This window comes from Pseudomonas sp. A2, assembly GCF_023100865.1.
GTDB lineage: Bacteria > Pseudomonadota > Gammaproteobacteria > Pseudomonadales > Pseudomonadaceae > Aquipseudomonas > Aquipseudomonas asiatica.
The window spans coordinates 5987980-6043306 of sequence record NZ_CP039127.1; the positions used below are offsets into that span (position 1 = coordinate 5987980).

57 protein-coding genes (2 of these 57 running past the window's edge) are annotated in these 55327 nt (G+C 63.5%); 31 read left to right on the plus strand and 26 right to left on the minus strand.

What is annotated here, in order from left to right; genetic code table 11:
- Positions 1 to 332, plus strand: partial view of a DNA helicase Rep gene (gene rep / locus E5221_RS27640; RefSeq protein WP_015272320.1) — the end only. 1678 nt of this gene lie to the left of the window's left edge; only the last 332 of its 2010 coding nucleotides appear in the window; its start codon lies beyond the left edge, outside the window; it ends in the stop codon at positions 330 to 332.
- A gap of 64 nt (positions 333 to 396) precedes the next feature.
- Positions 397 to 969, plus strand: a complete 573-nt coding sequence (locus tag E5221_RS27645) for a xanthine phosphoribosyltransferase (RefSeq protein ID WP_003253535.1) — start codon at positions 397 to 399, stop codon at positions 967 to 969.
- A 110-nt stretch (positions 970 to 1079) separates the two neighbouring features.
- Here the strand turns inward: E5221_RS27645 and E5221_RS27650 are convergent, their stop codons facing one another.
- From E5221_RS27650 to dadA, 5 genes are all read right to left on the minus strand, one after another.
- Positions 1080 to 2942: an acetyl-CoA hydrolase/transferase C-terminal domain-containing protein gene (locus tag E5221_RS27650; protein ID WP_247846722.1), complete on the minus strand. Its 1863-nt coding sequence runs from the start codon at positions 2940 to 2942 to the stop codon at positions 1080 to 1082.
- Between the two features lie 275 nt (positions 2943 to 3217).
- Positions 3218 to 3622 carry a c-type cytochrome gene (locus E5221_RS27655; RefSeq protein WP_038408395.1) on the minus strand — a complete coding sequence of 135 codons (405 nt, stop codon included), beginning with the start codon at positions 3620 to 3622 and terminating at the stop codon, positions 3218 to 3220.
- A gap of 154 nt (positions 3623 to 3776) precedes the next feature.
- On the minus strand, positions 3777 to 4325 hold the full coding sequence (locus tag E5221_RS27660) for a cupin domain-containing protein (protein WP_013974777.1): 549 nt from the start codon (positions 4323 to 4325) through the stop codon (positions 3777 to 3779).
- A gap of 109 nt (positions 4326 to 4434) precedes the next feature.
- On the minus strand, positions 4435 to 5508 hold the full coding sequence (alr, locus tag E5221_RS27665) for an alanine racemase (RefSeq protein ID WP_182329518.1): 1074 nt from the start codon (positions 5506 to 5508) through the stop codon (positions 4435 to 4437).
- Between the two features lie 86 nt (positions 5509 to 5594).
- Positions 5595 to 6899, minus strand: coding sequence for a D-amino acid dehydrogenase (dadA, locus tag E5221_RS27670; RefSeq protein ID WP_189121450.1), 1305 nt, complete (start codon positions 6897 to 6899; stop codon positions 5595 to 5597).
- 156 nt (positions 6900 to 7055) lie between these two features.
- On the opposite strand from dadA, the gene dadR reads away from it, so the two are divergent.
- The gene (dadR, locus tag E5221_RS27675) at positions 7056 to 7544 is read left to right on the plus strand and encodes a transcriptional regulator DadR (protein ID WP_003258963.1); all 489 of its coding nucleotides are present in this window, start codon (positions 7056 to 7058) and stop codon (positions 7542 to 7544) included.
- 2 nt (positions 7545 to 7546) lie between these two features.
- Here dadR and E5221_RS27680 read toward each other — a convergent pair whose 3' ends face one another.
- A complete protein-coding gene (locus E5221_RS27680) occupies positions 7547 to 7900 on the minus strand; it encodes a YkgJ family cysteine cluster protein (RefSeq protein ID WP_182329517.1) in 354 nt (117 codons plus the stop codon).
- Positions 7901 to 8099: 199 nt separating this feature from the next.
- On the opposite strand from E5221_RS27680, the gene E5221_RS27685 reads away from it, so the two are divergent.
- Positions 8100 to 9392, plus strand: a complete 1293-nt coding sequence (locus E5221_RS27685) for an FAD-binding oxidoreductase (protein WP_061550244.1) — start codon at positions 8100 to 8102, stop codon at positions 9390 to 9392.
- 155 nt (positions 9393 to 9547) lie between these two features.
- Here E5221_RS27685 and E5221_RS27690 read toward each other — a convergent pair whose 3' ends face one another.
- On the minus strand, positions 9548 to 9778 hold the full coding sequence (locus E5221_RS27690) for a DUF1127 domain-containing protein (RefSeq protein ID WP_024087912.1): 231 nt from the start codon (positions 9776 to 9778) through the stop codon (positions 9548 to 9550).
- A 178-nt stretch (positions 9779 to 9956) separates the two neighbouring features.
- On the opposite strand from E5221_RS27690, the gene E5221_RS27695 reads away from it, so the two are divergent.
- Positions 9957 to 11387 carry a PLP-dependent aminotransferase family protein gene (locus tag E5221_RS27695; protein ID WP_024087913.1) on the plus strand — a complete coding sequence of 477 codons (1431 nt, stop codon included), beginning with the start codon at positions 9957 to 9959 and terminating at the stop codon, positions 11385 to 11387.
- Positions 11388 to 11447: 60 nt separating this feature from the next.
- Complete coding sequence (locus tag E5221_RS27700) at positions 11448 to 13004, plus strand: phospholipase D family protein (protein ID WP_247846723.1); 1557 nt, start codon at positions 11448 to 11450, stop codon at positions 13002 to 13004.
- Positions 13005 to 13126: 122 nt separating this feature from the next.
- Here E5221_RS27700 and E5221_RS27705 read toward each other — a convergent pair whose 3' ends face one another.
- Positions 13127 to 14266, minus strand: coding sequence for an MFS transporter (locus tag E5221_RS27705; RefSeq protein ID WP_232881307.1), 1140 nt, complete (start codon positions 14264 to 14266; stop codon positions 13127 to 13129).
- Positions 14267 to 14396: 130 nt separating this feature from the next.
- The gene (locus E5221_RS27710) at positions 14397 to 15890 is read right to left on the minus strand and encodes an aldehyde dehydrogenase (protein WP_247846724.1); all 1494 of its coding nucleotides are present in this window, start codon (positions 15888 to 15890) and stop codon (positions 14397 to 14399) included.
- Between the two features lie 196 nt (positions 15891 to 16086).
- On the opposite strand from E5221_RS27710, the gene E5221_RS27715 reads away from it, so the two are divergent.
- A complete protein-coding gene (locus E5221_RS27715) occupies positions 16087 to 16446 on the plus strand; it encodes a cupin domain-containing protein (RefSeq protein ID WP_003258971.1) in 360 nt (119 codons plus the stop codon).
- 70 nt (positions 16447 to 16516) lie between these two features.
- Here E5221_RS27715 and rpmG read toward each other — a convergent pair whose 3' ends face one another.
- Positions 16517 to 16672, minus strand: a complete 156-nt coding sequence (rpmG, locus tag E5221_RS27720; RefSeq protein ID WP_003253507.1) for a 50S ribosomal protein L33 — start codon at positions 16670 to 16672, stop codon at positions 16517 to 16519.
- Between the two features lie 10 nt (positions 16673 to 16682).
- Positions 16683 to 16919: a 50S ribosomal protein L28 gene (gene rpmB / locus E5221_RS27725; protein ID WP_003258972.1), complete on the minus strand. Its 237-nt coding sequence runs from the start codon at positions 16917 to 16919 to the stop codon at positions 16683 to 16685.
- A gap of 361 nt (positions 16920 to 17280) precedes the next feature.
- Here rpmB and E5221_RS27730 point away from each other — a divergent pair, with 361 nt between their 5' ends.
- Positions 17281 to 18888, plus strand: a complete 1608-nt coding sequence (locus E5221_RS27730) for an ABC transporter substrate-binding protein (protein WP_024087914.1) — start codon at positions 17281 to 17283, stop codon at positions 18886 to 18888.
- 134 nt (positions 18889 to 19022) lie between these two features.
- Here E5221_RS27730 and radC read toward each other — a convergent pair whose 3' ends face one another.
- Positions 19023 to 19703 carry a DNA repair protein RadC gene (gene radC / locus E5221_RS27735; protein ID WP_039612333.1) on the minus strand — a complete coding sequence of 227 codons (681 nt, stop codon included), beginning with the start codon at positions 19701 to 19703 and terminating at the stop codon, positions 19023 to 19025.
- 128 nt (positions 19704 to 19831) lie between these two features.
- Between radC and coaBC the strand changes: the two genes are divergently transcribed.
- The 4 genes from coaBC (at position 19832) to argB (ending at position 23952) form a co-directional block, all read left to right on the plus strand.
- Positions 19832 to 21043 (plus strand): bifunctional phosphopantothenoylcysteine decarboxylase/phosphopantothenate--cysteine ligase CoaBC, encoded by a 1212-nt coding sequence (gene coaBC / locus E5221_RS27740; protein WP_003253409.1) that lies wholly within the window; start codon positions 19832 to 19834, stop codon positions 21041 to 21043.
- A gap of 5 nt (positions 21044 to 21048) precedes the next feature.
- Positions 21049 to 21504 (plus strand): dUTP diphosphatase, encoded by a 456-nt coding sequence (dut, locus tag E5221_RS27745; RefSeq protein WP_015272329.1) that lies wholly within the window; start codon positions 21049 to 21051, stop codon positions 21502 to 21504.
- A gap of 111 nt (positions 21505 to 21615) precedes the next feature.
- Positions 21616 to 23016, plus strand: a complete 1401-nt coding sequence (locus tag E5221_RS27750; protein ID WP_247846725.1) for a phosphomannomutase/phosphoglucomutase — start codon at positions 21616 to 21618, stop codon at positions 23014 to 23016.
- Positions 23017 to 23046: 30 nt separating this feature from the next.
- Positions 23047 to 23952: an acetylglutamate kinase gene (argB, locus tag E5221_RS27755; RefSeq protein WP_003258198.1), complete on the plus strand. Its 906-nt coding sequence runs from the start codon at positions 23047 to 23049 to the stop codon at positions 23950 to 23952.
- Between the two features lie 175 nt (positions 23953 to 24127).
- Here argB and pyrE read toward each other — a convergent pair whose 3' ends face one another.
- Positions 24128 to 24769, minus strand: a complete 642-nt coding sequence (pyrE, locus tag E5221_RS27760; RefSeq protein ID WP_003253405.1) for an orotate phosphoribosyltransferase — start codon at positions 24767 to 24769, stop codon at positions 24128 to 24130.
- 80 nt (positions 24770 to 24849) lie between these two features.
- Between pyrE and E5221_RS27765 the strand changes: the two genes are divergently transcribed.
- Positions 24850 to 25629 carry an exodeoxyribonuclease III gene (locus tag E5221_RS27765; RefSeq protein WP_003253401.1) on the plus strand — a complete coding sequence of 260 codons (780 nt, stop codon included), beginning with the start codon at positions 24850 to 24852 and terminating at the stop codon, positions 25627 to 25629.
- A 115-nt stretch (positions 25630 to 25744) separates the two neighbouring features.
- Here E5221_RS27765 and E5221_RS27770 read toward each other — a convergent pair whose 3' ends face one another.
- Together E5221_RS27770 and rph are read right to left on the minus strand one after the other, a co-directional pair.
- Positions 25745 to 26113 (minus strand): DUF4870 domain-containing protein, encoded by a 369-nt coding sequence (locus tag E5221_RS27770; RefSeq protein ID WP_003258195.1) that lies wholly within the window; start codon positions 26111 to 26113, stop codon positions 25745 to 25747.
- A 23-nt stretch (positions 26114 to 26136) separates the two neighbouring features.
- The gene (gene rph, locus E5221_RS27775; protein ID WP_039612336.1) at positions 26137 to 26859 is read right to left on the minus strand and encodes a ribonuclease PH; all 723 of its coding nucleotides are present in this window, start codon (positions 26857 to 26859) and stop codon (positions 26137 to 26139) included.
- A 228-nt stretch (positions 26860 to 27087) separates the two neighbouring features.
- On the opposite strand from rph, the gene E5221_RS27780 reads away from it, so the two are divergent.
- Together E5221_RS27780 and gmk are read left to right on the plus strand one after the other, a co-directional pair.
- On the plus strand, positions 27088 to 27951 hold the full coding sequence (locus E5221_RS27780) for a YicC/YloC family endoribonuclease (RefSeq protein WP_015272331.1): 864 nt from the start codon (positions 27088 to 27090) through the stop codon (positions 27949 to 27951).
- Positions 27952 to 27964: 13 nt separating this feature from the next.
- Complete coding sequence (gmk, locus tag E5221_RS27785) at positions 27965 to 28585, plus strand: guanylate kinase (RefSeq protein WP_039612338.1); 621 nt, start codon at positions 27965 to 27967, stop codon at positions 28583 to 28585.
- Positions 28586 to 28709: 124 nt separating this feature from the next.
- On the opposite strand, the gene E5221_RS27790 is transcribed toward gmk, so the two are convergent.
- From E5221_RS27790 to E5221_RS27800, 3 genes are all read right to left on the minus strand, one after another.
- The gene (locus tag E5221_RS27790; RefSeq protein ID WP_232881306.1) at positions 28710 to 30251 is read right to left on the minus strand and encodes an APC family permease; all 1542 of its coding nucleotides are present in this window, start codon (positions 30249 to 30251) and stop codon (positions 28710 to 28712) included.
- 113 nt (positions 30252 to 30364) lie between these two features.
- Entirely contained in the window at positions 30365 to 31138 is a 774-nt protein-coding gene (locus E5221_RS27795; RefSeq protein ID WP_015272333.1) for a gamma-glutamyl-gamma-aminobutyrate hydrolase family protein, read from the minus strand.
- A 4-nt stretch (positions 31139 to 31142) separates the two neighbouring features.
- Positions 31143 to 32525, minus strand: a complete 1383-nt coding sequence (locus E5221_RS27800) for a glutamine synthetase family protein (protein ID WP_015272334.1) — start codon at positions 32523 to 32525, stop codon at positions 31143 to 31145.
- Between the two features lie 207 nt (positions 32526 to 32732).
- On the opposite strand from E5221_RS27800, the gene E5221_RS27805 reads away from it, so the two are divergent.
- From E5221_RS27805 to E5221_RS27825, 5 genes are all read left to right on the plus strand, one after another.
- On the plus strand, positions 32733 to 33605 hold the full coding sequence (locus E5221_RS27805; protein ID WP_013974798.1) for a LysR family transcriptional regulator: 873 nt from the start codon (positions 32733 to 32735) through the stop codon (positions 33603 to 33605).
- 261 nt (positions 33606 to 33866) lie between these two features.
- Positions 33867 to 34130, plus strand: a complete 264-nt coding sequence (rpoZ, locus tag E5221_RS27810; protein ID WP_003253383.1) for a DNA-directed RNA polymerase subunit omega — start codon at positions 33867 to 33869, stop codon at positions 34128 to 34130.
- Between the two features lie 59 nt (positions 34131 to 34189).
- Positions 34190 to 36298 carry a bifunctional GTP diphosphokinase/guanosine-3',5'-bis pyrophosphate 3'-pyrophosphohydrolase gene (spoT, locus tag E5221_RS27815; RefSeq protein ID WP_015272335.1) on the plus strand — a complete coding sequence of 703 codons (2109 nt, stop codon included), beginning with the start codon at positions 34190 to 34192 and terminating at the stop codon, positions 36296 to 36298.
- A gap of 23 nt (positions 36299 to 36321) precedes the next feature.
- Complete coding sequence (locus tag E5221_RS27820; RefSeq protein WP_009684531.1) at positions 36322 to 36702, plus strand: RidA family protein; 381 nt, start codon at positions 36322 to 36324, stop codon at positions 36700 to 36702.
- A 59-nt stretch (positions 36703 to 36761) separates the two neighbouring features.
- Entirely contained in the window at positions 36762 to 37493 is a 732-nt protein-coding gene (locus tag E5221_RS27825) for a hypothetical protein (RefSeq protein ID WP_015272336.1), read from the plus strand.
- Positions 37494 to 37634: 141 nt separating this feature from the next.
- On the opposite strand, the gene E5221_RS27830 is transcribed toward E5221_RS27825, so the two are convergent.
- On the minus strand, positions 37635 to 38504 hold the full coding sequence (locus tag E5221_RS27830) for an NAD-dependent epimerase/dehydratase family protein (protein WP_015272337.1): 870 nt from the start codon (positions 38502 to 38504) through the stop codon (positions 37635 to 37637).
- 190 nt (positions 38505 to 38694) lie between these two features.
- On the opposite strand from E5221_RS27830, the gene exbB reads away from it, so the two are divergent.
- From exbB to E5221_RS27860, 6 genes are all read left to right on the plus strand, one after another.
- On the plus strand, positions 38695 to 39669 hold the full coding sequence (gene exbB / locus E5221_RS27835) for a tonB-system energizer ExbB (RefSeq protein WP_247846726.1): 975 nt from the start codon (positions 38695 to 38697) through the stop codon (positions 39667 to 39669).
- Positions 39670 to 39672: 3 nt separating this feature from the next.
- Positions 39673 to 40101, plus strand: coding sequence for a TonB system transport protein ExbD (gene exbD / locus E5221_RS27840; RefSeq protein ID WP_013974803.1), 429 nt, complete (start codon positions 39673 to 39675; stop codon positions 40099 to 40101).
- Positions 40098 to 40829 (plus strand): energy transducer TonB, encoded by a 732-nt coding sequence (locus E5221_RS27845; RefSeq protein ID WP_015272339.1) that lies wholly within the window; start codon positions 40098 to 40100, stop codon positions 40827 to 40829. The genes exbD and E5221_RS27845 overlap by 4 nt, the downstream gene beginning before the upstream one ends.
- A 94-nt stretch (positions 40830 to 40923) precedes the next feature.
- Positions 40924 to 41850, plus strand: a complete 927-nt coding sequence (locus E5221_RS27850; protein WP_247846727.1) for a hydrogen peroxide-inducible genes activator — start codon at positions 40924 to 40926, stop codon at positions 41848 to 41850.
- A gap of 3 nt (positions 41851 to 41853) precedes the next feature.
- On the plus strand, positions 41854 to 43932 hold the full coding sequence (gene recG / locus E5221_RS27855) for an ATP-dependent DNA helicase RecG (protein ID WP_247846728.1): 2079 nt from the start codon (positions 41854 to 41856) through the stop codon (positions 43930 to 43932).
- A 78-nt stretch (positions 43933 to 44010) separates the two neighbouring features.
- A complete protein-coding gene (locus E5221_RS27860) occupies positions 44011 to 45414 on the plus strand; it encodes an aminoacyl-tRNA deacylase and HDOD domain-containing protein (RefSeq protein ID WP_102083606.1) in 1404 nt (467 codons plus the stop codon).
- Between the two features lie 126 nt (positions 45415 to 45540).
- Here the strand turns inward: E5221_RS27860 and E5221_RS27865 are convergent, their stop codons facing one another.
- The 4 genes from E5221_RS27865 to E5221_RS27880 all read right to left on the minus strand — a co-directional run bounded on the left by E5221_RS27865 (position 45541) and on the right by E5221_RS27880 (position 47882).
- Positions 45541 to 45915, minus strand: coding sequence for a helicase (locus E5221_RS27865; protein ID WP_010955807.1), 375 nt, complete (start codon positions 45913 to 45915; stop codon positions 45541 to 45543).
- A gap of 148 nt (positions 45916 to 46063) precedes the next feature.
- Positions 46064 to 46363, minus strand: coding sequence for an HU family DNA-binding protein (locus E5221_RS27870; protein WP_013974808.1), 300 nt, complete (start codon positions 46361 to 46363; stop codon positions 46064 to 46066).
- 186 nt (positions 46364 to 46549) lie between these two features.
- A complete protein-coding gene (locus tag E5221_RS27875; protein ID WP_102083605.1) occupies positions 46550 to 47698 on the minus strand; it encodes an FAD-dependent oxidoreductase in 1149 nt (382 codons plus the stop codon).
- A gap of 16 nt (positions 47699 to 47714) precedes the next feature.
- Positions 47715 to 47882, minus strand: coding sequence for a rubredoxin (locus tag E5221_RS27880; protein WP_003253349.1), 168 nt, complete (start codon positions 47880 to 47882; stop codon positions 47715 to 47717).
- A 227-nt stretch (positions 47883 to 48109) separates the two neighbouring features.
- Here E5221_RS27880 and E5221_RS27885 point away from each other — a divergent pair, with 227 nt between their 5' ends.
- Both E5221_RS27885 and ubiA read left to right on the plus strand, forming a co-directional pair.
- Entirely contained in the window at positions 48110 to 48667 is a 558-nt protein-coding gene (locus tag E5221_RS27885) for a chorismate lyase (protein ID WP_015272344.1), read from the plus strand.
- Complete coding sequence (gene ubiA, locus E5221_RS27890; protein WP_061550234.1) at positions 48667 to 49557, plus strand: 4-hydroxybenzoate octaprenyltransferase; 891 nt, start codon at positions 48667 to 48669, stop codon at positions 49555 to 49557. Before E5221_RS27885 ends, ubiA begins: the two co-directional genes overlap by 1 nt.
- A 113-nt stretch (positions 49558 to 49670) precedes the next feature.
- Here the strand turns inward: ubiA and E5221_RS27895 are convergent, their stop codons facing one another.
- Positions 49671 to 50042: a hypothetical protein gene (locus E5221_RS27895; RefSeq protein WP_039612344.1), complete on the minus strand. Its 372-nt coding sequence runs from the start codon at positions 50040 to 50042 to the stop codon at positions 49671 to 49673.
- A gap of 172 nt (positions 50043 to 50214) precedes the next feature.
- Between E5221_RS27895 and phoB the strand changes: the two genes are divergently transcribed.
- The 3 genes from phoB (at position 50215) to E5221_RS27910 (ending at position 53819) form a co-directional block, all read left to right on the plus strand.
- Positions 50215 to 50904, plus strand: a complete 690-nt coding sequence (gene phoB / locus E5221_RS27900) for a phosphate regulon transcriptional regulator PhoB (RefSeq protein ID WP_003253341.1) — start codon at positions 50215 to 50217, stop codon at positions 50902 to 50904.
- 48 nt (positions 50905 to 50952) lie between these two features.
- The gene (gene phoR, locus E5221_RS27905) at positions 50953 to 52260 is read left to right on the plus strand and encodes a phosphate regulon sensor histidine kinase PhoR (protein WP_023661986.1); all 1308 of its coding nucleotides are present in this window, start codon (positions 50953 to 50955) and stop codon (positions 52258 to 52260) included.
- Positions 52261 to 52478: 218 nt separating this feature from the next.
- Positions 52479 to 53819, plus strand: a complete 1341-nt coding sequence (locus tag E5221_RS27910; protein WP_013974815.1) for a hemolysin family protein — start codon at positions 52479 to 52481, stop codon at positions 53817 to 53819.
- Positions 53820 to 53852: 33 nt separating this feature from the next.
- Here the strand turns inward: E5221_RS27910 and E5221_RS27915 are convergent, their stop codons facing one another.
- Positions 53853 to 54749 (minus strand): M23 family metallopeptidase, encoded by an 897-nt coding sequence (locus E5221_RS27915; protein ID WP_123085937.1) that lies wholly within the window; start codon positions 54747 to 54749, stop codon positions 53853 to 53855.
- Between the two features lie 239 nt (positions 54750 to 54988).
- A protein-coding gene (locus E5221_RS27920; RefSeq protein ID WP_247846729.1) for a response regulator crosses the window boundary here: on the minus strand, positions 54989 to 55327 show its 3' portion. Its footprint extends 564 nt past the window's final position; 339 of the gene's 903 nt are visible here — the last part of the coding sequence; its start codon lies beyond the right edge, outside the window; its stop codon occupies positions 54989 to 54991.

Genomic DNA, 55327 nt, shown 5'->3' on the forward strand with positions numbered 1-55327 from the left:
CCTCCAAGGGCCTGGAATTCCCCTACGTGTTCATCATGGGCATGGAAGAGGAAATCCTCCCGCACCGCTCCAGCATCGAGGCCGACACCATCGAAGAGGAACGCCGCCTGGCCTACGTGGGCATCACCCGCGCGCGCCAGACCTTGGCCTTCACCTTCGCCGCCAAGCGCAAGCAGTACGGTGAAATCATCGACTGCACGCCCAGCCGGTTCCTCGACGAACTGCCACCGGACGACCTGGCCTGGGAAGGCCTGGACGATGCGCCGGTCGAGGTAAAGGCTGCACGGGGCAACAACGCCTTGGCCGATATCCGGGCAATGCTCAAACGCTGATCAACCATTACTCTTTAACTTTGCCGCTATTTGCGGCCACCTTTGCTACATCGAGGAAAACAAAGTGGAAGCACTGCATCAGAAGATTCGCGAAGAAGGCATCGTGCTTTCCGATCAGGTTCTCAAAGTCGACGCGTTTCTCAACCACCAGATCGATCCGGCGCTGATGCAGCTGATCGGTGACGAGTTCGCCCGCCTGTTCGCCGACGCGGGCGTGACCAAGATCGTCACCATCGAAGCCTCGGGCATTGCCCCGGCGGTGATGACTGGCCTGAAGCTGGGCGTGCCGGTGATCTTCGCCCGCAAGCACCAGTCGCTGACCCTGACCGAGAACCTGCTGACCGCCTCGGTGTATTCCTTCACCAAGCAGACCGAGAACACCGTGGCCATCTCGCCGCGTCACCTCAACAGCAGCGACCGCGTGCTGGTGATCGACGACTTCCTGGCCAACGGCAAGGCGTCGCAGGCCCTGATCTCGATCATCAAGCAGGCCGGCGCCACCGTGGCCGGCCTGGGTATCGTGATCGAGAAGTCGTTCCAGGGCGGCCGTGCCGAGCTGGACAGCCAGGGCTATCGCGTCGAGTCGCTGGCCCGGGTGAAGTCGCTGGAAGGTGGTGTGGTGTCCTTCATCGAATAAGGCCGCTACGCGATCTCTGTGGGAGCGGGTTTACCCGCGAATGCGATTTGGGATGCGCCATCGCATTCGCGGGTAAACCCGCTCCCACAGGGGACAGTATGTCCGAGTGTTTATTTCGCAGCCTGTAAACCCGCCAGCAGCAACCGCTGGTAAAGCTCTTCCTTCAGCCCCTGCGGCTGATCCAGCTGCATCCGCACAAGATGCCTCGCGTAGCCCTCGGGCCCCGGCGCATCCAGCGCTGCCTTGCCCAGCTCCAGCACCTCGCTCAGCTTGAACTTGCTCTTCAACCAGTTCAGCGCCCGCAGCAAATCCCGCTCTTCAGCCGTAAAGTCCGTGCCCAGCGGATACTCCGGGAACAACCGCGAATGCCGCGCCCTGATCGCCTCCAGCCGCTGCGGCGTATTGTCGGTAAAGCACGCCTCCAGTTGAAAATCCTTGGCCAGCTTGCCGGCATCCTTTGCCTGCTCGATCAGCCCCTGCTGGAACCGCGAATCACATACCGCCAGCAACCGCGCAATCACCTCGCTGTCGGTCTGCCCACGCAGGTCGGCAATGCCGTACTCGGTCACCACGATATCGCGCAGGTGCCGGGGGATGGTGCAATGGCCATAGTTCCAGAACAGGTTCGAGGTCACCTCCCCGCCTGCCTCACGCCAGCTGCGCAGCAGCAGGATCGAACGCCCGCCCTCAAGCGCATGGCCCTGGGCGACGAAGTTGTACTGCCCGCCCACGCCACTGAGTACTCGGCCATCCTCCAGCTGGTCAGCCACCCCAGCGCCAAGCAGGGTCATGCCGAATACGCTGTTGATGAAGCGCGCATCGCGGCGTTGCCGGCGCTTGAGCTCCTCCTGCCCGTACAGCTCGTTGATGAAGCTGATACGAGTCATGGCAAAGCGTGCGCGCTGTTCCAGCGGCATGTCGCGCAAGCGCTGGTAGAACGCCTGGGGGCCGAGGAAGAAACCGCCATGCAGCTCTGCCGCCACCTGCTCGTCCGCCGGGCGCCGCAACAGGCCCGCTTCGGCCAGCGCCAGCAAGCCGTTGACGAACATCTCGCTGCAGCCGTACAGGCCTTGGGCGAAGGTATCCAGGCCCCCTTCCCGTTCGATCAGCGCTTGCCACGAGCCAGCACCCAGCGCGTCGAGCACGGCACGATAACCGGCGTTGTCACCCTGGCGCGCCAGCAGTGCGGCAGCTACCGCATCGCCCATGGCACCAATGCCGATCTGTAGCGTGCCGCCGTCGCGAACCAGGCTGCTGGCGTGCAGGCCGATGCAGTGGTCCTGGGTGTTGACCGGCATGTTCGGCGTGGAGAACAGGCGGCGTTGCTCGGCTGTATCGATCAGCAGGTCGAACGCATCGATGGGTAGCTCGGCGTCACCCGGCATGTAAGGCAGCTCGGCATGCACCTGGCCGAGCATGAGGATGGTCTCGCCGGCGGCGCGGCGCTTGGCGATCATCGGCAGCAGGTCGAGGGTGATGTCGGGGTTGCAGGCCAGGCTCAGGTGCACCGGCCTCTCGGGCGTGGCGGCCACCAACTGCGCAATCAGGTTCAGGCCCTTGGCGTTGATGTCACGTGCTGCGTGGCTGTAGTTGCTGCTGATGTAGCTTTGCTGGGCCGAATCGCTATGCAGCAGGCTGCCGGGCTGCATGAAGAATTGTTCCACCTGGATGTTCGGCGGCAGGCTGTCGTTGCGCAGGTCGGCGAGGTAGGTAAGTTCTTCATAGTCGGCGAAGACGCGCTCGACGAAGGGCTCGAGAAAGCGCCGCTGCAGGCCATCGCCCAGTGGCGGGCGGCCGAGGGACAGGGCCGTGTAGATGGTCAGCTGCCGTTCGGGCAGCTCGCGGATGCGGGCGTAAAGCGCGTTGACGAAGGCATTGGGCTTGCCCAGGCCCAGCGGCAGGCCCATGTGGATGTGGGCTGGCAGGCGCGACAGGACTTGCTCGACGGCCTGGTCGATGGAGCAGAGGTGCATCGGGGCCTCCTGAGACATCCATGGGTTCAGGGGTTGGACATGGGCTTTGGTGGGTTGGTTGCCTGTGCCGGCCCTTTCGCGGCTAAAGCCGCTCCTACAGAGACCTCACTGCCCTTGAGTCCTGTGCTGCACCTGTGAGTTCCCATAGGGACCCCACAATCCTTGAAGCCTGCACTTTACCTGTGGGAGCGGCTTTAGCCGCGAAAGGGCCGGTAAAGGCGCCACAAAAACAAAGCCCGCCATCAACGGCGGGCTTCATGCAATTCAGCTGTTTCTCACAGCCCGGACATCTTCTTGATCGCCCCTTTCAGGTCGTCATCCGAGCAGTCTGCGCAGGTGCCTTTCGGTGGCATGGCGTTGATGCCGGTAATGGCCTTGGCCAGGATGCCGTCCAGGCCGCCCTGGTGGTCGGCGCGTTCCTTCCACGCCGCGGTATCGCCAATTTTCGGTGCGCCGAGCAGGCCGGAGCCATGGCAGGCATTGCAGTGCTTGGCGATGATCTCGTCCGGCGTCTTGGCACCACCGCCACCTGCGGCGGCGGCCACTTCCATGCCCTTGCACTCCTGGCCCTGGACGCACACCTGGCCAACCGGCTCCAGGCGCTTGGCGATGTCATCATTGGTCGCAGCGGTTGCGCTCATTGCCCAGAGGGCGAATACGGCTGCTGGTACGGCCAGCATCTTCTTGATTTGGTTCACGCGAACACCCTCATGGTGGCTAATCACGCTCGCGGCCACGGATCGGCGAGCGTTGAAAAGTATAGCGGGAACCCAGAGGCCGTGAAACGACCCCACACGGGAAAGGGGTATTGCCGAATCAATGCACTGCGCTGGATCAAAAGTTTGAAGGCGTCGCCGCACTGATCAACCGCGCCGGCCGGTCGAACGGGTTGCGAAAACGGTGTGGGCGGGTGCTTTCGAAGTAGTAGCTGTCACCCTCTTCAAGGATGAAGATCTCGTTGCCGACTACCAGCTCCAGGCGGCCTTCGAGCAGGATGCCGGTTTCCTCCCCGTCATGGGTAAGCATTTCGGCGCCCGTGTCGGCACCCGGTGGATACACCTCGGTGAGAAAGGCGATGGCACGGTTGGGGTGCGACTTGCCGACCAGCTTCATGGTCACCGCACCGTCGGAGATATCGATCAGCTCATGAGCCTTGTAGACGATCTGCGTGGGGCTTTCAGGTTCCAGTTCGACCGAGAAGAACTCGACCATCGACATGGGAATGCCGCTCAGCACCTTGCGCAGCGAGCTGATCGACGGGCTCACGCTGTTCTTCTCGATCATCGAGATGGTGCTGTTGGTCACGCCGGCACGCTTGGCGAGTTCACGCTGGGACAGGCCCTTGAGCTTGCGGATGGCTTGCAGTCGTTCGCCGACGTCCAAAGCTGGAGCCTCCTGAAACGGTGGAAAGGGGGGTGGATGTGAACGATATCATGGCAATGCCGTTCAGTATTTACAACACACCGCCCTTCAACCTGTCCGCTTCAGCGTGTCATTCGCCGATGTAGTCCCGAGGTACCCGCTTCAGGTTGCAGAAAATCTGGTACGGAATGGTACCCGCGTGCGCAGCCACTTCACTGGCCAGCACATGCTTGCCCCACAGTTCGACGGGGCTGCCGACGGTGGCTTCCGGCACATCGGTCAGGTCGATGCTGAGCATGTCCATCGATACTCGGCCGATCAGTTGGGTGCGCTTGCCGGCGACCAGCACTGGGGTACCGTTGGGCGCCTGGCGCGGGTAGCCATCGGCATAGCCCATGGCAACCACACCAACGCGGGTTGGCCGTGGGCTGACGAACTTGGCGCCATAGCCCACCGGCTCGCCGGCAGGCAGTTCGCGCACGCTGATCACCCGCGATTGCAGGGTCATCACCGGTTGCAGGCGCTCGGCCTCGGCCTGGGCCACTTCGAACGGTGTGGCACCGTACAGCATCAGGCCCGGGCGCACCCAGTCGCTGGGGGCCTGCGGCCAGCCCAGCACACCGGGGGAGTTGCGCAGGCTGCACTCGGCGGCCAGGCCCTGGCGTGCGGCCTCGAACACGGCGATCTGCTGGGCGGTAGCGTCGGCATCCAGTTCGTCGGCCCGAGCGAAGTGGCTCATCAGCACGATGCGCGCGACCTTGCCGCTGGCCAGCAGGCGCTGGTAGGCCTCGTGGTAGTCCTTGGGGTGCAGTCCGACGCGGTGCATGCCGCTGTCGAGCTTGAGCCAGACGGTGAGCGGCTTGTGCAGCTGGGTCCTTTCGATCGCTTCCAGTTGCCACAGCGAGTGCACCACACACCACAGGTCGTGCTCGGCGATCAGGGCCAGTTCGCTGGCTTCGAAGAAACCTTCCAGCAGCAGCACCGGGGCCTTGATACCGGCGGCGCGCAGCTCCAGCGCTTCTTCGATGCAGGCCACGGCAAAGCCGTCGGCTTCGGCCTCCAGGGCCAGGGCACAGCGCACGGCGCCGTGGCCGTAGGCGTCGGCCTTGATCACGGCGAGGGCTTTGGCACCGGTCAGTTCACGGGCCAGACGGTAGTTGTGGCGCAGGGCCTGGAGGTCGATCAGGGCGCGGGCGGGACGCATGGCGGCTGCCTTATGGTGGTTCACAGGTTGAAAACGGTGTTGGGTTCTTCGCGGGCTCGCCCGCGAAGAGGCCGGTACAGGCGAACTTACTGCTGGTGAGCCGGCGCAGTCTGCCCGTGCTTGGCCACTTCCGGGCTGTTGCCATAACGGGAAATGTCCAGGCCTTCGGCACTGATCTGCGGCTTCTTGCGCGCAATCAGGTCGGCCAGCAGGCGACCGGAGCCGCACGCCATGGTCCAGCCCAAAGTACCGTGACCGGTGTTCAGGAACAGGTTGCGGTACGCCGTGGCACCAACGATCGGCGTGCCGTCCGGGGTCGCCGGGCGCAGGCCGGTCCAGAAGCTGGCCTGACTCAGATCACCGCCGCGAGGATAAAGGTCGTTGACGATCATCTCCAGCGTTTCGCGCCGACGCGGGTTCAACGACAGGTCAAAACCGGCGATCTCAGCCATGCCGCCGACGCGGATACGGTTGTCGAAACGGGTAATGGCAACCTTGTAGGTCTCGTCGAGAATGGTCGAGGTCGGGGCCATGTCGGCGTTGGTGATCGGCACGGTCAGCGAGTAGCCCTTCAGCGGGTATACCGGGGCCTTGATGCCCAGCGGCTTGAGCATCTGCGGCGAGTAGCTGCCCAGCGCCAGCACGTAGCGGTCGGCGGTTTCCAGCTTGCCGTCGATCCACACGCCATTGATGCGGTCACCCGCGAAGTCCAGGCGCTGGATGTCCTGGCCGAAGCGGAACTCCACGCCCAGCTTCACGGCCATTTCGGCAAGCTTGGTGGTGAACAGCTGGCAGTCGCCAGTCTGGTCGTTTGGCAGGCGCAGGGCGCCGGCCAGGATGTCCTTGACGCCAGCCAGGGCCGGTTCGACGCGAGCAATGCCGTCGCGGTCAAGCAGCTCGTAAGGCACGCCGGACTGCTCCAGAACGGCAATGTCCTTGGCCGCGGCGTCCACCTGGGCCTGGGTACGGAACAGCTGGGTGGTGCCCAGGCTGCGGTTTTCGTAGGCGATGCCGGTTTCGGCGCGCAGTTCGTCGAGGCAGTCACGGCTGTACTCGGACAGGCGCACCATGCGCTCCTTGTTCACCGCGTAACGGCTGGCGGTGCAGTTGCGCAGCATCTGTGCCATCCACAGGTACTGGTCGACGTCGCCGGTGAGCTTGATGGCCAGGGGCGCGTGGCGCTCCAGCAGCCATTTGATGGCCTTCAGCGGCACGCCTGGGGCGGCCCAGGGCGAGGCATAGCCGGGCGAGATCTGGCCGGCGTTGGCAAAGCTGGTTTCCATGGCCACCGCCGGCTGGCGATCGACCACCGTTACTTCGAAACCTTGCCGGGCCAGATAGTAGGCACTGGCGGTTCCGATCACACCGCTACCAAGTACCAGAACTCGCATCGTTTTATCCCTCGCACGCGGCGCGCCGCAGACTTTTATTGAAATGGCATGAATGCGCGCAGTATAGGAATTTGAAGGCAGTGCAATTCACTATATAAAAGCCTATTATTGGCGAGAATTCTCGGCAAAATCGCCTTTCACGGAGGGGCATCCCCTATGAGAACCCAGCACCAGAGCAAGCGTGAACTGGACAAGATCGACCGTAACATCCTGCGTATCCTGCAGAATGACGGGCGTATTTCCTTCACCGAACTGGGCGAGAAAGTTGGGCTTTCCACCACCCCTTGCACCGAGCGGGTCCGCCGCCTGGAGCGCGAGGGCATCATCATGGGCTACAACGCCCGCCTTAACCCGCAGCACCTCAAGGGCAGCCTGCTGGTGTTCGTGGAAATCAGCCTGGACTACAAATCGGGCGACACCTTCGAGGAGTTCCGCCGCGCGGTGCTGAAACTGCCCCACGTGCTGGAATGCCACCTGGTTTCAGGCGACTTCGACTACCTGGTGAAGGCGCGTATTTCCGAGATGGCCTCTTACCGCAAGCTGCTCGGCGACATCCTGCTGAAGCTGCCGCACGTGCGCGAATCGAAGAGCTACATCGTGATGGAAGAGGTGAAGGAGAGCCTTTGCCTGCCGATACCGGACTGAAGTCAGACCAGCACTTGGCGGGTAGTGGCAATGAACTGGTGGACCAGCTGCTCGGCAGCGGGCTCGATCATCTGTTCAGGGCCACGGCCACGCGGGCAGGCCAGGCGCGGGGTGGTGCCGAACAGGCGGCAGATCATCGGGCGCTCTTCATACACCGTGCAGCCGCTGGGGCCCAGGTGCACACAGTCCAGGCGCTCCAGGGCGGCGTCCTGCTCGGCCTGGGACTTGCGCGGCAGGCGGGCCATTTCTTCCGCCGAAGTGGTGACCGGGCCGCAGCAGTCGTGGCAGCCGGGCTCACACTCGAAGGAAGGGATGAGTTCGCGCAGGAAGTGGATCTTGTGGCGGTTGCAGGACATGGCAAGGTACAAGTTTGAGAGCTGAGGTTGGATTATAGGGCCAATCGCCGGCAAGCCGGCTCCCACAGGTACACCGTCGGTCTCAAGTGCCACGCGGACCCTGTGGGAGCTGGCTTGCCGGCGATGAGGCCGGTTGCCCCTCCCCGAAGCCCCGGCTTATCCTCCTCCCCCTCAGCCCACCAGCCTCAGGACCTGCCCAATGATCCACAGCGCGCAGCACGCCGCCTCCTACTACGCCGCCAGCAGCGCGCCACACCCCGACCACTCCTTCCTGCAAGGCGAGCACAGCGCCGACGTGTGTATCGTTGGCGGCGGCTACTCGGGCCTGAACACCGCCATCGAACTGGCCGAGCGCGGCTTTTCGGTCATCCTGCTGGAGGCGCGCAAGCTCGGTTGGGGCGCCAGCGGGCGCAATGGTGGCCAGCTGATCCGTGGCGTTGGCCACGGCCTGGAGCAATTCCTCCCGGTCATCGGCGAGGAAGGCGTGCGCAGCCTGAAACTGATGGGCCTGGAAGCGGTGCAGATCGTCCGAGAGCGCGTCGAAAGGCATGCCATCGCCTGCGACCTGACCTGGGGTTACTGCGACCTGGCCAACAAACCCGCCGAGCTGCTGGGCTTTGCCGAGGATGCTGAAGAACTGCGCAGCCTTGGCTACGCACATGAACTGCGCCTGGTCGGCAAGGACGATATCCACAGCGTGGTCGGTGCCGACTGTTATGTCGGCGGGCTGGTCGACATGGGTTCCGGGCACCTGCACCCGCTCAACCTGGCCCTGGGTGAAGCTGCCGTGGCCAGCCGCCTGGGCGTGAAGCTGTTCGAGCAGTCCGAGGTCACACGCATCGATTACGGCCCGGAAGTACAGGTGCACACCACCCAAGGCCGGGTACGCGCCAAAACCCTGGTGCTGTGCTGCAACGCCTACCATAACGACCTCAACCGCGAGTTGGGCGGCAAGGTGCTGCCAGCCGGCAGCTACATCATCGCCACCGAGCCACTGGGCGAAGAACGTGCCCGTTCGCTGCTACCGCAGAACATGGCGGTATGTGACCAGCGTGTGGCACTGGACTACTACCGCCTGTCCGCCGACCAGCGCCTGTTGTTCGGCGGTGCCTGCCACTATTCGGGCCGCGACCCGAAGGACATCGCCGCCTACATGCGGCCGAAGATGCTCAAGGTATTCCCGCAACTGGCCGACGTGCGCATCGACTACCAGTGGGGCGGCATGATCGGCATCGGCGCCAACCGCCTGCCGCAGGTTGGCCGCCTGGCAAGCCAGCCGAACGTGTATTACGCCCAGGCCTACTCGGGCCATGGGCTCAACGCCACCCACCTGGCTGCGCGCCTGCTCGGCGAGGCCATCAGCGGCCAGGAAAGCGGGCGTTTCGACCTGTTTGCCAAGGTGCCACACATCACCTTCCCCGGCGGCAAGCACCTGCGCTCGCCGCTGCTGGCGTTGGGGATGCTGTGGCATCGCCTGAAAGAGCTGATCTGAAAGCTGCGCGGTCCCTGTAGGAGCGGCCTTGTGTCGCGAAAGGGGTGCGTAGCGCCCCCAGGTTTTCAGCTTCGCCGCAAATATCGCTGGGGCCGCTCTGCGGCCCTATCGCGACACAAGGCCGCTCCTACATCGACCGCGCAACATCTGTATGGTCAGTCTTTCCAGAAGGGCTTACGCCCTTCGGCCCGGGCCTGCTCCCAGCTCAGCCCGATATCGCGCAACTCGTCGTCAGTCAACTGCAGCAGCGCCCTGCGGGTGTGCCAGCGATGCAGCATCAGCCCCCAACGCCCCAACCCTTTCGGCGCGTTGAACACCTTGGCTTGCTGCCCGGCTTCCAGTTCCTTGGCCAACAGTTGCAAGCGCACATCGCTCATGCCACCCATCACCGCATCCTCTCGTTCAGTTGATACTGTGGAGAAAGCATGCGCGTCGACAGCACCGGCAATACAGATCCAATACAGCCTTATTATTCCCATACAGAATTGGCCGCAGGCCGACTGAATGCTGTATTTTCAGCGCAACTGTACCGGTCGCCACGCTATTGCAGCGCAGGAGTATGCCGTGACCCTTTACCTGAACCTCGCCGAACTGCTCGGTGCCCGTATCGAACAGGGCCTCTACCGCCCCGGCCAGCGCCTGCCGTCAGTGCGCGCCCTGAGTGTGGAGCACGGGGTCAGCCTGAGCACCGTGCAGCAGGCCTACCGCATGCTGGAAGACAGCGGCATGGTCTCGCCCCGGCCCAAGTCCGGCTACTTCGTCAACGACCACCGCCACCTGCCGGCCCTGCCCGCCGTCAGCCGCCCGGCCCAGCGCCCGGTGGACATCTCGCAATGGGAGCAGGTGCTCGAGCTGGTGCGCAGTACCCCACGCCAGGGCGTGATTCAACTCGGTCGCGGCATGCCCGACATCGACAGCCCCACCCTCAAGCCACTGCTGCGCAGCCTTGCCCAACTGAGCCGGCGGCAGGACATGCCCGGGCTGTACTACGACAACATCCACGGCAACATGGCCCTGCGCGAACAGGTGGCACGGCTGATGCTCGACTCCGGCTGCCGCCTTGGCCCGGCCGACCTGGTGATTACCACTGGCTGCCATGAGGCGCTGTCCTGCAGCATTCGAGCGGTATGCGAGCCGGGCGATATCGTCGCGGTCGACTCCCCCAGCTTCCACGGCGCCATGCAAACCCTCAAGGGCCTGGGCATGAAAGCCCTGGAAATCCCCACAGACCCGGTTACCGGCATCAGCCTGGAGGCGCTGGAGCTGGCATTGGAGCAGTGGCCGATCAAGCTCATCCAGATCACCCCCAGCTGCAACAATCCTCTCGGCTACATCATGCCGGAGGCTCGCAAGAAGGCACTGCTGAGCCTGGCCCAGCGCTACGATGTGGCCATCCTGGAAGATGATGTATACGGCGACCTGGCCTACACCTACCCGCGCCCACGCACCGTCAAGTCGTTTGACGACGACGGCCGCGTGTTGCTCTGCAGCTCTTTCTCAAAGACCCTCGCCCCCGGCCTGCGGGTTGGTTGGGTAGCGCCCGGTCGTTACCTGGAGCGGGTGCTGCACATGAAATACATCAGCACCGGAAGCACGGCCAGCCAGCCGCAGTTGGCCATTGCCGACTTCATCGCCGGCGGGCACTACCAGCCCCACGTACGGCGCATGCGCAGCCAGTACCAGCGTGGCCGCGACCTGATGAGCGACTGGGTGACCCGCTACTTCCCGGCGGGCACCCGGGTCAGTCGACCGCAAGGTGGCTTCATGCTGTGGGTGGAATTACCCGAACATTTCGATACGCTGCGCCTGAACCGGGCTTTACTGGAGCAGGACGTGCAGGTTGCCGTGGGCAGTATTTTCTCGGCCTCGGGCAAGTTCCGCCACTGCCTGCGCATGAACTTCGCCGCACGGCCCACGCCGCAGATCGAAGCTGCCGTGCGCAGGGTTGGTGAAACCGCCCTTCGTCTACTGGAAGAAGAAAGCGCCGGCGCGTAACTTTGCGCCGCCCGCCACGGTCCAACCATTTAAGCCTTTGCTGCACAGGACGATCCACCCTTGAGACTCCAGCGAGCCCTGCCTCTGCTGCTGGTGCTACTGCTTGGTCTTGCCGGCTGTGCCAGCGTCGGCACGCCCCGCGAAACCAGCCAGGCGTTACCCGCCAACGACTCGGCCTTCGGCCGCTCGGTACTGCGCCAGGCCGCGCCGTACGACGGCCGCTCGGGCTTTCGCCTGCTGCCCAACAGCAACGAGGCGTTCCGCGCCCGTGCCGAACTGATCCGCAACGCCCAGGCGAGCATCGACCTGCAGTACTACATCGTCCACGATGGCCTCAGCACTCGTGCACTGGTTCATGAACTGCTGCGCGCCGCCGACCGTGGCGTGCGTGTGCGCATCCTGCTCGACGACACCACCAGCGATGGCCTGGACGTCATCATGGGCACCCTCGATGCCCACCCGAACATCCAGATACGGGTGTTCAACCCGCTACACCTGGGCCGCAGCACCGGCGTGACGCGCGCGGTGGGCCGCCTGTTCAACCTGTCGCGCCAGCATCGGCGCATGCACAACAAACTGTTCCTGGTGGACAACAGCATGGCCATCGTCGGCGGGCGCAACCTGGGCGATGAGTATTTCGATGCCGAACCCAACCTCAACTTCACCGACATCGACTTGCTGGGTGTCGGCCCGGTGGCCGAACAGCTCGGCCACAGTTTCGACCAATACTGGAACAGCGCCCTGAGCCGGCCGATTACCGACTTTCTCTGGCGCGACCCGGATGCCAGCGACCTGCGCGCCAGCCGCCACCGCCTGGAAATTTCACTGGCCGAAGCCAGGACCCAGCGCAAAGCCCTGTATGACCGCTTGATGGCCTACCAGTCGCAGCCGCGCCTGGATGTGTGGCGCAACGAGCTGATCTGGGCCCATGCCCAGGCGCTGTGGGATGCGCCGAGCAAGGTGCTGGCCGATGACGAACCGGACCCGCAACTACTGCTGACCCAGCAACTGGCTCCTGACTTGAGCAAGGTGCAACACGAGCTGATCCTGGTATCGGCGTACTTCGTGCCCGGCGAGTCCGGCCTGCTGTACCTGACCCACAGCGCCGACGCGGGTATCTCGGTCAAACTGCTGACCAACTCGCTGGAAGCCACCGATGTGCCGGCGGTGCATGGCGGCTATGCACCATACCGGCGGGCGCTGCTGGAGCATGGCGTGCAGCTGTACGAACTGCGCCGCCAACCCGGTGACCCCAGCGCCCGACACAGCTTGAGCTTCCATGGCAGTTCGGACTCGAGCCTGCACAGCAAGGCGATCGTGTTCGACCGGCGCAAGACCTTCATCGGCTCGTTCAACTTCGACCCACGTTCGGTGTTGTGGAATACCGAGGTCGGGGTGCTGGTGGACAGCCCGGAGCTGGCCGAGTACACCCGCGCGCTGGCGGTACAGGGCATGGCCCCGGCCTTGAGCTATCAGCCGACGCTGGTGGGTAACCAGATGGTGTGGGTGACCGAGGAAAATGGCAGGCGGCGCATGCTCACATCCGAACCGGGCGGGATGTGGCGGCGGTTCAATGCCTGGATCAGCAAGGCGGTTGGCCTGGAGAAGATGTTGTAGCGACGATTTTGGGGCTGCTTTGCAGCCCATCGCGGCGCAAGGCCGCTCCTACATGGGATCGCGTATCTCCTGTAGGAGCGGCCTTGCGCCGCGATGGGCCGCAAAGCGGCCCCAAAAAACAATCAGGCAGAAGCCGGCTCAAACGCTCCGCGCCGCCGGGTCAACACCACCAACCCCGCAGCCCCCGCCGCCATCAGCAACGGCAATGCATGCCCGCTGATCCACTGGCTCCCTGCCCCAGCCAGCAACGGCCCGAGCAGGCAGCCGATACCCCACAGCTGCGCCACATGGGCGTTGGCCCGCACCAGCGCATCATCCCGGTAGCGCTCACCAATCAGCACCAGCGACAAGGTGAACAAGCCCCCCGCACTGGCCCCGAACAGCACCCACAGCGGCCAGATCGCTGGTGTATGCAGCAGCACCGGGATCGCCAGGCTGGATACCAGAAGAGTCACCGCACAGCCAGTGAACAGAGCGCGCCGCGACATATGATCGGCCAGCGCCCCGATGGGCAGTTGCAGCACCGCGTCGCCCACCACCACGGTACTGACCATGAAAAGGGCGATTTCGGTGCTGAAGCCCTGTTGCAGGCAATACACCGGCAACAAGGTCAGGATCATCGCCTCGAACGAGGCAAACAGGGCAATGGCCCAGGCGATCACCGGCAAGCGCCGGCAGAAGGCGAACAGGTCGCCGAAGGTGACGCTGCAGGCCTCTGTGCTGGGTGCCCCGCCACGGCCCAAGAGAATCAGCGGCGCCACCAGCAGCAGGCCGGTAGCGGCCCAGAAGCCGAAATCGTCATCCGAGCCGAGAAAGCCCAGCAGCAGCGGCCCGGCGAGCTGGCTGAGAGCATAGCTGCTGCCGTACAACGCCACCAGGCGGCCGCGCCATTGCTCGACCACCAGCTGGTTGATCCAGCTTTCGCCGAGGATGAACACCACGGTCAGCGACATACCGATCAGCAACCGCAGCAGCAGCCACAGCGGGTAACTGGGCAGCAGTGCGACCAGGCCAATCGACAGCGCCCCGCCCCACAGGCACAGGCGCATGGCCGAGGGCACACCGACCCAGCCGGCCAGGCGACTGGCCAGACTGGCACCTACCAGCACGCCCAGCGCCGGCATCGCGGCCATCACACCGATGGCGAAGCTGCCGTAGCCCCAGGCCTCCAGCCGCAGGGATACCAGCGGCATGCTCACGCCGAGTGCCAGCCCGACGCTTAGCACCGATGCCAGTACGGCGAAGTAGGTACCCCAACGCATCCTTGACCTCTTGAGTTCTTGGGGCTGCTTTGCAGCCCATTCGCGGCACAAGGCCGCTCCTACAGGGGTATGCGTTTCCCTGTAGGAGCGGCCTTGTGCCGCGAATGGGCCGCGAAGCGGCCCCACGGGATTACAGCTTGATCCAGGTCGCCTTCAGCTCGGTGTACTTCTCCAGCGCATGCAGCGACTTGTCACGGCCGTTGCCCGACTGCTTGAAGCCACCGAACGGCGCGGTCATGTCGCCGCCGTCGTACTGGTTGACCCAGACGCTGCCAGCGCGCACGGCGCGGGCGGTCTTGTGGGCCTTGGAGATGTCCGAGGTCCAGATGCCAGCGGCCAGGCCATACGGCGTGTCGTTGGCAATGGCGATGGCTTCTTCGGCGGTATCGAAGGCGATCACCGACAGCACCGGGCCGAAGATTTCTTCCTGGGCGATCTTCATGGCGTTGGTCACGCCGTCGAAGATGGTCGGCTCGACATAAGTGCCACCGGTTTCTTCCAGGGTGCGCTTGCCGCCGGCCAGCAGCTTGGCGCCGTCCTTGTGGCCAGCCTCGATGTACGACAGTACGGTGTTCATCTGCTGGGTGTCGACCAGGGCACCGACAGTGGTCTGTGGGTCCAGCGGGTTGCCTGGCTTCCAGCCTTTCAGGGCCTCGACCACCATCGGCAGGAACTTGTCCTTGATCGAACGCTCGACCAGCAGGCGGGAGCCGGCGGTGCACACTTCGCCCTGGTTGAAGGCGATGGCGCTGGCGGCAGCTTCGGCGGCAGCTTGCAGGTCCGGAGCGTCAGCGAAGACGATGTTCGGGCTCTTGCCGCCGGCTTCCAGCCAGATGCGCTTCATGTTCGATTCGCCCGCGTAAACCATCAGCTGCTTGGCGATCCTGGTCGAACCGGTGAATACCAGGGTGTCGACGTCCATGTGCAGGGCCAGGGCCTTGCCCACGGTGTGGCCGTAGCCTGGCAGCACGTTCAGCACGCCAGCCGGGATACCGGCTTCGATGGCCAGCTGGGCGATGCGAATGGCCGTCAGCGGCGACTTTTCGGACGGCTTGAGCACTACCGAGTTACCGGTGGCCAAGGCCGGGCCGAGCTTCCAGCAGGCCATCAGCAGCGGGAAGTTCCACGGTACGATGGCACCGACCACACCCACCGCTTCGCGGGTGACCAGGCCGAGCTGGTCATGCGGGGTCGGGGCGACTTCGTCGTAGACCTTGTCGATGGCTTCGGCAGTCCAGTGGATGGCATTGGCCGCGCCAGGTACGTCGATGCTGGAGGAGTCGCCGATCGGCTTGCCCATGTCCAGGGTTTCCAGCAGCGCCAGCTCTTCGACGTTCTTGCGCAGCAGGTCGGCGAAGCGGATCAGCTTGGCCTTGCGCTTGGCCGGGGCCAGCTGCGACCACACGCCGGAATTGAAGGTGGCACGGGCGTTTTCCACAGCGCGATTGGCATCAGCCAGATCGCAGCTGGCAACCTTGGCCAGGAAGCGTCCGTCGACCGGGCTCAGGCACTCGAAGGTTTCACCGGATGCGGCATCGGTGTATTCGCCGTTGATGAAGGCACGGCCTTCGATCTTCAGTTGCTGGGCACGTTGTTCCCAGTCCGCACGAGTCAGGGTGGTCATACGAAACTCCTCCTCTTGTTTAGATGCAACGCCGCACTGAGGACTCACAGGCGTTGTCAGAATTCTGCCCCAGCGTCGAGGGCATTTTGGCTACCGACACCCTAAACCAGCCGGTGTAAACTATCAATATATTTGACACGAAAGGCTCAAAAGCCTACTCATGTGCATTTTATTAAACAACAACAGGAGCCGAACCATGAGTATCGACAGCATAATCGACTTCGCGCAGGTCATTACCGAGGCCGAACGCTACCGTCCGGCGGCGGAGAAAATCCTCAAGGGCGAGCCAGACCAGGCTGTCTACAACCATTATTCCAGCCCGTGCGGGCAGTTTGCCGCGGGCGTGTGGGAAGGCGAGGTCGGGCAGTGGACGGTGAACTACACGGAGCATGAGTACTGCGAGATCGTCCAGGGCGTCTCGGTGCTGCGTGACCAGGATGGCGGAGCCAAGACCCTGCGTGCCGGTGACCGGTTTGTCATCCCGGCCGGCTTCAAGGGCACCTGGGAGGTGCTGGAGCCTTGCCGCAAGATCTATGTGATGTTCGAGCAGAAATGATCTGAGGCCCGAACAGGCATAAAAAAACCCGCATCCTTTCGGAGGCGGGTTTTTTCAGGTCGCCGATCAATTACTTGATCTTGGCTTCCTTGTACACCACGTGCTTGCGAACAACCGGATCGTATTTCTTGATCTCGATTTTGTCCGGAGTGGTGCGCTTGTTCTTGTCGGTGGTGTAGAAGTGGCCAGTGCCAGCACTCGAAACCAGACGGATCAATTCACGCATGACGTTCTCCTTAGAACTTTTCGCCGCGAGCGCGCAGCTCGGCCAGCACTACGTCGATACCACGCTTGTCAATAACGCGCATGCCTTTGGCAGATACGCGCAGACGCACGAAACGCTTCTCGGATTCAACCCAGAAACGGTGGTGCTGCAGGTTCGGCAGGAAACGACGACGGGTTTTGTTGTTTGCGTGGGAAATGTTGTTCCCGGTTACTGGACCCTTACCAGTAACTTGACAGACTCTCGACATGACTCAGCCCTCTAAAACCACATGCCCAACCCGGCATGGGTTGGCCGCTTAATCTCTCAGTCTTTGGCGCCTGGGCGCCGTGATTCTGGAGGTCTTATCGGCCGCATTCGCTGATGCGACAGGCCGAGCCCCTAGAAAAGAGCGCTGCTTTATACCAGAAAGACTCGGCCGCAACAACATTAGATGAATATTGACACGAGCCCCGACGCGCCGGGCCAGCATAGCGGCAGGCCCCGCCAGCCGTCGACCACTCGTCGCCAATTTTGTAAAAAAGGGTGTGGTCATTTCCCGACGGGCACACTAGGGTAGGCCTTTTCCAGACTGCACTGGCAGATGGGCCACTGACAGCCAAGGAGCCACTATGCGTGCCGCCGCCCTTTCCTTATTGTTCAACTCCTTGTTCGCCGCAGGCGCCCTGATCGCCGCCAGCGTTGCCCAGGCCGCCCCGCTGAGCGTCTGCAGCGAGGCCAGCCCCGAAGGCTTCGACGTGGTGCAGTACAACTCACTGACCACCACCAACGCCACAGCCGATGTGCTGATGAACCGCCTGGTGGAGTTCGACGCGGCGCAAGGCAAGGTGGTGCCGAGCCTGGCGGCCAGCTGGACGGTATCGGCCGACGGCCTGATCTACGACTTCACCCTGCGCGATGATGTGAACTTCCACACCACCGCCTACTTCAAGCCAAGCCGCCCACTGAACGCCGACGATGTACTGTTCAGCTTCCAGCGCATGCTCTACCCCGCCCATGCCTGGCACAAGACCGCGCCGGGCGGCTACCCGCATGCCCAGTCGCTGCAACTAGGCAGCCTGATCAAGGCGATCGAGGCACCCGCGCCAAACACCGTGCGCTTCACCCTCAACCACCCGGACGCCACGTTCCTGGCCACGTTGAGCATGGGCTTCGCATCGATCTACTCCGCCGAGTACGCGGACAAACTTCTCAAGGCCGGCACGCCGGAGAAGCTCAACAGCCAGCCGATCGGCACCGGGCCGTTCATCTTCCAGCGCTTCCAGAAGGACGCCGTAGTACGCTATCGCGCCAACCCTGACTACTTCGCCGGCAAGCCGGCGGTCGACCCGCTGATCTTCGCCATCACCACCGATGCCAACGTGCGCCTGCAGAAGCTCAAGCGCGGCGAGTGTCAGGTCGCGTTGTCGCCCAAGCCGCTGGACATTGCCGAAGCTGGCAAGGACGGCAACCTCAAGGTGGCCACCACCCCGGCGTTCATGACCGCCTTCGTCGCCATCAACAGCCAGCACCCGCCGCTGGACAAGCCGGAGGTGCGCCAGGCCATCAACCTGGCCTTCGACAAGCAGGCCTACCTCAAGGCCGTGTTCGAAGACTCCGCGGTGGCCGCCAACGGCCCCTACCCGCCCAATACCTGGAGCTACGCCAAGGACCTGCCCGGCTACCCGCTGGACCTGAAGAAAGCCAAGGCCCTGCTGACAAAGGCCGGCCTGGCCGAGGGCTTCAGCACCACGATCTGGACCCGCCCGTCGGGCAGCCTGCTCAATCCCAACCCCAGCCTCGGTGCGCAGATGCTGCAGGCCGACCTGGCCAAGATCGGCATCAAGGCAGAGATCCGCGTGATCGAGTGGGGCGAGCTGATCCGCCGCGCCAAGGCGGGCGAGCATGACCTGCTGTTCATGGGCTGGGCGGGCGACAACGGCGACCCGGACAACTTCCTCAGCCCGCAGTTTTCCTGCGCCGCGGTGAAGTCGGGGACCAACTTCGCACGCTTCTGCGACAGCCGCCTGGACCAGTTGATCAGCGCCGGGCGCACCACCAACGACCAGAGTGTGCGCAGCCGGCTTTACCAGCAGGCGCAAACCTTGATTCAGCAACAGGCGCTGTGGGTGCCGCTGGCGCACCCGACGGCGGCGGCCCTGCTGCGCCAAGGGGTCGAGGGGTATCAGGTGAGCCCGTTCGGGCGGTTGGATTTCAGCAAGGTGTCTGTGAACAAGTAAGCCTGCACCGGCCTCTTCGCGGGTAAACCCGCTCCCACAGGGACCGCGCCAACTTTCAACATGGCGCTATCCCTGTGGGAGCGGGTTTACCCGCGAAAGGGCCGGTACTGGCAGCACAAAGCTCCAGTTTTCCATCAGGCCACAATCCACCCATGCTCGACCATCGACAGCGGCTCCCCGTCACCGATGATGATGTGATCCAGCACCCGCACATCGATCAACGCCAGCCCCCGCTTCAACGACAGGGTCAAATGCACATCGTCCTGGCTGGGCTCACTGTTGCCCGAGGGGTGGTTGTGGCACAGGATCAAGGCCGCTGCGTTATGCAGCAATGCCCGCCGCACCACTTCCCGCGGGTAGACGCTGGCCCGATCTATCGTGCCTCGGAAGAGGATTTCAAACGCCAACGGCCTGTGCTTGGTATCGAGAAAGAGGCACCCGAACACCTCGCTGACTTCATGTCGCAGCATCGCTTTCAAATAGCGCCTCACCGTTGCCGGGCTGTCCATCGCGGATTCACGCTCAATCGAAGTTGCAAGGTGCCTGCGCCCGATCTCCAGCAGCGCCTGCAGCTGGCTGTACCTCACCGGGCCCAACCCAAGCTCGCCGACGAAGGCCTCTCGGTCGGCCTCCAGCAACTGGCGCAACCCCCCGAACTTCACGAGCAGACCTCGCGCCAGCTCCACGACATTGCGCCCTCGCACACCTGAGCCGAGAAATACAGCCAGCAATTCCGCGTCCGTCAGGCTTCCGGCCCCACGCTGCAGCAACTTCTCCCTCGGCCGCTCTTCAGCCGGCCACTCCCTGATATTCATCCCGCTCCTCTGCCCTTGCTGCGGCCCATTTCGGCCCTGTGTTAATCTATTTCGCCTCGTACATGCGACGTTCCGCCGCAGGCATTTTCAAACGTCGTCGCCCGCTCTCACTGGAAAAAGGCAAGCCTATGCAGCGGCTGTATCGCAAGCGCATCGTTCTCGGCGTGGGTGGCGGCATTGCCGCCTACAAAAGCGCCGAACTGATTCGCCGACTCCTGGAGCACGGCGCGCAGGTGCGCGTCGTCATGACCCGTGGTGGTGCAGAGTTCATCACCCCGCTAACCCTGCAAGCGCTGTCAGGCCACCCGGTGCACATGGACCTGCTCGACCCTGCCGCCGAAGCGGCCATGGGCCACATCGAACTGGCCAAGTGGGCTGACCTGGTGCTGATCGCCCCGGCCACCGCCGACCTCATGGCGCGCATGGCCCAAGGCATGGCCGACGACCTGCTGACCACCCTGGTGCTGGCTACCGATGCCACTGTCGCCGTGGCCCCGGCCATGAACCAGGCCATGTGGCGCGACCCGGCCACCCAGGCCAACCTCGAACTGCTCAAGAGCCGGGGCATCCAGGTGTTCGGCCCAGCGTCCGGCAGCCAGGCCTGTGGCGACGTCGGCCTGGGCCGCATGCTCGAAGCCACCGACCTGGCCTGGTGTGCCGCGGAAAGCTTCAAGCGCCAGGCCCTGACCGGCAAGCACGTGCTGATCACTGCCGGCCCGACCCAGGAAAACATCGACCCGGTGCGCTACATCACCAATCATAGCTCCGGCAAGATGGGCTTCGCCTTGGCTGAAGCGGCCGCCGAGGCCGGGGCTCGGGTGACCCTCGTCACTGGCCCGGTGCACCTGCCGACCCCCGACCGGGTCAGCCGTATCGACGTGGTCAGCGCGCGGGACATGCTCGCGGCCTGTGAAGCGGCCATGCCATGCGACCTGTTCATCGCCTCTGCGGCGGTTGCGGACTACCGCCCGGAAGTCGTTGCCACGCAAAAATTGAAGAAAGATCCTACGACCGGCGACGGCATGCTGCTGCAGATGGTGCGCAATCCCGATATCCTTGCCACCATCGCTGGCCGCGCCGACCGCCCGTTCAGCGTCGGTTTCGCCGCCGAGACCGAACACTTGCTCGATTACGCCACGCGCAAGCTCAAGGACAAGAACCTCGACCTGATCGTCGCCAATGATGTGGCCAACCCCAGCATCGGCTTCAACAGCGAGGAAAACGCCTTGACCGTGATCGACCGCCAGCAGCACCAGACCCTCTTCGCGCAGACCAGCAAGGGCAAGATTGCCCGGCAACTGGTCGCCTTCATCGCCGAACGGCTCAATCAGGTTCAATAAGTTACATGCACGCTCTTCAAGCCAAGATCCTCGACCCACGCCTGGGCACCGAATTCCCCCTGCCGCAGTACGCCACCCCCGGCTCCGCCGGCTTGGACCTGCGCGCCCTGCTAAAGGAAGACACCGTCCTCGAGCCAGGCCAGACCCTGCTGATCCCCACCGGCCTGTCGATCTACATCGGCGACCCGGGCCTGGCGGCGGTGATATTGCCGCGCTCGGGCCTGGGCCATAAGCACGGCATCGTGCTTGGCAACCTGGTCGGGCTGATCGACTCGGACTACCAGGGCGAGTTGATGGTGTCGTGCTGGAACCGCGGCAACACACCGTTCACCATCGCCGTTGGCGAGCGCATTGCCCAGCTGGTGCTGGTACCAGTGGTACAGGCCCATTTCGACATCGTCGAAGCATTCGATGAAAGCCAGCGCGGCGCTGGCGGCTTCGGCCATTCCGGCAGCCACTGAGCCGAGAAATGACCGTTCAGGCCAAGGATGGCGAACTCTCTGGCGAAACCACCGTCCAAGCGTTCAGTTTGCGCCTGCCCAGAAAGCCTTTGACTAATGGAGCTTCCAGAGATGAACGACATGGCCCACCTGGTCCCCGCCGCACTGCCAGACAGCATTTTCCGCGCGTATGACATTCGCGGCGTGGTCGGCAAAACCCTTCACGCCGAAACCGCCTACTGGATCGGCCGCGCCATCGGCGCGCAGAGCCTGGCCCAGGGCGAACCGCAGGTTTCGGTCGGCCGCGATGGCCGCCTGTCCGGCCCGATGCTGGTCGAACAGCTGATCAAGGGCTTGGTCGATGCCGGCTGCCAGGTCAGCGACGTCGGTCTGGTGCCCACCCCCGCCCTGTATTACGCAGCCAACGTGCTGGCCGGCAAGTCCGGTGTAATGCTGACCGGCAGCCACAACCCGTCGGACTACAACGGTTTCAAGATCGTCATCGCCGGCGATACCCTGGCCAACGAACAGATCCAGGCCCTGCTGACGCGATTGAAAACCAACGACCTGACCCTCGCCGAAGGCCGCGTGGAAAAGGTCGAGATCCTTGACCGCTACTTCCAGCAGATCGTCGAGGACGTGAAGCTGGCCAAGAAGCTCAAGGTGGTCGTGGACTGCGGCAACGGTGCCGCCGGCGTGGTCGCGCCGCAACTGATCGAAGCCCTGGGCTGCGAAGTGATCCCGCTGTTCTGCGAAGTCGACGGCAACTTCCCCAACCACCACCCGGACCCGGGCAAGCCGGAAAACCTCGAAGACCTGATGGCCAAGGTCAAGGAAACCGGTGCCGACATCGGCCTGGCCTTCGACGGTGACGGCGACCGCGTCGGCGTGGTGACCAACACCGGCAGCATCGTCTACCCCGATCGCCTGCTGATGCTGTTTGCCCAGGACGTACTGTCGCGCAACCCGGGTGCCGAGATCATTTTCGACGTGAAATGCACCCGTCGCCTGACCCCGCTGATCGAGCAGCACGGCGGCCGCGCACTGATGTGGAAGACCGGCCACTCGCTGATCAAGAAGAAGATGAAACAGACCGGCTCGCTGCTGGCCGGCGAGATGAGCGGTCACATCTTCATCAAGGAACGCTGGTACGGTTTCGACGACGGCATCTACAGCGCCGCGCGCCTGCTGGAGATCCTCAGCAAGGCCGGGAAGAGTGCCGAAAACCTGTTCGCCGCGTTCCCGAACGATATTTCCACGCCGGAAATCAATATTGATGTGACCGACGAGGGTAAATTCAGCATCATTGATGCACTGCAACGAGACGCCGACTGGGGCGAAGCCAACCTGACCACCATCGACGGTGTGCGGGTGGACTACGCCCACGGCTGGGGCCTGGTTCGCGCCTCCAACACCACCCCGGTGCTGGTGCTGCGCTTCGAGGCTGACAGCAACGCCGAATTGCAACGTATCAAGGATGTTTTCCGTACCCAGTTGCTGCGGGTTGAGCCTGAGCTGCAACTGCCGTTCTGACCGACTATCTGTTCCTTACAGGAGCCCTGCATGACCCTCGATCGCGATGCCGCTTCCCATGTAGCCGAGGTTTTGTCCGAAGCACTGCCTTACATCCGCCGCTTTGTCGGCAAGACCCTGGTGATCAAGTACGGCGGCAACGCGATGGAGAGCGAGGAGCTCAAGACCGGCTTCGCTCGTGACATCGTGCTGATGAAGGCTGTGGGCATCAACCCGGTGGTGGTCCACGGTGGTGGCCCGCAGATCGGCGACCTGCTCAAGCGCCTGTCGATCGAAAGCCACTTCATCGACGGCATGCGCGTCACCGACTCGGCGACCATGGACGTGGTGGAGATGGTGCTGGGTGGCCAGGTCAACAAGGACATCGTCAACCTGATCAACCGCCACGGCGGCAGCGCCATCGGCCTGACCGGCAAGGACGCGGAGCTGATCCGCGCCCGCAAGCTGACCGTCAGCCGCCAGACGCCCGAGATGACCACCCCGGAAATCATCGACATCGGCCACGTGGGCGAAGTGGTGAGTGTGAACACCGACCTGCTGAACATGCTGGTGAAGGGCGACTTCATCCCGGTGATCGCGCCGATCGGCGTGGGTGCCAACGGTGAGTCGTACAACATCAACGCCGACCTGGTGGCGGGCAAGGTAGCCGAGGCGCTGAAGGCCGAGAAGCTGATGCTGCTGACCAACATCGCCGGCCTGATGGACAAGCAGGGCGAGGTACTGACCGGCCTGACCACCGAGCAGGTCAATGAACTGATCGCCGACGGCACCATCTACGGCGGCATGCTGCCGAAGATCAAGTGCGCGCTGGATGCCGTGCAGGGCGGTGTGAATAGCTCCCACATCATCGACGGCCGCGTGCCGAACGCGGTGCTGCTGGAGATCTTCACCGACAGCGGCGTGGGTACCCTGATTACCAACCGCAAGCAGCGCTGATCGTTAACCTGTCCCGGCCTCTTCGCGGGTAAACCCGCTCCCACAGGTACAGCACCGCCTTTGAGGGCTGTGGAGATCCTGTGGGAGCGGGTTTACCCGCGAAGAGGCCGGGACAGGCGACACAAAAAAAGGCGACCTTCACAAGAAGGTCGCCTTTTTCATTTCCAGGCCCGGATCAGATACCGTACTGCGCCCGGTAAGCCTCGACCGCCGGCAGATGCTGCTTCAGCTGTGGATCATCGGCCAGGAACTCCAGCACCTGGGTCAGCGAAACGATGCTGACCACCGGAATACCGAAGTCGCGTTCCACTTCCTGGATCGCCGACAGCTCGCCATTGCCACGCTCTTCGCGGTTCAGCGCGATCAACACGCCAGCGGCCTTGGCCTGCTGGGCATTGATGATTTGCATGACCTCACGAATGGCGGTACCGGCGGTGATCACGTCGTCGATGATCAGCACGTCACCGGCCAGCGGTGCACCGACCAGGCTGCCACCTTCACCGTGGTCCTTGGCTTCCTTACGGTTGAAGCACCATGGCACATCGAGCTGATGCTGATCGGCAAGGGCCACGGCAGTTGTCGCTGCCAGCGGGATACCCTTGTAGGCCGGGCCGAACAGCACATCGAACGGGATCTTGCTGTCGACAATGGCTGCGGCATAGCAACGGCCCAGTTCGGCCAGGGCGGAACCGGTGTTGAACAGGCCGGCATTGAAGAAATACGGGCTGGTACGCCCCGATTTCAGGGTGAATTCACCGAAACGCAGTACCCCGCGATCGATGGCAAAACGGATGAAGTCGCGCTGATACGGCTGCATGGATAGTCCCGGACACCACGGATTTAGCTAAATGGGTTGAGCTCGGGTATCATACACGCACGAGATTTTTGGGGCCATTTATGCGGATCATCAGTGTGAACGTAAATGGCATTCAGGCTGCGGCCGAGCGTGGATTGCTCAGCTGGCTGCAAGCCCAGAATGCCGACGTCATCTGCCTTCAGGATACCCGCGCCTCGGCCTTTGAACTCGATGACCCAGCTTTCCAGCTCGATGGCTATTTCCTTTATGCCTGCGACGCGGAGGTGCCTGCCCAAGGTGGTGTGGCCCTGTATTCGCGCATGCAGCCCAAGGCAGTCATCACCGGCCTGGGCTTCGAGACAGCCGACCGCTACGGGCGTTACCTGCAAGCAGATTTCGACAAAGTCAGTATTGCCAGCCTGCTGCTGCCTTCGGGTATGAACGGCGACGAAGACTTGAACCAGAAGTTCAAGTTGATGGACGACTTCGCCAAGTACCTGGACAAACAGCGTCGCAAGCGTCGCGAATACATCTACTGCGGCTCGTTCTACGTGGCGCAGCAGAAGCTCGACATCAAGAACTGGCGTGACAGCCAGCAGTCGCCGGGCTTCCTGGCGCCGGAGCGTGCCTGGATGGATGCGATCACCGGCGAGATGGGTTACGTCGACGCCCTGCGCGAAGTCAGCCGTGAAGGCGACCAGTACAGCTGGTGGCCGGACAACGAGCAGGCCGAGATGCTCAACCTGGGCTACCGGTTCGACTACCAGATCCTAACCCCGGGGCTGCGCCGCTTCGTGCGCAATGCCCGCCTGCCGCGTCAGCCGCGCTTCTCCCAGCATGCGCCGCTGATCGTCGACTATGACTGGACGTTGACCATCTGAAGGCATGGGGCCGCTTTGCGGCCCTATCGCGACACAAGGCCGCTCCTACAGGGGAATGCATATCCCTTGTAGGAGCGGCCTTGTGTCGCGATAGGGCTGCAAAGCAGCCCCAGCTTTATTTGATCGGCCGCCAGATCATCGGGTAGCGATACGGCTTGCCCTCATTCGCCCGCACTGCCGCAATGATGATCAGGATCATCACCGCGACCATCAGCATGGCGAACAGCACCAGCCCGATGAAAACGAACATCAGCAGGAAGCAGATGAACCCGGCAATGGTTACGCTGATCTGAAAATTCAGCGCCTCTTTGCCCTGGGCGTCGATGAAAGGGTCTTGCTCGCGCTTGAGGTGCCAAAGCACCAGCGGGCCCAGCAAGTGACCGAGCGGCACCACCAGGCCCAGCAGCGCGGAGAGGTGGCAGAACATCGCCCACTGCCGGATTTCGGCATTGGGCGGGGTGATCGACAGGTTCGATTCGCTCATGCCCCGCACCTCCCTGGCTGGGTTCAGTCGGCCAGTGCCGCCTGCTGCAGTTCGAAGATCTCGCTCATGCCCTTCTGCGCCAGGGCGAGCATGGCGTTGAAGTCTTCAGGCTGGAACGGCGCACCTTCGGCAGTACCCTGCACTTCGATGAAACCACCGGCGCTGGTCATGACCACGTTCAGGTCGGTTTCGGCGGCGGAGTCTTCCAGGTAGTCCAGGTCGAGCACCGCTTCGCCCTGATACATGCCCACCGACACTGCGGCGATCATGTGCTTGAGCGGGTTGCCGGCTTTCAGGCCACCGCGCTTCTTGATCACCGCCAAGGCATCGCACAGAGCGACCATGGCACCGGTGATGGACGCGGTACGGGTGCCACCATCGGCCTGGATCACGTCGCAGTCGATGTACAGGGTGATATCACCGAGCTTGCTCATGTCCAGCGCGGCGCGCAGCGAACGGCCGATCAGACGCTGGATTTCCAGGGTGCGGCCACCCTGCTTGCCACGGCTGGCTTCACGCTGGTTACGCTCGCCGGTGGAGCGCGGCAGCATGCCGTACTCGGCAGTCAGCCAGCCTTGGCCCTGGCCTTTGAGAAAGCGCGGCACACCGTTTTCCACGCTGACCGTGCAGATGACCTTGGTGTCACCGAACTCGACCAGTACCGACCCTTCGGCGTGCTTGGTGTAGTTGCGGGTAATGCGGATCGAGCGGAGCTGATCGGCGGCGCGACCACTTGGACGTTTCATCTGGGATACCTGTACTGGGACTTTGAATCTGCCGAGCATTATAGGGCCCATGGCCCGGGGAAGACATGCCTATTGTCGCGCCCGGCACAGCCCGTCGCCTTTTCCTACTGGCCAGGCCACCCGTCGGTAACATGGGTGGATTGGGCGCCGAGGCCCCACTGCGCTACAATCCTGCGCCTTGCAGCCGAGAGGCTCCCACCGTTCATTCATATACGCGAGGTACTCCCCATGGTGCACAGCATGACCGCTTTTGCTCGTGTCGAGCGCGCCGGCAGCCAAGGCACCCTGGTCTGGGAGCTGCGTTCGGTCAACCACCGTTACCTGGAGCCGCACCTGCGCCTGCCCGAGGCCCTGCGCGACCTCGAAGGCGCCGTGCGTGAAGGGCTGCGCCAAGGCCTGTCGCGGGGCAAGGTAGAATGCACCTTGCGCCTCAACGAAGACAGCAACGGCAAACCGCTGAAGGTGGACCGCGAGCGCGCCGCGCAGCTGGTTGCCGCCGCCGAGGAAGTGGCCGGCCTGATCAAGCAGCCGGCACCACTGAACCCGCTGGAGGTGCTGTCCTGGCCAGGCGTGTTGGTGGCCGACGCCAACGATCCGCAGGCACTGAATACCGAAGCCATGGCGTTGTTCGATGAGGCGCTGGCCGAGCTCAAGGCCGGGCGTCAGCGTGAAGGCCTGGAACTGGCCCGGCTGATCAACGAACGCCTGGACAACATGGCCAGCGAAGTCACCACCCTGCGCGCCCTGGTGCCGCAGATGCTGGCAGCACAGCGGCAGAAGATCCTCGACCGCTTCGGCGATATGCAGGCCGAACTCGACCCGCAACGTCTGGAGCAGGAGATGGTGCTACTGGCCCAGAAGAGCGACGTGGCCGAGGAGCTCGACCGCCTCAGCACCCACGTCACCGAAGTGCGCCGCGTGCTCAAGGGTGGCGGTGCTGCCGGGCGGCGCCTCGACTTCCTGATGCAGGAACTCAACCGCGAGGCCAACACCCTCGGCTCCAAGGCCTTCGACCCACGCAGCACGCAAGCGGCGGTCAACCTGAAGGTATTGATCGAACAGATGCGTGAACAAGTACAGAACATCGAGTAAGGCCACCCCGACCATGAAGCACAGCAGCGGCACTCTCTACATCGTTTCGGCCCCTTCGGGCGCCGGCAAGACCAGCCTGGTCACTGCCCTGACCCAGGACGACTCGCAAATCCGCGTCTCGGTCTCGCACACCACCCGCGCCATGCGCCCGGGTGAGCAGCACGGGGTGAACTACCACTTCGTCGTCCACGAGGAATTCAAGGCTCTGATCGAACAAGGCGACTTCCTGGAGCATGCCGAGGTGTTCGGCAACTTCTACGGCACCTCGCGCAGCGCCATGCAGCAGACCCTGAACCAGGGTTACGACCTGATCCTGGAAATCGACTGGCAAGGCGCCCAGCAGGTACGCAAGCTGATGCCGCAGGCTTTGTCGGTGTTCATCCTGCCACCAAGCCAGCAGGCGCTGCGCGAGCGCCTGGACGGCCGCGGGCAGGACAGCGAAGAAATCATCGCCGGGCGCATGAAGGAAGCGGTCAGCGAGATGGTGCACTACGACGAGTATGACTACGTGATCATCAACGATGACTTCGACGAGGCGCTGGAGGACTTGAAGGCAGTGTTCCGCTCGAACCGCCTGCTGCTGAAAAAGCAGCAACAGCGCAACAGCGGGCTTCTGAAAGAACTGCTCTCCTGAAAGACCGCATGGGGCTGCTTTGCAGCCCATTCGCAGCACAAGGCTGCTCCTACAATGGCGCAATGTACGCCATCGATGTAGGAGCAGCCTTGTGCTGCGAATGGGGCGCGAAGCGCCCCCAGCCTTATTCCTGCAATGGCAAGGTAGCCTGCTGACGCAGGGTAGCCCCCAGGAAGTACGCCGGCGCGCGCAGCCGCGACAGCATCATCAGCACGATCCCCAGCACCGAGATGATCGCGGCGATCACGAACACCAGCCCCAGCCCGCCCACATGCGAGCCGCTGCCGAAGTCCGGCGAGGCGCTGTCGATGGCGGTACGCACGAAGATAACCGACAAGATCACCCCACCCACCAGCGGGCACAAGCCGCGCATCAGGAAGTGGCGCAGGCTGTCGAACAGGCTGTCGCGGAAGTACCAGACACAGGCGAAGGCCGTCAGCGAATAGTAGAAGCAGATCATCATGCCCAGTGCAGTGATGGTATCCGCCAACACGTTCTCGCTCAGGGTGCGCATGGTCACGTAGAACAGGCCCGCGGCCACGCCGGCGCAGATGGTGGCGTAACGCGGGGTCTGCGAACGTGGGCAGACGCTGGCGAACTTCTGCGGCACCGCACCGTAGTAACCCATGGCCAACAGTGTGCGCGCCGGCGACACGAAGGTCGACTGCAGCGACGCCGCGGTACTGGCCAGCACGGCGATGGACATCAGGATCGCCAGCGGCCCCATGACCGGGCCGGCCAGGTGAGCGAAGACGTTTTCCTGGATGCGCGGGTTGTTCAGGCCCAGGCCCTGTTCGCTGATACCAGCAAACTGCAGGGTGGCAATGGCGGTGAACAGGTACAGGCCGAGGATCAGCAGCACGGTCCAGGTGGCCGCCTTGCCCGGCACCTCGTCACTGCCGACCGACTCCTCGCTGACAGTCAGGCACACGTCCCAGCCCCAGAAGATGAAGATCGACAGCGACAGCCCGGCGGCAAAGGCCGAGAAAGATTCGACGCCGAACGGGTTGAACCAGGCGAAATCGAATTCCAGCGGTGGCGGCGCCGTCGTTTCGCCGAAAGCGGCAAAGGCAAAGCCGATCAGCACCAGCAACTGCAGGGCTACCAGGCCATATTGCACCGTCATGGTGGTGGTCATGCCACGGCAGCAGATCCACACCGCCAGGGCGATGAACACGCAACAGGTGGTTATGTTGATGAGCAGGTTGTCGGCCAATGCCGCCAGTTCATGCTTGCCGGTAATCTGACCAAGGAACAGATAGAAGAAGTCGACCGCCACCCCTGCCAGGTTCGACAACACGATGGTGGTGGCGACCACCAGGCCCCAGCCACCGATCCAGCCGATCATCGGACCGAAGGCACGCGCCGACCAGGTAAACGAAGTACCACTGTCCGGCTCCGCCGAGTTCAGTTCGCGGTAGCCCAAGGCTACCAACAGCATCGGCAGGAAGCCGACGATGAATACCGCTGGCAGGTGCGCGCCCACTTCACGCACGGTCGGCCCAAGGGCGCCGGTCAGGGTGTAGACCGGGGCGATGGTGGAAATGCCTAGCACCACGCTGGCCAGCAAGCCCAGCCGGCCGGTGGCCAGCCCCTTGCTGCGCTGGGTGTTGCCCGCGTCGGCCGCCACATCGGGTGGGCGGCCGGCTTCTGTGTAATTGCTCATGAGTATTTGCCGTAAATTTTGGAATTGTTTTCACAGGCCTTGCGTACAAGGCCCGCTTTCACTCATTGAAAGCTTGCTGCCGGGAACAAGTCATCCGAGACCTTCGGGTGACGTCAGAGTGCCTCCTGCCGTGCGCCCTCCCGTGTTGCATAGGCAAAACAGGCCTCGCGAAACGCCTGGAACAGGCGCAACGAGACCGGGTTTTCGGTAAATCGCCACTCCGGGTGCCACTGCACGCCGAGCACAAAGCCCGGCGCGGCAGGCATGGACACCGCTTCGATCAGGCCATCCGGGGCCCGTGCCTCGACGCGCAGGCCTGGGGCCAGGCGGTCGATGCCCTGGCTGTGCAGCGAGTTGACCTCGAACTGCGCCGCCAGGCCCAGGCGCTCGAACAACCCGCCAGGCTCGATACCGACAAGGTGACGAGGGCCGTATTGCACCTCCAGAGGTGCGTCCTCTGGTTCACGGTGGTCCAGGTAGCCGGGCAGTTCCTGCACGCGCTGGTGCAGGCTGCCGCCCAGGGCCACGTTCAATTCCTGGTAGCCACGGCAAATACAGAACACCGGCACACCGGCGGCAATGGCCGCCTGCAACAGCGGCAGGGTCAGGCGATCGCGTGCCAGATCGTGCCGGGTACCTGCCGCGCTGGGGGCGCCATTGTAATGATGCGGTTCGATATTTGAAGGTGAGCCGGTAAAAACAATGCCATGCAGACGGGCCAGCAGCGCCTGCGTGTCGCTGCCCCCGTCACGGGCCGGCAAGATCAATGGCAAGCCGGCAAAGCCGGCCGCCTCGACATACTTGTCGCCTACCGTATGCGACGAGTTCTTCCCCACCTGCTGGCGGCAGGCGCTGACACCGATCAAGGGGACCGCATTTGCGCTCATGGGTTTACACCGTGTGCAGGTACCAGTTGTACTCGAGATCGGAAATCGACACTTCGAACTCGGCCAGTTCGCTTTCCTTGCAGGCCACGAAGATATCGATGTAATCCGGGCTGATGTATTGGTTGAGGACTTCGCTGTCGTCCAGTGCGCGCAGGGCATCGCGCAGGTTGTTTGGCAGGCTCTGCTCCAGCTGTTCGTAGGAATTGCCTTCGATCGGTGCCTGCGGCTCGACCTGGTTGGTCAGGCCGTGGTGAACACCGGCGAGGATCGCCGCGAGCATCAGGTAGGGGTTGGCGTCGGCACCGGCCACGCGGTGCTCGAGGCGCACGTTATCGCTGCTGTCGGTGGGCACGCGCACGGCCACGGTACGGTTGTCCAGGCCCCAGCTTGGCGCATTGGGCACGTAGAACTGCGCGCCGAAGCGGCGGTAGGAGTTGATGTTCGGGCAGAGGAAGGCCATCGACGCCGGCATGGTCTCCAGAACACCACCGATGGCATGGCGCAGCGCGTCGCTTTGCAGCGGGTCGTCACTGGCGAAGATGTTCTTGCCGGTTTTCTTGTCCAGCAACGAAATGTGCACGTGCAGGCCATTGCCTGCCTGGCCCGGGTAGGGCTTGGCCATGAAGGTGGTATCCATCTCATGGTCGTAGGCAACGTTCTTGATCAGGCGCTTGAGCAGGATCGCGTAGTCGCAGGCCTTCAGTGGGTCGGCCACATGGTGCAGGTTGACCTCGAACTGTGCCGGGGCGCTTTCCTTGACAATGGCGTCGGCGGGCAGGCCTTGCTCCTTGGCCGCTTCGAGCATGTCCTGCAGGCAGTCGGCATATTCATCGAGGTCGTCGATCAGGTACACCTGGGTCGACTGCGGGCGTTTGCCGGAAATCGGCGAGCGCGGCGGCTGCGGGCGACCGTTGAGGTTGTCCTGGTCGATCAGGTAGAACTCCAGCTCGAACGCGGCGCAGATATCCAGGCCCAGGTCATCGAACTTGCTCACCACCTGGCGCAGTACTTCGCGCGGGTCGGCGAAGAACGGCTGGCCATCCAGTTCGTGCATGGTCATCAGCAGCTGGGCGGTGGGGCGCTTCTGCCACGGCTCGTCCGACAGCGTGCCGGGGATCGGGAAGCAGATGCGGTCGGCATCGCCGATGTCCAGGCCAAGGCCGGTGCTCTCGACGGTGGACCCGTTGATGTCCAGGGCGAACAGCGATGCCGGCAGGTTGATGCCCTTCTCGTACACCTTGTGCAGGCTGGCCCGCTCGATGCGCTTGCCACGTACAACGCCGTTCATGTCGGAGATCAGCAGGTCGACGTACTGCGTGTCCGGATGGGCCTGGAGGAAGTCATTCATCTCGCTGGAAGAACTGGCGCACGGGGTTACCGACGTCATGGCTGTACATCCTTTGATTTGCTGCGGCGATGTGGGGGATACGGCTGGCGCCTCACGGGCGACGATGGTTGCAGCTGTTGTTCTTTTCACTTTCCCATCGTGGGGATTGGTTACCCGACCGGGCGCATTGATTCCCGGGGGCCGTTTCACTATAAAATGGCCAAAACGCAACAGACATTGGCAATTCGGCAAGCAGAGCGTGCACCAATGCAATATCAGATTACCCATGCCGACCTCTCCCTGGTCCTGGCCCTGGAACGTGGCCGCTCGCTGGCCAAGGCTGCCGAGTTGCTCAAGGTCGATGTTTCGACGGTGTTCCGCTCGATCCGCCGGCTGGAGTCGGCGCTGGGCACCGCCTTGTTCGTCAAGAGCCGCAAAGGCTACCTGCCGACCGACACCGCCCAGGCCCTGGCCGAGCAGGCCGAGCGCGCCGAGCAGGCGCTGGAGGCGGCGCGCATCGCCATGACCAGTGGCGAGCAGGTGGTCAGCGGCACCGTGCGCCTGACCTGTACCGAGGCGGTGATGCACAGCCTGCTGCTGCCGGCGCTGGCCGAGTTCATGCCCAACTACCCGGCCTTGTCGCTGGAGATGGGCACCTCCAACACCTTCGCCAACCTCAGCCGGCGCGATGCCGACATTGCCCTGCGCCTGACCAACACGCCGCCGGAGCACCTGGTGGGCCGCAACCTGGGGTCCACCTCCTACGTGGTCTGCGGCCAGCCGCAGTGGCGCGAGCGCCTGGCCGAGTCACCTGCCAGCGTGCCGTGGATCGCCCCCGACGACTCGATGCAGGACCACCCCACGGTGGTCTGGCGCAACCAGCAGCACCCGGGGTTGAGCCCGCGCTACCAGTGCAGCGGCATGTCGACCATCGCTCAACTGGTCACGGCCGGGCTCGGCGTGGCAGCGCTGCCGGACTACATGGTGCATGCTCTGCCCGGGGTGGATGCGCTGAGCGGGCCGCTGCCGGGTTGCGACACCCAGCTGTGGCTGCTGACCCGGCCGGACTGCCGGGCGTTGCGCTCGGTGCAGACCCTGTTCGAGGAGCTGACCCCGCGGTTGCGTGACGCGATGCTCTGAGGTTATCGTCAGGTTCAAGCGATAGGGTGTCTGTTCCGGCCCTTTCGCGGCTGAAGCCGCTCCCACAGGGTGCGGTGATGAACCTGAGGACAATGCGGTCCCTGTGGGAGCGGCTTCAGCCGCGAAGAAGGCAACACAGGGCTTGAAGGTAACCACCCGACAAAACAGCGCTTCCCTATTGGCTGGTGATTTTTTAAACTATCGAGTCCGCCTGCCCATTATCGGGCTGCACGCCCACCGCAATTGCTACTGAGGAAGACCATGGCCCGCGTAACTGTTGAAGACTGCCTGGAACACGTGGATAACCGCTTTGAGCTGGTCATGCTCTCGACCAAGCGCGCTCGCCAGCTGGCGACCGGCGGCAAAGAGCCACGCGTTGCGTGGGAAAACGACAAGCCGACCGTTGTTGCCCTGCGTGAAATCGCCGAAGGCATCGTCACCAACGAGTTCATCGCCGCTGAAGAGATCGTCACCGAGGATCCGGTGTTCGCCGCATTCGAGGACGAGAACAACGAGGCTGTCTGATTGATGCCAGGTCGACGTCGCACGGCGCAAGGCCCCCTTCCTCGGCAGGAGGTGAACCCATGCCGGGTATAGAAGCCTTGGCCGAACGGCTGTCGACCTACCTTGGCCCCGAACAGGTCAACCTGGTCCGGCGCGCCTATTTCTACGCCGAACAGGCCCACGATGGGCAGCGCCGCCGCAGTGGCGAGCCCTACGTAACCCACCCGCTGGCCGTGGCCAGCATCCTTGCCGACATGCACATGGACCATCAGAGCCTGATGGCGGCCATGCTGCACGACGTGATCGAAGATACCGGCATCGCCAAGGAAGCCCTCAGCCAGCAGTTTGGCGAGACCGTGGCCGAACTGGTCGATGGGGTCAGCAAGCTGACCCAGATGAACTTCGAGACCAAGGCCGAGGCGCAAGCCGAAAACTTCCAGAAGATGGCCATGGCCATGGCCCGCGATATCCGCGTGATCCTGGTCAAGCTGGCCGACCGCCTGCACAACATGCGCACCCTGGAAGTGCTGTCCGGCGAAAAACGCCGGCGCATCGCCAAGGAAACCCTCGAGATCTACGCCCCCATTGCCAACCGCCTGGGCATGCACACCGTGCGCGTTGAGTTCGAGGACCTCGGCTTCAAGGCCATGCACCCGATGCGTTCGTCGCTGATCCACCGTGCGGTGAAAAGCGCACGCGGCAACCGCAAGGAGATCGTCGCCAAGATCGAGCATTCGCTGGCCAACTGCCTGGCCGCCGACGGCATCGAGGGCGAGATCAGCGGCCGGCAGAAACACCTCTATGGCATCTACAAGAAGATGCGCGGCAAGCGCCGCGCCTTCAACGAGATCATGGACGTGTACGCCTTCCGCATCGTCGTGGACAAGGTCGATACCTGCTACCGAGTACTCGGTGCGGTGCACAACCTCTACAAGCCGCTGCCCGGTCGCTTCAAGGATTACATCGCGATCCCCAAGGCCAACGGCTACCAGTCGTTGCACACCACGCTGTTCGGCATGCACGGCGTGCCCATCGAAATCCAGATCCGCACCCGCGAGATGGAAGAGATGGCCAACAACGGCATCGCCGCACACTGGCTGTACAAGTCCAACGACGACGAGCAACCCAAGGGCAGCCACGCCCGCGCCCGCCAGTGGGTCAAGGGCATCCTCGAGCTGCAGCAACGTGCCGGCAACTCGCTGGAATTCATCGAAAGCGTGAAGATCGACCTGTTCCCGGACGAGGTCTACGTGTTCACGCCCAAAGGCCGCATCATGGAGCTGCCCAAAGGCTCCACGGCGGTCGACTTCGCCTACGCGGTGCACACCGACGTCGGCAACAGCTGCATCGCCTGCCGCATCAACCGCCGCCTGGCGCCGCTGTCCGAACCGCTGCAAAGCGGCTCGACAGTGGAAATCGTCAGCGCCCCGGGCGCGCGGCCGAACCCGGCCTGGCTCAACTTCGTGGTTACCGGCAAGGCGCGCACGCACATCCGCCACGCGCTCAAGCAACAGCGTCGCTCCGAGTCCATCAGCCTGGGCGAACGCCTGCTGAACAAGGTGCTCACCGGCTTCGACAGCAGCCTGGAAATGATCCCCCAGGAGCGCATCCAGGCCATTCTCGCCGAGTACCGCCTGGAGCTGATCGAAGACCTGCTCGAAGACATCGGCCTGGGCAACCGCATGGCCTACGTGGTCGCGCGCCGCCTGCTGTCGGCCGAAGGCGAGCAGCTGCCGGCACCGGAAGGTCCGCTGGCGATTCGTGGTACCGAAGGGCTGGTGCTGAGCTACGCCAAGTGCTGCACACCGATCCCGGGCGACCCGATCGTCGGCCACCTGTCAGCCGGCAAGGGCATGGTCGTGCACCTGGAAAACTGCCGCAACATCAGTGAAATCCGCCACAACCCGGAAAAGTGCGTACAACTCTCCTGGGCCAAGGACATCACCGGTGAGTTCAATGTCGAGTTGCGTGTCGAACTGGAGCACCAGCGCGGCCTGATTGCCCTGCTGGCCAGCAGTGTCAACGCCGCCGACGGCAACATCGAGAAGATCAGCATGGACGAACGCGACGGCCGTATCAGCGTGGTCCAACTGGTGGTCAGCGTGCACGACCGCGTGCACCTGGCGCGTGTGATCAAGAAGCTGCGTACCCTGACCGGTGTGGTCCGCATCACCCGCATGCGTACGTAGTCCGCCAACCGCAAGGAGTCATCATGAGCAAGACCGTCATCAACAGCGACAAGGCCCCTGCCGCCATCGGCACCTACTCGCAGGCGATCAAGGCCGGCAACACCGTGTACATGTCGGGCCAGATCCCGCTGGACCCGAAGACCATGGAGCTGGTCGAAGGTTTCGAAGCCCAGACCGTACAGGTGTTCGAGAACCTCAAGGCCGTGGCTGAAGCCGCTGGCGGTTCGTTCAAGGACATCGTCAAGCTGAACATCTTTCTCACCGACCTGAGCCACTTCGCCAAGGTCAACGAGGTGATGGGCCGCTACTTCGAGCAGCCTTACCCGGCCCGCGCCGCCATCGGCGTTGCCGCGCTGCCGAAAGGCGCCCAGGTCGAAATGGACGCCATTCTGGTCATCGAATGATGCCCTCGGTGACGGGCACCCCGCCCGTCACCTTCCCTTCTTTGCAAGGTTATCCCCTCATGCGCCAAGCACTGCCCCTCGCGCTGGCAGCCCTGCTTATGGGCGGCTGCGCCAGCCACAAACCCGAAGATTTCAACGGCACCTGGATCAATCAGGACGCCATCAATGCGGCCGTCAAGGGCGGCAGCCTGCGTCAGGCGCTCAATGAGCACGGGCCGGTATTCGAGTGGAAGCTCGACGTAGCCAGCCAACAGGCCAGCTACAGCAATGGTTTCGAAGCGGCCGACGGCCAGCTGAGCGCCACCGACAAGCAATGGCAGGCCAGCTTCCAGGGTGGCCAGACCGAACAGCTGTCGCTCGATGGCGACGAACTGCAGGCGGTCGATCAACGCGGCGGCAAGCAGACCTTCGTTCGCGCCAAAGCACCAGCGGCGACCAATGCGCCACTGGGCAGCACCTTCGAGAAAGCCCTGTACCAGGCCTATCTGGGCGGCAACTGGAAGATCGTCGAAGGCCAGGGCAAAGGTGCCAGCGTGCGCTTCGGCGACACCGGCAACGTCACCGGCCTGCCAGGGCCAGACCGTTTCGCCCTGTGCCTGGCGGGTGACTGCGCGACCATGGGTGGCAGCAATGACAGCCTGTGGCTGGAGCGCAACCAGCGTGGCGCGCCGTTCATCCTCAAGCGCGATGGCGACAAGCTGGAGATCTTCCAGGCGGTGAACCGCGCGCAGCCGGATGAAATGCCAGTGTTGGCGGCCGGCAAGCGCCAGTGGGTGCTGGAACTGGACTGAAAACCTGCGCGGTCCCTGTAGGAGCGGCCTTGTGTCGCGATGGGGCGCGCAGCGGCGCCAGGATTTCAGCGTCGCCGCATAGAATGCCGGGGCTGCTTCGCAGCCCTATCGCGGCACAAGGCCGCTCCTACAGGGGGCGCATCAGGCCTGAGGCTGGTTTTTACCCTCAAGGATGGCCGCATAACCTTCCCTGTAACTCGGATACACCGGCGCCCAGCCCAATGCCCGCGCCCGGGCATTACTGCAGCGCTTGCTGCCGGTACGGCGCACCCGCTGCTCATCCGACCACTCGGTTACCCCCATGTACGCCCGCAGCCAGGCCACCACATCGGCCAGCGGCGCCGGGTCGTCGTCGACGCCGATGTAGCAATCGTCGAGCACCTTGCCGTCGGCATCGGCCTGCAGCAGGAACGCCAACAGGCTGGCAGCATCCTCAGCATGGATGCGGTTGCCATACAGCGGTGGCTCCTCGGCCACGCGGTAGCCCTGGCGCACCTGACTGAGCAGCCACTCGCGGCCGGGGCCATAGATGCCGGTCAGGCGCACCACACTGGCCGGGATGCCGCTGGCCAGTGCCAGCCGCTCAGCCTCCAGCATCAACCGCCCGGAATAACCTTCAGGCTCGGTGGCCGCGCCTTCTTCGATCCACTCGCCGTCCTTCTGTGCATACACGCTGCTGCTGGACACGAACAGCAGCCGTCGTGGGCGTTGGCCGCGCTCGGCCAGCCAGCCCAGCACATGGCGCAAACCGTCGACATAGGCTGCCTGGTAACCCGCCTCGTCATGCTGGCTCGCCGCCACGCAATACACCAGGTAGTCCGGCGCGCGCTGCGGCCAGGCGTCTGGAAGCGATGGCACCGACAAGTCCGCTGCCACAGGCACGACCCCCGCAGGCAACTGCCCGACCGAGCGACGCAGGCCGCTCACCTGCCAACCGCGCGCAAGCATCTGCCGGGCAAGGCGCCCGCCTACATCACCACATCCCACCACCATCACGGAAAGGTCTGACATCTCTAAACTCCCTAGACCAATTGATCAGCCCGACCACGCTACACGATGGATGGCTAGACCATAGGCGAAAAAAGCAACAAGATTACTTTTGTTAACAAGAATTACTTGCAATAATGGCCGCCAAATTGTTCTCGGCCTACCTCGAGGCCTTGGAGAACGTTAACTTCATTCTTCATCAGGTCCGGCCAGCATGACACGTACTCAACCTTCCGCTTCGCCAACCCCGTTGCGCGCCTGGCGCGCCATCGCCGCGCTGACACTCAGCCTGGTGCTGGCCCCAGTGGCCATGGCCGATGAGCCAACCGCCAATGCTGCCGCGCCTGCTGCCGCTACCGCACCGGCTGCTCCGGCAGTTGCTCCAGCCGCAGCACCGGCTGGCGGTGCAGTTGCCGCCACCCCGGTTGATGCCCCGGTCGCTGCAGACCCGAGCGTCGAGGCTCTGGTTGAAGACACCTCGCTGGGCATGGCCCACGACCTGTCCCCTTGGGGCATGTACAAGAACGCCGACGTGGTGGTGAAGGCGGTAATGATCGGCCTGGCCATCGCCTCCATCATCACCTGGACGATCTGGATTGCCAAAGGCTTCGAGCTGATGGGCGCCAAGCGTCGCCTGCGTGGTGAAATCGCCCTGCTGAAGAAATCCGCCAGCCTCAAGGAAGCCAGCGACGTTTCCAACAAGGAAGGCACCCTGGCCCACACCCTGGTCCACGACGCACTCGAAGAGATGCGCCTGTCGGCCAACGCCCGCGAAAAAGAGGGCATCAAGGAGCGCGTCAGCTTCCGCCTGGAGCGCCTGGTACACGCCAGCGGTCGCACCATGAGCAGCGGCACCGGCGTACTCGCCACCATCGGCTCCACTGCGCCATTCGTTGGCCTGTTCGGTACCGTATGGGGCATCATGAACAGCTTCATCGGCATCGCCAAGACCCAGACCACCAACCTGGCCGTGGTTGCCCCAGGTATCGCCGAGGCCCTGTTGGCCACCGCCCTGGGTCTGGTCGCCGCAATTCCGGCCGTGGTCATCTACAACGTCTTCGCCCGCTCCATCGCCGGCTACAAGGCCCAGGTATCCGACGCCTCCGCTCAGGTGCTGCTGCTGGTCAGCCGTGATCTGGACCACCAGGGCAGCGAGCGTGTTGCCCCGCACATGGTGAAAGTGGGGTAAGCCATGGGCCTGCATCTCAACGAAGGTGGCGACGACCTCGCCGAAAACCACGAAATCAACGTTACGCCGTTCATCGACGTGATGCTGGTGCTGCTGATCATTTTCATGGTCGCAGCCCCCTTGGCCACGGTCGACATCAAGGTCGACCTGCCGGCCTCGACCGCCAAGCCGGCGCCGAGGCCCGAGAAACCGGTATTCGTCAGCGTCAAGGCCGACCAGAAGCTGTACGTCGGTGACGATCAGGTCCCTGCCCCCGACCAGCTTGGCCCGATGCTCGATGCCAAGACCAAGGGCGACAAGGAAACCACCATCTTCTTCCAGGCTGACAAAGGCGTGGATTACGGTGACCTGATGGAAGTGATGAACAACATGCGCGCGGCCGGCTACCTGAAAGTCGGTCTGGTAGGTCTAGAGACGGCAGCCAAGAAATGACAAGAACGCGCTCGAACATGGCGCGCTACGGTGGCAGCCTGGCGATCGTGCTGGGCGTGCACGTGGTCGCCGTGCTGCTGACGCTCAACTGGTCGGTGCCCCAGGCCATCGAACTGCCACCGGCAGCCATGATGGTCGAGCTGGCGCCGTTGCCGGAGCCTGCGCCACCACCGCCCCCGAAAGCGGCGCCGCAGCCACCGGCACCGGTCGAGGAACCGCCACTGCCGAAGCTGGCCGAGGCACCCAAGCCCAAGATCGCCATTCCCAAGCCGCCCAAGCCAAAGGCCAAGCCACAGCCGCCCAAGCCCGAGAAAAAGCCTGAGCCGCCGAAGGAAGCACCGCCGACCGAACAAACGGTAGACGCACCGCCCAGCAACACGCCACCGCAGAAGTCCGCGGCACCGGCACCGAGCATTGCGTCCAACAGCAAAGCCCTGCCGACCTGGCAGAGCGACCTGCTGCGTCACCTGGCCAAGTACAAGCGTTACCCGGAAGACGCGCGCCGTCGCGGGCTGCAGGGCATAAACCGCTTACGTTTCGTGGTCGACGCCGAAGGCAAGGTGGTGTCGTACTCCATGGCCGGAGGTTCGGGTAGTGCCGCTCTGGACCGGGCGACCCTGGAAATGATCCGTCGGGCCGGCACGGTACCCAAGCCGCCACCCGAGTTGCTGAACAATGGCACGATCGAAGTCGTGGCCCCGTTCGTCTACTCGCTGGACCGCCGCTGAGACTTTTGTTTCTGTCACAAATCGGCAAGTCTGATAACGTGCGTCTATCGATTGCAGCCGCTATGCTGGGCTCGCAACTTCATGGACGCACGTTATGACCCTCACAGAATTACGCTACATCGTCACACTCGCCCAGGAACAGCATTTCGGCCATGCCGCCGAACGCTGCCACGTGAGCCAGCCGACCCTGTCGGTCGGTGTGAAGAAGCTCGAGGATGAGCTTGGCGTGTTGATCTTCGAGCGCAGCAAGAGCGCGGTCCGCCTGACCCCGGTCGGCGAAAGCATCGTCGCCCAGGCGCAAAAGGTACTGGAGCAGGCCCAGGGCATTCGCGAGCTGGCCCAGGCCGGCAAGAACCAGCTGACCGCCCCGCTCAAGGTCGGTGCCATCTATACCGTCGGCCCGTACCTGTTCCCGCACCTGATTCCGCAGCTGCACCGCGTGGCACCGCAGATGCCGCTCTACATCGAAGAGAACTTCACCCACGTACTGCGCGAAAAGCTGCGCAACGGCGAACTGGACGCGGTGATCATCGCCCTGCCGTTCAACGAAGCCGACGTGCTGACCCTGCCGCTGTACGATGAGCCGTTCTGCGCCCTGATGCCGGCTGACCACCCGTGGACAGCGAAAAAGACCATCGACACCGCCATGCTCAACGACAAGAGCCTGTTGCTGCTCGGTGAAGGCCACTGCTTCCGCGACCAGGTACTGGAGGCTTGTCCAACGCTGAACAAGGGCGGTGAAGGCTCCAAGCACACCACGGTGGAGTCCAGCTCGCTGGAAACCATCCGTCACATGGTGGCCTCAGGCCTTGGCGTGTCGATCCTGCCGCTGTCGGCGGTGCACAGCCACCACTACGCCCCCGGTGTCATCGAGGTTCGCCCACTGACCGCACCGGCACCATTCCGCACCGTAGCCATCGCCTGGCGCGCCAGCTTCCCGCGGCCGAAGGCCATCGAGATCCTCGCCGACTCGATCCGCCTGTGCTCGGTCGCCAAAGCCCCTGCGGTACAACCGGCCTGAGTCATGAGTGAGCTGTCGAAGGTCCCGGTGACGGTACTCAAGGGGGTTGGCGAGGCCATGGCGGAGAAGCTCGCCAAGGTCGGCCTGGAGAACCTGCAGGACGTGCTGTTCCACCTCCCCCTGCGCTACCAGGACCGCACCCGCGTGGTGCCGATCGGTCAACTGCGCCCTGGCCAGGACGCGGTGATTGAGGGCGTGGTCAGCGGCGCCGACGTGACCATGGGCAAGCGCCGCAGCCTGGTGGTGCGCCTTGGTGACGGCAGCGGTGTGCTGAGCCTGCGCTTCTACCACTTCAGCAACGCGCAGAAGGAAGGCCTCAAGCGTGGCACCCACCTGCGCTGCTACGGCGAAGCGCGCCCCGGCGCTTCGGGCCTGGAAATCTACCACCCGGAATACCGGGCGCTGAACGGCGACGAACCGGCGCCACCGGTCGAGCAGACCCTGACGCCGATCTATCCGTCCACCGAAGGCCTTACCCAGCAACGCCTGCGGCTGCTTTGTCAGCAGAGCCTGGGCCTGCTGGGCCCGCGCAGCCTGCCGGACTGGCTGCCCGACGAACTGGCCCGGGACTACCAGCTGGCGCCGCTGGACGATGCCATCCGCTACCTGCACAACCCGCCGGCCGACGCCGACCTCGACGAGCTTGCCGAAGGCCAGCACTGGGCCCAGCACCGCCTGGCCTTCGAAGAGCTGCTGACCCACCAGTTGTCGCAGCAACGCCTGCGTGAAAGCCTGCGCAGCCTGCGCGCGCCAGTGCTGCCCAAGGCCCAGCGCCTGCAGGCGCAGTACCTGGCCAACCTGGGCTTCCAGCCGACCGGCGCGCAGCAGCGGGTGGCCAACGAAATTGCTTACGACCTCAGCCAGCAAGAGCCGATGATGCGCCTGGTGCAGGGCGATGTGGGTGCCGGCAAGACCGTGGTCGCCGCCCTGGCCGCGCTGCAGGCCCTGGAAGCCGGCTACCAGGTGGCCCTGATGGCACCCACCGAGATCCTCGCCGAACAGCACTACATCACCTTCAAGCGCTGGCTCGAACCGCTGGGCATCGAAGTCGCGTGGCTGGCCGGCAAGCTAAAGGGCAAAGCCCGGGCAGCCGCCCTGGAGCAGATCGCCAATGGCGCGCCAATGGTGGTCGGCACCCATGCGCTGTTCCAGGAAGAGGTGAAGTTCAAGCACCTGGCCCTGGCGATCATCGATGAACAGCACCGTTTTGGCGTGCAGCAACGCCTGGCCCTGCGCAAGAAGGGCGTGGCCGGGGAATTGTGCCCGCACCAGCTGATCATGACCGCCACACCCATTCCGCGCACCTTGGCCATGAGCGCCTACGCCGACCTGGACACCTCGGTGCTCGACGAACTGCCACCCGGACGCACCCCGGTGAACACCGTGCTGGTGGCCGATAGCCGCCGCTTCGAAGTGGTCGAGCGGGTGCGCGCCGCCTGCGCCGAAGGACGCCAGGCCTACTGGGTGTGCACACTGATCGAAGAATCCGAAGAGCTTACCTGCCAGGCCGCCGAAAGCACCTACGAGGAGCTGGGCAGCGCCTTGGGCGAGCTGCGGGTGGGGCTGATCCACGGGCGCATGAAGCCGGCGGAAAAGGCTGAGATCATGGCTGAGTTCAAGGCCGGCAACCTGCAGTTGCTGGTCGCCACCACGGTCATCGAGGTGGGCGTGGATGTGCCCAACGCCAGCCTGATGATCATCGAGAACCCAGAGCGCCTGGGCCTGGCACAGCTGCACCAGTTGCGCGGCCGGGTGGGCCGGGGCAGCGCCGTCAGCCATTGCGTGCTGCTGTACCACCCACCACTGTCGCAGATCGGCCGCGAGCGGCTAGGGATCATGCGGGAAACCAACGACGGCTTCATCATCGCCGAAAAAGACCTGGAGCTGCGTGGCCCGGGCGAGATGCTCGGCACCCGCCAGACAGGCCTTTTGCAGTTCAAGGTCGCCGACCTGATGCGTGACGCCGACCTGCTGCCGGCCGTGCGCGACGCCGCCCAGGCCCTGATCGCACGCTGGCCGGAGCACGTCAGCCCACTGCTCGATCGCTGGCTGCGTCATGGCCAGCAATATGGCCAAGTGTGACGCTGGTCCCATAATGGATCCAGATTTGCCCAGAGGCTGGTTATACTTCGCGTTTAAAGGAATCAGTGGATACGGACCATGACTGAAGTTGCCCTGGACACCGCAACCCCACACGCTCCCTCGGTCATCCGGCTGCTGCTCGACAAACTCGGCGTGGCCTACCGCGAGGTGGTCGAACATCCGCACCTGCCGGCAGCGTCGCGGGTACAGGCCGTGCTGCTCGACGACGAGGTCGGCGCCCTGATGGTGCTATTCCCGCAGAGCCAGCTGCTGGACCTCAACCGCCTGGCCGAACTGACCGGTCGCAAGCTCACTGCGGTGTCGGTGCCTCGCCTGAAGCAGATGCTGGACAAGCACCAGCTCAAGGCCCTGCCGGGCATCCCGGCGCTGACCAGCTCGCCGTGCCAGTACGAAAAGAGCCTGCTCGACGCCGAAACCGTATTTATCCAGTCTGGCGAAGCCGGCCTGCTGCTGGAAATCGAACGCGCGCACTTCAAGCGCATGCTGGTCAAGGCCAGCGCCAGCAGCTTCGGCCAGGAAGTCGAGGCAATCAGCCCCAACCTCGACCGCCCCGATGATGACACCCGGGAAATCACCAACGCCGTCCAGGCCTTCACTGCCCGGCGCATCCAGAAGCGCCTGGAAGAAACCATCGAAATCCCGCCGCTGGCCGACACCGCGCAAAAGATCATCAAGCTACGGGTAGACCCCAACGCCAGCATCGACGATATCACCGGCGTGGTCGAAACCGACCCGGCGCTGGCGGCACAGGTGGTGAGTTGGGCGGCATCGCCTTACTACGCCTCACCTGGCAAGATCCGCTCGGTGGAAGACGCCATCGTGCGTGTGCTGGGCTTCGACCTGGTGATCAACCTGGCCCTGGGCCTGGCGCTGGGCAAGACCCTGAGCCTGCCGAAAGACCACCCGCAGCAAGCCACGCCGTACTGGCAGCAGTCGATCTACACCGCCGCGATCATCGAAGGCCTGACCCGCGCCATGCCACGGGCCGAGCGCCCCGAGGCCGGCCTGACCTACCTGGCCGGGCTGCTGCACAACTTTGGCTATTTGCTGTTGGCGCACGTGTTCCCGCCGCACTTCTCACTGATCTGCCGCCACCTGGAGGTCAACCCGCACCTGTGCCACACCTATGTGGAACAACACCTGCTGGGCATCAGCCGCGAGCAGATCGGTGCCTGGTTGATGAAGCTGTGGGACATGCCGGAAGAACTGTCCGCCGCACTGCGCTTCCAGCACGACCCGGCCTATGAAGGCGAGTTTTCGGCGTTCCCCAACCTGGTGTGCCTGGCTACCCGCCTGCTGCGCTCGCGGGGGATTGGCTCGGGGCCACAGCAGGAGATTCCAGACGAATTGCTGGAGCGGCTGGGGATTACCCGGGAAAAGGCCGAGGATGTGGTGAACAAGGTGCTCGAGGCAGAGAGCCTGCTGCGTGAGCTGGCTTCGCAGTTCCACGCACCTCACTGACATGATTGGCCCCTGTGGGAGCGGGTTTACCCGCGAAGTTCGCGACGCGGTACATGGCACCGGCGTTGCCGGTGTTCGCGGGTAAACCCGCTCCCACAGGGTATGAGTCAGCAGGCCTATTGAGTTTCAGCCCTTCTTCTTCGGCTTCAGGTACTTCATCAATCCCTGGAACCACATCACCAGCGCCGGGTTGCCCTTGATCTGGATGTGCTTGTCCTGAATCCCCTGCATGAACGCCAATTGCTTGTTACCTGCCTGCATGGTGGCGAAGCCATAGGCGGCGTCCTTGAAGGCAATGGCGAACGCTGGCTGCGGGTGCGCACCGCCCTTGCTGCTGATGCGTTCGTTGTTGACTATGAAGTGCCGGGCGACCTTGCCGTCCAGGGTCTGCATCTGGAACACCAGGTCCTTGCCCTTGAGCTGCTGCTGGAAAGCCGGGTTGTTGCGGCTGGCCCTGGCCATCAACAGCCCCATGGCCCAGAGAAGAAAGCGGAACTTCATCAACGCGCCTCGAATTAAAAGTGACTAAGGCGCGCAGTCTATCCTTTTCCAGAACTTTTTATGCAAGTTCGAAACATTTTGCCTGCAGAAAGCACAACGGGCGCCCTGAGGCGCCCGCTTGGCTGACACTGGGGTTGTCAGGGAGCGATCACTTGCCTTTCTTGGCCGGCTTGACGGGGGCGTTGACGCTGTCGCGCAAATTCTTGCCTGGCTTGAAAGCCACGGTATTGCTGGCCTTGATCTTGACCGGTTCACCGGTTTGCGGGTTCTTGCCGGTACGCGCACCGCGATGACGTTTTTCGAAGGTGCCGAAACCGACCAGGGTCACGGTGTCCTTGTCCAGGGCACCCGTGATGCTGTCGAGAATCGCGTTCAAAACCTGATTGGCCTTTTCCTTGGTCAGATCGGCCTTTTCGGCGATGACGGCGGCGAGTTCTGGTTTGCGCATAGTGAAGCCTCTTTGACGGAATTCTTGTTGTTATGCCGTGCTGCCCTGGGAGCAGCGCTCAAGGCACCGCAGGCTCTAATCTGCGGCAGACGGAAGTGAGGATGGCACGTGCACAGGGGCCGCGCCAGTATCTGGGCGGCCATTGTGCAAGCAACAACAGGATAAATCCGACAGAACGCCAGCTATTTACGCCATCACGGCCGGCAACTGGCGATTCAGGGCCAGCTTTTCCATCACGGCCGCCCCGGTGAGGGCGTAGCCCAGCAGCTTGCCCTCTGCATCAAGGCAGAGCACCTTGAGGTCACTGCCCTGCCCCTCTACCCGCCAGGTGCCGTCGTGGCCCAGGGGAGGCGGTGAGACCACCAGCGGGCAGGCCGGGGTTTTCACGGTGATCGGCATCGGCCCGTAGGCGACCGTTGTCGGCTTGCCGGCCAGGGTTTGCGCCAGGGCCCGGGCACAGCTCATCAGCGGCATCACATAAAGCAGGTTGATGCCATCGACTTCGGCACAGTCGCCAAGGGCAAAGATGTTGGCGTGGGACGTGCGCAACTGGCGGTCCACGCAAACGCCGCGGTTGGTCTGCAGGCCAGCAGCGGCAGCCAGGTCGGTGCGCGGGCGCAGGCCGATGGCCGAAACCACCAGGTCGCAGGCGATCACGCTGCCGTCGGACAAGTGCGCCTCCAGGCCCTGCGCCACCTGCTGCAGGCGGGTCAGTACCGGACCGAGGTGAAAGCGCACGCCCAGGCCTTCCAGCCCGGCCTGCACGGCAGTGGCAGCGGCCGGGTGCAGCAGGGTCGGCATGACTTGCTCGCACGGCGCCACCACATCGACCTGGAAGCCGCCCAGGCTCATGTCGTTGGCTAATTCGCAGCCGATCAGGCCGGCACCGAGGATCAGCACACGCTGTTTGCCGACGGCAGCTGCACGGAAGCGCGCGTAGTCTTCCAGGTCGTTGATCGGGAACACCCGATCGCCGCCATCACCTTCGATCGGCACCTGCACCGTCTGTGCGCCCCAGGCCAGCACCAGATCGCGGTATTCCACCGCCTCTTCACCTATCCACAAACGCTTGTGACCCGGGTCGATGCCGCTGATGCGGGTATGGGTGTGAATCTCGGCATTCAGTTGCTCGGCCATGGCGCCCGGCTCGGCCATGCTCAGGCCGTCGGCGTCCTTCTGCTTGGCAAAGCCGGTGGACAGCATGGGCTTGGAGTAGGAACGACCGTCATCGGCGGTGATCAGCAGCAGCGGCGTCTGCGCATCGAGCTTGCGAAATTCACGGGCCAGGTTGTAGCCCGCAAGGCCGGTACCGATGATTACCACAGGGGACGTCATGTCGTGCTTTCCTCGATTAGCCGATGGAGATCATTTCAAAGTCGCTCTTGCCCACGCCGCAGTCGGGGCATAGCCAATCTTCAGGCACGTCTTCCCAGCGTGTGCCGGGGGCGATGCCGTCGTCGGGCCAGCCTTCGGCTTCATCGTAGATCAGGCCACAGACAATACATTGCCACTTCTTCATCAGGTCTTTTTCCTCGGTTCAAGCTGGAGCTTTGTGTTGCTGCTGATGGCCTCTTCGCGGGTGAACCCACTCCTACAGCGACCGCGTAGCCTGTGGGAACGGGTTTACCCGCGACGAAGCCTGCGCGCAATTCGTGGGGCTTTGTAGCGGCCCTGTCAGCAGTATGCAAGCAGTCCGGGCAATCATGCTAAGCTCGCCGCCTCTCTGGTTGTAACAAGCAGACCGACGTGTCGTACGAATCCCCGCAAGCAGCCGCTGTCGCGTGGCTGCCGTATTCACGGCTGGCGACCGACATCGACCAGCCCACCCTTGACTGGCTGTTCGACGAGGGCTCGCTGACCCGCCGCCTGACCCGCCTGTCCAACGATCACTTCTCTGTCACCCCGCTGTTTGAGGGCTGGCAGCCGCTGCGCGATGACGAATGCCAGGCACTGGGCATCGCCGCCGGTGCCGAAGGCTGGGTGCGCGAGGTGTACCTGCGCGGCCATGGCCAACCCTGGGTATTCGCCCGCAGCGTCGCCAGCCGCAGTGCCCTGGAGCGCGGCGGGCTGGACCTGGAAACCTTGGGCAGCCGTTCGCTGGGCGAGTTGCTGTTCTGCGATCAGGCATTCATCCGCCACCCCATCGAGGTGTGCAGTTATCCACAAGCCTGGCTGCCGAGCGAAGCCGCCCATACTGCGCTGTGGGGCCGCCGGTCGCGCTTCGAACGTGGCGGCCTGGACTTGCTGGTGGCAGAGGTGTTCCTGCCAGCATTGTGGCAAGCGGCCAAGGAGGAAAACCGCTGATGTACATGCAACTGCTGAAGTCGCTCAACCGCCTGCACCCACGGGCCTGGGACTTTGTCCAGCTCAGCCGCATGGACCGGCCGATTGGTATCTACCTGCTGCTGTGGCCGACCTTGTCGGCGGTGTGGATTGCCGGCAACGGTTCACCAACCCTGGCCAACGTGCTGATCTTCGGCCTCGGTGTGGTGCTGATGCGCGCCGCAGGTTGCTGCATCAACGACTTTGCCGACCGCAAGGTGGACGGCCACGTCAAACGCACAGCCGACCGCCCCCTTGCCAGCGGCCGGGTCCGCCCGCGCGAAGCATTGGCGCTGTTCGCCATCCTGGTCGGAGTGAGCTTCCTGCTGGTGCTGTGCACCAACAGCCACACGGTGTGGCTGTCGTTCGGTGCGGTAGCTCTGGCGTTCTGCTACCCGTTCATGAAGCGCTACACCTATTACCCGCAGGTGGTGCTGGGGGCGGCGTATTCCTGGGGCATTCCCATGGCCTTCACCGCAGCGGGTGGCGAGCTGCCGGCCAGCGCCTGGCTGCTGTATATCGCCAACCTGCTGTGGACGGTGGGCTACGACACCTACTACGCCATGGTCGACCGTGATGACGACCTGAAGATTGGCGTGAAGTCGACCGCCATCCTGTTCGGCGATGCCGACCGCACCATCATCCTGACCTTGCAGCTGCTGTCGCTGGGCTGCCTGTTGCTGGCCGGCAGCCGCTTCGAGCTGGGTGGCTGGTTCCACCTGGGGCTGCTGGGCGCGGCGGCGTGCTTTGCCTGGGAGTACTGGTCGACGCGCAAGCTGGACCGGGAGTCGTGCTTCAAGGCGTTTCTGCACAATCACTGGGCGGGGATGCTGGTGTTCGTCGGGGTGGTGCTGGATTACGCACTGCGCTGAATATTCTGGGGCCTTGCAGCCCATCGCGACACAAGGCCGCTCCTACAGGGTATCGCGCATTCCTGTAGGAGCGGCCTTGTGTCGCGATGGGCCGCAAAGCGGCCCCGGCAATCTCAAGGCTTGGCAACGTGCCAGACGTCCTTCATGCCGTCACCGGTCATGTCGCCGGCCTTTTTGTCCTTGATGAAGGTGTACAGCGGCTTGCCGTCATAGGCCCACTGCTTGCTGCCATCATCGCGCATCACTACTGTCCACTTGTCCTTGGCCGGTTCGTCATTGGCCTGGACCATCAGCGGCGGCCAGTTTTTGGCGCATTCGCCATTGCACATCGACTTGCCGCCCGCATCCTTGTCGAAGGTGTACAGGGTCATGCCGGCATGATCGACCAACATCCCGCCCTTCTCCATCGCATGGTCGGCCAAGGCCACCCCCGGGAGCGCCAGCGCAGTGAAAAGGGCCATCCAGCTCAGCGTTTGTCGTGTCATTGGATTCACCATTGTTTCGGGGGGATTGAGTTCTGGTTGCCACAACTACGGCCCTTTCAAGCCTAGTTCAGTCATGGAATGTCGCCAGAACGGCCAACACCCTGTCACACAGCTGCAATAATTCCGTTATCTAATGCGGGCCAAGACACCGTATCCAGGAGAGGTTTTGAGCATGGTTGGCAGGAACATTCTGATCGTCGACGACGAAGCACCAATTCGCGAGATGATCGCCGTTGCCCTGGAAATGGCCGGCTATGACTGCCTGGAAGCGGAAAACTCCCAACAGGCCCACGCGATCATCGTCGACCGCAAACCGGACCTGATACTGCTCGACTGGATGCTGCCGGGCACCTCCGGCATCGAGTTGGCCCGCCGCCTCAAGCGCGACGAGCTGACCGGCGACATCCCGATCATCATGCTCACCGCCAAGGGTGAAGAGGACAACAAGATCCAAGGCCTGGAAGTGGGTGCCGACGACTACATCACCAAGCCGTTCTCACCACGCGAGCTGGTCGCCCGCCTGAAAGCCGTGCTGCGCCGCACCGGCCCGAGCGACAGCGAGGCACCGATCGAAGTCGGTGGCCTGCTGCTCGACCCGATCAGCCACCGCGTGACCATCGACGGCAAGCCAGCCGAGATGGGCCCTACCGAATACCGTCTGCTGCAGTTCTTCATGACCCACCAGGAGCGCGCCTACACCCGTGGCCAACTGCTGGACCAGGTATGGGGCGGTAACGTCTATGTCGAGGAACGCACCGTCGACGTACACATCCGCCGCCTGCGCAAGGCGCTGGGTGAAGCCTACGAAAATCTGGTACAAACCGTCCGGGGCACCGGCTACCGCTTCTCGACCAAGAGCTGATCGAGCTGAAAGGCGCCAAGCTGCACGTCGTTGTACAAGGACCGTCAATTGAACCAGAACTGGCACGCGACCCTGATTCGCCACCTGCTGCTGCTGATTACCGTCTGCCTCATCGGTGGGCTGGTCAGTGGCTACTATGGCTGGAGCCTGGCCATCGGCCTGGCGCTCTACCTGGGCTGGACCCTCAAGCAACTGCTGCGCCTGCATGACTGGCTGCGCAACCACCAACCCGACGAAGCACCGCCCGATGGCTACGGGCTGTGGGGCGAGGTGTTCGACAGCATCTACCACCTGCAACGCCGCGACCAGCGTGTACGCGGCCGCCTGCAGGCGGTGATCGACAGGGTGCAGGAGTCTACTGCCGCACTGCGAGACGCAGTGATCATGCTCGACAGCGATGGCAACCTGGAATGGTGGAACCGCGCCGCCGAGACCCTGCTGGGCTTCAAGACCCCACAGGACGGCGGTCAGCAGGTGACCAACCTGGTGCGCCACCCGCGCTTCAAGGAGTACTTCGAGGCGGGAAACTACCTCGAGCCGCTGGAAATCCCTTCGCCGATCAACGACCGCATGCGCGTGCAGTTGCACATCACCCGCTACGGCAACAACGAGCACCTGATGCTGGTGCGCGACGTTACCCGCATCCACCAACTGGAGCAGATGCGCAAGGACTTCGTCGCCAACGTGTCCCACGAGCTGCGCACGCCGCTGACGGTCATCACCGGCTACCTGGAAACCCTGCTGGACAACGTCGAGGACGTGAACCCGCGCTGGAGCCGAGCCCTGCAACAGATGAGCCAGCAAGGCTCACGCATGCAGACACTGCTCAACGACCTGTTGCTGCTGGCCAAGCTTGAGGCCACCGACTATCCGTCGGACAACCACCCGGTGGCGGTCGATGCCTTGCTCTGCGCGATCAAGAACGACGCCCAGGCTCTGTCCGGGCCCCGCAAACAGCGCATCACCCTTGAAGCCGCGCCCGGTGTGCAGTTGAAGGGCAGCGAGTCAGAGCTGCGCAGTGCCTTTTCCAACCTGGTGTTCAACGCGGTCAAGTACACCCAGGACGAAGGCAGCATCCGGATTCGCTGGTGGGCCGATGCCCAGGGCGCACACCTGTCGGTGCAGGACTCGGGGGTGGGCATCGATGCCAAGCACCTGCCACGTCTGACCGAGCGCTTCTACCGGGTCGACTCCAGCCGTGCGTCGAATACCGGGGGCACCGGGCTGGGGCTGGCGATCGTCAAGCATGTGCTGATGCGCCACCGCGGCAAACTGGAGATCAGCAGCGTGCCGGGGCATGGCAGTACCTTTACCTGTCACTTCGCGCCGGCACAATTGGCCAACGGCAAGGCTTGAGGGCCTCGGGGGCTGCTTTGCAGCCCATCGCGACACAAGGCCGCTCCTACACGGGATCGCGGAGCGGCCTTGTGTCGCGATGGGGCGCAAAGCGCCCCCAAAGAATCCATCGCCCTTTGCTTTTACGGTCCCAGCCGCTACATTGGACCCCCTGTGCCAGCAAGAGCTGGCACTTTTTTTCTCTCTATCTCGAAGACGGACCCCGTAAAAACTCCATCATGGACCCTTCCCCTGGTATCAGCCTCACCTCGTTATTCGCCGATTTCGGCATGATCATCTTTGCCTTGCTCCTGGTGCTGCTCAACGGCTTCTTCGTTGCCGCCGAGTTCGCCATGGTCAAGCTGCGCGCTACCCGCGTCGAGTCCATCGCCGAGTTGCATGGCTGGCGTGGCAGCATCCTGCGCAAAGTACACAACCAGCTCGACGCCTACCTGTCGGCCTGCCAGCTGGGGATCACCCTCGCCTCGCTGGGCCTGGGCTGGGTCGGTGAACCGGCGTTCGCCCACCTGCTCGAGCCGCTGCTGGCATACCTTGGCGTGGACACGCCCGAGCTGATCAAGGCGATATCGTTCTTCGTCGCCTTCTTCGTCATTTCGTACCTGCACATCGTGGTCGGTGAGCTGGCGCCCAAGTCCTGGGCCATCCGCAAGCCAGAACTGCTGTCGCTGTGGACCGCCGTGCCGCTGTACCTGTTCTACTGGGTGATGTACCCGGCCATCTACCTGCTCAATGCCAGCGCCAACACCATCCTGCGCATTGCTGGCCAGGGCGAGCCCGGCCCGCATCACGAGCACCACTACAGCCGTGAAGAACTCAAGCTGATCCTGCACTCCAGCCGTGGCCAGGACCCGAGCGACCAGGGCATGCGCGTGCTGGCCTCTGCCGTGGAAATGGGCGAGCTGGAGGTGGTCGACTGGGCCAACTCGCGCGAGGACATGGTCAGCATCGACGCCCATGCGCCGTTGAAGCAGATACTGGCGCTGGTACGCCGCCACAAGTTCAGCCGCTACCCGGTGTACGACGCCGAGCGTGAGGAGTTCACCGGCCTGCTGCATATCAAGGACCTGCTGCTGGAACTGGCCGAACTCGAGCACCTGCCCGAAACCATCGACCTCGACGACCTGGCCAGGCCGCTGGAGCGTGTGTCGCGGCACATGCCGCTGGCGCAGTTGCTGGAGCAGTTCCGCAAGGGCGGCGCGCACTTCGTGCTGGTGGAGGAAGCCGATGGCAAGGTGATTGGCTACCTGACCATGGAAGACGTGCTGGAAGTGCTAGTGGGCGATATCCAGGACGAGCACCGCAAGACCGAGCGCGGCATCCTCGCCTACCAGCCGGGCAAGCTGCTGGTGCGTGGCGACACGCCGCTGTTCAAGGTCGAGCGCCTGCTGGGCGTCGACCTTGACCATATCGAGGCGGAAACCCTCGCAGGTCTGGTCTACGAGACGCTCAAGCGCGTGCCTGAAGAAGAGGAAGTGCTGGAGGTCGAAGGGCTGCGCATCATCATCAAGAAGATGAAAGGGCCGAAGATCGTGCTGGCCAAGGTGCTCAAGCTGGATTGAGGGCCAGGGGGCTGCAAAGCAGCCCCAAAAATCTCAAGGGTTACCCGCAGTGAAGTCAGGCAACCCTCCGATCGGCCTGTCGAACCGATAAGGTATCGATTCCAGCGCCAACCCCACATTGCGCTGTACCACGAAATGCAGGTGCGGCCCGGTGCTGTTGCCGGTATTGCCCGACTTGGCCAGCATCTGCCCCTGCCGCACCCGTTGCCCCTCTGCCACCACCACCGAACCGCGCATCAGGTGCAGGTAGACGCCCATGGTGCCGTCCGGGTGCAGGATCCTGACGAAATTGCCCGAGGGGTTGGGGCCGCGCCCGCTCTGGCTGTTCTCCGTCTTCACCACCACCCCTTCCCGCGCCGCGATGATGGTGGTGCCTTCGGGCATGGCGATGTCCATGGCGTAACGCCCCTTGGGCCCAAAATGACTGACCCGGCCATTGGGGCCCTGGGTCACGCGGAACGGCCCGCCAATCCAGGGGAATGCATAGCGGAAGCCCTGGGGCCGCTTGCCCGGGTCGCCCATGGCCTGTAGCAGGGTCGAGCGGTAGTTCAGCAGCATCCCGGGGCGCCCCCTGAGCACGCTGAGCATTTGCGTGGTGCGCGGCGGCAGTACGCGGCGCACGGTACGCGGGGCATTGCCACCTTGTGCGTTCACCAGGTTGTCCAGGCGCAACTCCACCTCCACTGGCACGTGTAGCTGGTTGCGGGCCGAAAAGCTCACGCCGCCGTTGAAGGTTATCGCGTTCAGCAGCACCTGGGCTTCGGGCACTTCGACCATGGGTACGCGCCGCACAAAGGTTTTGGCACCGGGGCCGGGCCGGTCGGAATAGGAGGTCACACGGCCATCATCGGTGATCTCGTAAATGGTCATGCCCAGGCTCGGCGCCGAGGCCATGAGCAATGCACAGAACAGCAGCAGGCGGGCGGGCATGATAGTGGCTTTTTGACAGTTATGGTTTGTCGAAGCCTAGCAGGGGGTTTTGCGACGGGTATGACAGTTGGTCGGATGGCCCGGGGTTGCGCAGCGTTTTGTAGGAGCAGCCTTGTGCTGCGAATGGGCTGCGGAGCAGCCCCGGCAATGCTTGCGGCGGCATTGATACCTGGGGGCTGCTTTGCAGCCCATTCGCAGCACAAGGCTGCTCCTACAAAAAGTGCGGTGTGAGGCTGCGGTCAGGCGCCCGGGGTGAAATGCTTCTGCGCCGTCCCGCGGGCAATCAGCCGCGACAGGTAGTCGAGCTTCTGGGCATCCTGATCGACGAACTTGAAGGTCAGTTGCAACCAATCGCTGTCGGGCTTGGGCTCAAGTGCCGCGACGGCATGCAGGTAGCCGTTCAGGCGCGCGATTTCGGCGTTCTCGCCCTGCTCCAGGTCCAGCACCGCGCCTTCCAGCACCTGTGGCAGCGCTTCACCACGGCGCACCACCAGCAGCGCCTCTTTCAGGCTCAGCGCCTTGATCACGCACGGCTGCATGCCGCCGGCCAGGCGCAACTGGCCCTGGCCACGGCCGGT

What these genes read in the sequence shown, in the direction of transcription:
- argB (WP_003258198.1), top strand. Translation starts at nt 23,047, where the DNA reads ATGACCCTCGATCGCGATGCCGCTTCCCATGTAGCCGAGGTTTTGTCC.
- alr (WP_182329518.1), bottom strand. Translation starts at nt 5,508, where the DNA reads ATGCGTCCCGCCCGCGCCCTGATCGACCTCCAGGCCCTGCGCCACAAC.
- E5221_RS27795 (WP_015272333.1), bottom strand. Translation starts at nt 31,138, where the DNA reads ATGAGCGCAAATGCGGTCCCCTTGATCGGTGTCAGCGCCTGCCGCCAG.
- E5221_RS27845 (WP_015272339.1), top strand. Translation starts at nt 40,098, where the DNA reads ATGACAAGAACGCGCTCGAACATGGCGCGCTACGGTGGCAGCCTGGCG.
- gmk (WP_039612338.1), top strand. Translation starts at nt 27,965, where the DNA reads ATGAAGCACAGCAGCGGCACTCTCTACATCGTTTCGGCCCCTTCGGGC.
- E5221_RS27790 (WP_232881306.1), bottom strand. Translation starts at nt 30,251, where the DNA reads ATGAGCAATTACACAGAAGCCGGCCGCCCACCCGATGTGGCGGCCGAC.
- E5221_RS27800 (WP_015272334.1), bottom strand. Translation starts at nt 32,525, where the DNA reads ATGACGTCGGTAACCCCGTGCGCCAGTTCTTCCAGCGAGATGAATGAC.
- E5221_RS27780 (WP_015272331.1), top strand. Translation starts at nt 27,088, where the DNA reads ATGGTGCACAGCATGACCGCTTTTGCTCGTGTCGAGCGCGCCGGCAGC.
- E5221_RS27850 (WP_247846727.1), top strand. Translation starts at nt 40,924, where the DNA reads ATGACCCTCACAGAATTACGCTACATCGTCACACTCGCCCAGGAACAG.
- E5221_RS27820 (WP_009684531.1), top strand. Translation starts at nt 36,322, where the DNA reads ATGAGCAAGACCGTCATCAACAGCGACAAGGCCCCTGCCGCCATCGGC.
- E5221_RS27830 (WP_015272337.1), bottom strand. Translation starts at nt 38,504, where the DNA reads ATGTCAGACCTTTCCGTGATGGTGGTGGGATGTGGTGATGTAGGCGGG.
- E5221_RS27915 (WP_123085937.1), bottom strand. Translation starts at nt 54,749, where the DNA reads ATGCCCGCCCGCCTGCTGCTGTTCTGTGCATTGCTCATGGCCTCGGCG.
- exbD (WP_013974803.1), top strand. Translation starts at nt 39,673, where the DNA reads ATGGGCCTGCATCTCAACGAAGGTGGCGACGACCTCGCCGAAAACCAC.
- rph (WP_039612336.1), bottom strand. Translation starts at nt 26,859, where the DNA reads ATGAAACGTCCAAGTGGTCGCGCCGCCGATCAGCTCCGCTCGATCCGC.
- ubiA (WP_061550234.1), top strand. Translation starts at nt 48,667, where the DNA reads ATGTACATGCAACTGCTGAAGTCGCTCAACCGCCTGCACCCACGGGCC.
- E5221_RS27730 (WP_024087914.1), top strand. Translation starts at nt 17,281, where the DNA reads ATGCGTGCCGCCGCCCTTTCCTTATTGTTCAACTCCTTGTTCGCCGCA.
- E5221_RS27715 (WP_003258971.1), top strand. Translation starts at nt 16,087, where the DNA reads ATGAGTATCGACAGCATAATCGACTTCGCGCAGGTCATTACCGAGGCC.
- spoT (WP_015272335.1), top strand. Translation starts at nt 34,190, where the DNA reads ATGCCGGGTATAGAAGCCTTGGCCGAACGGCTGTCGACCTACCTTGGC.
- rpmG (WP_003253507.1), bottom strand. Translation starts at nt 16,672, where the DNA reads ATGCGTGAATTGATCCGTCTGGTTTCGAGTGCTGGCACTGGCCACTTC.
- E5221_RS27895 (WP_039612344.1), bottom strand. Translation starts at nt 50,042, where the DNA reads ATGACACGACAAACGCTGAGCTGGATGGCCCTTTTCACTGCGCTGGCG.
- dadA (WP_189121450.1), bottom strand. Translation starts at nt 6,899, where the DNA reads ATGCGAGTTCTGGTACTTGGTAGCGGTGTGATCGGAACCGCCAGTGCC.
- pyrE (WP_003253405.1), bottom strand. Translation starts at nt 24,769, where the DNA reads ATGCAGCCGTATCAGCGCGACTTCATCCGTTTTGCCATCGATCGCGGG.
- E5221_RS27680 (WP_182329517.1), bottom strand. Translation starts at nt 7,900, where the DNA reads ATGTCCTGCAACCGCCACAAGATCCACTTCCTGCGCGAACTCATCCCT.
- E5221_RS27655 (WP_038408395.1), bottom strand. Translation starts at nt 3,622, where the DNA reads ATGCTGGCCGTACCAGCAGCCGTATTCGCCCTCTGGGCAATGAGCGCA.
- E5221_RS27805 (WP_013974798.1), top strand. Translation starts at nt 32,733, where the DNA reads ATGCAATATCAGATTACCCATGCCGACCTCTCCCTGGTCCTGGCCCTG.
- exbB (WP_247846726.1), top strand. Translation starts at nt 38,695, where the DNA reads ATGACACGTACTCAACCTTCCGCTTCGCCAACCCCGTTGCGCGCCTGG.
- E5221_RS27865 (WP_010955807.1), bottom strand. Translation starts at nt 45,915, where the DNA reads ATGAAGTTCCGCTTTCTTCTCTGGGCCATGGGGCTGTTGATGGCCAGG.
- E5221_RS27870 (WP_013974808.1), bottom strand. Translation starts at nt 46,363, where the DNA reads ATGCGCAAACCAGAACTCGCCGCCGTCATCGCCGAAAAGGCCGATCTG.
- E5221_RS27825 (WP_015272336.1), top strand. Translation starts at nt 36,762, where the DNA reads ATGCGCCAAGCACTGCCCCTCGCGCTGGCAGCCCTGCTTATGGGCGGC.
- rpoZ (WP_003253383.1), top strand. Translation starts at nt 33,867, where the DNA reads ATGGCCCGCGTAACTGTTGAAGACTGCCTGGAACACGTGGATAACCGC.
- dut (WP_015272329.1), top strand. Translation starts at nt 21,049, where the DNA reads ATGCACGCTCTTCAAGCCAAGATCCTCGACCCACGCCTGGGCACCGAA.
- E5221_RS27690 (WP_024087912.1), bottom strand. Translation starts at nt 9,778, where the DNA reads ATGGGTGGCATGAGCGATGTGCGCTTGCAACTGTTGGCCAAGGAACTG.
- E5221_RS27750 (WP_247846725.1), top strand. Translation starts at nt 21,616, where the DNA reads ATGAACGACATGGCCCACCTGGTCCCCGCCGCACTGCCAGACAGCATT.
- E5221_RS27875 (WP_102083605.1), bottom strand. Translation starts at nt 47,698, where the DNA reads ATGACGTCCCCTGTGGTAATCATCGGTACCGGCCTTGCGGGCTACAAC.
- E5221_RS27880 (WP_003253349.1), bottom strand. Translation starts at nt 47,882, where the DNA reads ATGAAGAAGTGGCAATGTATTGTCTGTGGCCTGATCTACGATGAAGCC.
- E5221_RS27765 (WP_003253401.1), top strand. Translation starts at nt 24,850, where the DNA reads ATGCGGATCATCAGTGTGAACGTAAATGGCATTCAGGCTGCGGCCGAG.
- dadR (WP_003258963.1), top strand. Translation starts at nt 7,056, where the DNA reads ATGAGAACCCAGCACCAGAGCAAGCGTGAACTGGACAAGATCGACCGT.
- E5221_RS27860 (WP_102083606.1), top strand. Translation starts at nt 44,011, where the DNA reads ATGACTGAAGTTGCCCTGGACACCGCAACCCCACACGCTCCCTCGGTC.
- radC (WP_039612333.1), bottom strand. Translation starts at nt 19,703, where the DNA reads ATGAATATCAGGGAGTGGCCGGCTGAAGAGCGGCCGAGGGAGAAGTTG.
- E5221_RS27685 (WP_061550244.1), top strand. Translation starts at nt 8,100, where the DNA reads ATGATCCACAGCGCGCAGCACGCCGCCTCCTACTACGCCGCCAGCAGC.
- coaBC (WP_003253409.1), top strand. Translation starts at nt 19,832, where the DNA reads ATGCAGCGGCTGTATCGCAAGCGCATCGTTCTCGGCGTGGGTGGCGGC.
- E5221_RS27770 (WP_003258195.1), bottom strand. Translation starts at nt 26,113, where the DNA reads ATGAGCGAATCGAACCTGTCGATCACCCCGCCCAATGCCGAAATCCGG.
- E5221_RS27705 (WP_232881307.1), bottom strand. Translation starts at nt 14,266, where the DNA reads ATGCGTTGGGGTACCTACTTCGCCGTACTGGCATCGGTGCTAAGCGTC.
- E5221_RS27910 (WP_013974815.1), top strand. Translation starts at nt 52,479, where the DNA reads ATGGACCCTTCCCCTGGTATCAGCCTCACCTCGTTATTCGCCGATTTC.
- phoB (WP_003253341.1), top strand. Translation starts at nt 50,215, where the DNA reads ATGGTTGGCAGGAACATTCTGATCGTCGACGACGAAGCACCAATTCGC.
- rpmB (WP_003258972.1), bottom strand. Translation starts at nt 16,919, where the DNA reads ATGTCGAGAGTCTGTCAAGTTACTGGTAAGGGTCCAGTAACCGGGAAC.
- E5221_RS27710 (WP_247846724.1), bottom strand. Translation starts at nt 15,890, where the DNA reads ATGACCACCCTGACTCGTGCGGACTGGGAACAACGTGCCCAGCAACTG.
- recG (WP_247846728.1), top strand. Translation starts at nt 41,854, where the DNA reads ATGAGTGAGCTGTCGAAGGTCCCGGTGACGGTACTCAAGGGGGTTGGC.
- E5221_RS27650 (WP_247846722.1), bottom strand. Translation starts at nt 2,942, where the DNA reads ATGCACCTCTGCTCCATCGACCAGGCCGTCGAGCAAGTCCTGTCGCGC.